Below are 56733 nucleotides of genomic sequence, written 5' to 3' on the forward strand. Positions count from 1 at the left end.
AATGAACGGCCCGGATCACGGGGCTGGGTCATGCCGTCTCGATCGTCCGGGTCGTGTCGGTCGACCAGATCGCTCTCAGGCCTGCATCCTGCAGTTCCCGCGACAGGATGTCGGCGCGGGCACGGCCCACGACGGTCAGGTCCGGATCCGGGCCGGTCTGCTTCTCCGCGTGACGGACAAGATAGATTGTCGTGTCTGGAACGGCAGGCGCGCTGGCGCAGGCGCCGAGGGCCAGGAATGACAGCGCGGCGAGGGTGCCGCGGCGGGTCAGGCTCATGCTGCGACGGGGCGATCCATCGGATCGTCCAGGGAGAAGGCTTCCGGTGTGGAACCGTGTTCTCTCAGGTGCTGCAGTTTCTGCCATCCGTCCTCCAGGGTCACTTTCTCTTCCTTCGGTGACCACCACATCACGAAACTCGGGCCCGCGGAACGGTCGATTTCCGCTGCCAAGCGCCGCATGCTCGGCGGGTGGGTCTTTCCGGAATAGGAAAATTCCCTGAGGCGCTCAAGAGAAGCCCAGCCCCCCATCGTTGACACATCCGGCGCCCCCATGCCTTCCGGATATGGAAAAATACCGTCCAAAGGCATCCACACACCATCGGGGCGGCGCACGCCGTGACGGTGGAAATGCAGGCCTTCAAACGCAACAGCATCCGCAAAAACGCGCGGCATGATGCTGACGAAAACTCGAATAAATTCATTTTCAAGACTGAACGCCCCAAGTGGGCGCGCACAGTTAAAATGAATAAGGCGATAATCCATCCCCAGCCTCCTGAAAGAACAGGAGATACCCAGAAGGAATTACCCTATTCTTAAAGGTGAGGCAGCAACCTAAATAAATCTTAGGTTACTTTCCGTGGAATTCGGCCGGGCGCTTTTCGAGGAAGGCTTTCACGCCCTCTGCGAAGTCCGCCGTCCGGCCGGCGGTGCGTTGAGCCATGCGCTCTGCGTGCAGGGCGTCGCCCATTCCGGTTTCGGTGGCGTCCCAGATCAGCTTGCGCATGCCGGCCAGGGCCACGGTCGGGCCGGTCGACAGGGTCTCGGCCCATTCCATGGCGGCTGCCATCAACTGGTCATCCTCGACCACCTTGTTGATCATGCCCCACTCCAGAGCCTTGTCTGCAGGGAGTTTTTCGCCGAGCAGCGCCATCTCCATGGCGCGGACACGGCCAACATTGCGGGCCAGCAGCCAGGTTGAGCCGCCATCCGGCACCAGACCGATACGGCGGAAGGCCTGCATGAAGTAGGCGCTCTTCCCGGCCACGATCAGGTCGCCCATCAGGCCGATGGAGCAGCCGACACCGGCAGCGGCGCCGTTGATTGCAGTGATCACCGGATGGGGATGTTCGCGGATGGCGACGATCATCGGATTGTAGTGGGTATCCAGCGGACGGCCGGCATCTGGCTTGGAGCCTGGATGGCTAAGCGACGGGCCCGAAACCTTGCCGAGATTGGCGCCCGAGCAGAAGCCGCGGCCATTGCCGGTGATGACGGTGCAGCGGGCCTCGTCGGCGGCTTTTTCGAGGGCGTGCAGCATCTCCTGCGCGGTATCGACGCCGCAGGCATTCATCGTTTTCGGGTCATTGAAGGCGATGACGGCGATATTGCCCTTCAATTCGTAGGAAATCAGCTCGTAGCTCATTGTCGCCCTCCCTTTGGCGTGTCTCGTGATCTGACGGCAATCTAGCCGTCCCACGCCGCTTGTGAACGCCTCACCCGGCGGCAAGCCCAATCTCCCATTGTTAAGCCCTGAACGTGCGCTACACTGTTCAGAACAACCGATAAGCAGGGAGATCGGATCCATGGCCCTCGATAGCGCCTCCACCGCCGGCATGGCCGGCATTCTCGCGCGGCAAAAGGCTGCCCACATTCGCGATGGCATTCCCTCCGCGGCCAAGCGGATCGAGTGGCTCGACAAGGCGATCGACCTTCTGATCACTTATAATGACGAATTGGTCGATGCGATGTGCCAGGACTTCGGGCACCGCTCGAAGGACCAGTCGGGTTTCACCGATATCGCCGGCTCCATCGGTGCGCTGAAGCATGCGAAGAAACATGTCGCCAAATGGATGCGCCCGGAAAAGCGCAAGGCGGAATTCCCGCTCGGCCTGCTCGGCGCGAAAGCCCAGATCCAGTACCAGCCGAAAGGCGTGATCGGCGTCATCAGCCCGTGGAACTTCCCGGTCAATTTGACCTTCGCGCCGCTGGCTGGCGTGTTCGCCGCGGGTAACCGTTGCATGATCAAGCCGTCGGAGTTCACCGAACTCACGTCGGAAGTGATGAAGAAGGCGATCGAGCAATATTACGACGAGGAAGAAGTCGCCGTGATCACCGGTGGTCCGGAAATCGGCGCCGAGTTCACGAAACTCGCCTTCGATCACATCCTCTTCACCGGCGCGACGTCCATCGCCCACCACGTCATGCGTGCCGCGGCAGACAACCTCGTTCCGCTGACTCTGGAACTTGGCGGCAAGAGCCCGGTTGTGCTCGGCCGGTCAGCGGACTTGCAGAAGGCGGCGACCCGCATCATGGCGGGCAAGACGCTGAACGCCGGGCAGATCTGTCTTGCGCCGGACTATGCTTTCGTTCCGAAGGAAAAGACATCCGACTTTGTCGCCGCTGCGACCAAGGCGATCGAGACGATGTATCCGAGCGGCCTGAAGGACAATGACGACTACACGTCCATCGTGAACCAGCGCCACTTTGACCGCATCATGGGCTATATCGATGAAGCAAAATCGAAAGGCGCGGAGGTCATCGAGATCAATCCGACCGGAGAGAACTTCTCCCAGCAACCGCACCACAAAATCCCGCCACACATCATCGTCGACCCGTCCGACGACCTGAAAGTGATGCAGGACGAGATCTTCGGCCCGATCCTGCCGATCAAATCCTATTCGGACACAAAGGACACGATCGCTTACATCAACACCCACGACCGCCCGCTGGGGCTCTACTATTTCGGTGAAGACGCAGCGGAAAAGGACATGGTGCTCAACAACACCACGTCCGGCGGTGTGACCGTGAACGACGTGATCATGCACGTCGGCCAGGAAGACCTGCCCTTCGGCGGTGTCGGCCCGTCGGGTATGGGCTCCTATCATGGCCGGGAAGGCTTCCTGGAATTCAGTCACAAGAAATCTGTCTTTACACAGACGGGTAGCGAAATGATCTCGATGATCCGCCCGCCCTATGGCGAGAAATTCCGCAAGCAGATCCAGGGCAGGCTGAAGCGCTAGCCTGCCGCAACAGACCAAGAAAAAGGCCCCTCATCCCTTGCGGACGAGGGGCCTTTTTTCTGGCCGGTGGACGCTTAGCGTTTCAGGAAGGCCGGAATGTCATTGCCGAAGCCTTTGACGTTCTCCGGCGCTGGATCCAGGATGAGGTCGTCATCCTTGCGCTTGCGGTCACGCTTCGGCTTTTCCTTGCGCTCGGCGCGCTCGCGCTTCGGCTTTTCAGCCTTTTCAGCTTTCTCGGGCTTTTCAGACTTTTCGGCCTTTTCAGCTTTTTCCGGCTTGTCTGGTTTTGCCGCGGTTTCGGGCTCGGCTGGTGCGTCCTCTTTCACAGGCGTATCCGGCTGTTCGGAAACCGTCGTGGTTTCCGCGTCGTCCTTCTGCGTTTCCTCACGGCGGCTACGGCTGCGGCCACCGCTCGACCGCTCACCACGTCCACCCCGGCTGCGTACGCCATCGCGGCTGCTGCCACGGCGCCCGCGCCCGGACTTTTCCTCTGGTGGCAGGTTTTCGATTTCTTCGAGCAGGCCTTCCGGCATGAACTCTTCGACATCCTTGTCGATCATCTTGAGAACGAAGCCCCAGGATTTCTCATCGGCGGGCGAAACCAGCGTGTAGCTCTCGCCGGTGCGCCCGGCGCGGCCGGTACGGCCGATCCGGTGGATATAGTCTTCGTCCTTTGGCGGCGGGCCGTAATTGAACACGTGGCCGACATCCGGGATGTCCAGCCCGCGGGCCGCGACGTCGGACGCCACCAGCAGTTTCAGGTCGCCATCGCGGAACTTCTGCAGCGTCTCGGAACGCACCGATTGCGGAAGGTCGCCGTGGATGGGTGCAGCGTCGTGGCCGTGCTTGCTGAGCGAGGCGGCCACGATGTCCACTTCGACTTTGCGGTTGCAGAAGACGATGCCGTTTTTCACGTCGCAGGCTTCGATCACCCGGCGCAGCGCTGTACGCTTGGCCTTGGCATCATTGGTCGGCAGGTGAACGACATGCTGCGTGATCGTTGTTGCCGCATCGGTCGGGCGCGCCACTTCGATCTTGATCGGGTCCTGCTGGAAGGTTTTCGCAAGACGCTGGATGTCGGACGGGAAGGTCGCCGAGAACAGCAGGGTCTGGCGCCGCGGCGGCAGCTTCGTGCAGATTTTCTCGATGTCTGGGATGAAGCCCATGTCGAGCATGCGGTCGGCTTCGTCGATGATGAAGTATTCCACGCCCATCAGCAGCAGCTTGCCGCGATCAAACTGGTCGAGCAGGCGGCCGGGCGTGGCGATCAGGACGTCGACCCCGCGCTGCAGCAGGCCTTCCTGTTCCTTGAAGCTGACCCCGCCGATCAGCAGCGCCATGGTGAGCTTCAGATACTTGCCGTATTTCTCAAAGTTCTCGGCGACCTGCGCCGCGAGCTCACGCGTCGGACAGAGAATGAGACATCGCGGCATGCGGGCGCGGGCGCGGCCACGGGCCAGGCGGTGAATCATCGGCAGCACGAACGCGGCCGTCTTGCCGGTGCCGGTCTGCGCAATGCCTGTGACGTCGCGGCCTGCAATAACGTTGGGGATGGCTTCGGCCTGGATCGGTGTAGGGGTCTTGTAACCCGCTTCGTCCAAGGCCTTGAGGATATTCGGGCCGAGCCCGAGGTCGGCGAAAGTTGTTTCAGTCAATGTCTGTCGTTCCTGAGATGGAAGTTGTTACCCGGTGCGGCCCGTATGGCCGCCAACATTCCGCTTTCCGTACACCCTTGTACGTTCCGCGGACCGGGCGCTTTCCATGCCCGGAGCGTCTTGTGCGCTGCACATAGTGTATTTCGGGCGTCAGGTGAAGGGGCTGCGTTCAGGGGGCGGAGTCAGCCAGCACGGGGTGTGTCCCGGTATTTCATGACATCTTCGATCAGCATGCTCAGGACACGTTTGGACTGGCCCATGTCCGACAACTGCCCCGGCACGGTGATGCCGCCCGTCAGCAGGGTGCCGGCTTCCTGCGCTTCCAGCGTGATGATCAGATCACCTTCCCACGACCAGATGGACGAGAGCATCTTCGAGCGGATGATGCAGCCATTCTCGGCATCGGTGATGTGTTCAACGGGCTGGCTGCGGCTGGCGAGGGAACAGAGCACGGCCGCCAAGGTCTCGCCGAACGTGTTACGGAAGCCCTGCGTAATATCCCGGCTGGTCTTCATGCCCAGTTTTGCGGAGATCGGCAGGGAAATATCCTTGATCAGCTGCAGAGGCGGGGCGGGGCCTGCGCCGGTGATCATCATCACCGGGCGGGCAAACTTGTAGAACTGTTCCGCTGAAATGCCCTTGGGGTTGGCGTCTGTGACGGCCTCGATCCGGGCGCGTACCTCAGGGTGCCCCATGATCTCGCGCGGATTCATGGACGCGCGCCAGTCTATGGAGGGGTCGGATTCGGGCGGAGATGTTGCCGGGGTCGGCGCGTCGCCGGAATCGGCGTTTGCTTTTGGTGCGCCGCACTGGGCGCAAAATCTGTCAGTCTCACCGAACTTTCGGCCGCACTGCGTACAGAACATGGTCGGGTCCCCACGACATTTGTCGCAGGGACCCTACCTTAATTATGCGCCCGCGTCAGCGAGGTTCTGGTTCACGAAGTCCCAGTTCACCAGGCTCGTCAGGAAGGTGTCCATGTAGTTCGGACGGGAGTTCTGGTAGTCGAGATAGTAGGCGTGTTCCCACACATCCATGGTCAGAAGCGGAGTGGTGCCCTCTTCGGTCAGCGGGGTTTCAGCGTTCGGCGTCTTGGTGATCGCCAGCTTGCCATCCTTCAGGACCAGCCAGGCCCAGCCGGAACCGAACTGGCCGCCGCCAGCAGCCTTGAACGCTTTGACGAACTCGTCATAGCCGCCAAGGTCGCGGTCGATCAGCTCAGCGGCCTTGCCATGCGGCTTGCCGCCGCCACCCGGTTTCATCGAGTGCCAGTAGAAGGTGTGGTTCCACACCTGGGCGGCATTGTTGAACATGCCGGCCTTGGAGGCGTCCGCTGCGGCAATCTTGACGATCTCTTCGAGCGACTTGCTTTCGAGGTCTGTGCCTTCGATCAGGCCATTCAGGTTGGTGACATATGCCTGATGGTGCTTGCCATAGTGAAAGTTCAATGTCTGTTCGGAAATATGCGGGGCCAGCGCGTCACGCCCATAGGGAAGATCGGGAAGTGTGAATGCCATCTGGAAATCCTTTCTTGCAGGTATGTATCTGGTAGATAAGCGCGTCATCCGACATATGGGTTCCATGCCGAACAAGACCACCCCCCTTTCCAAAACACAGTGGGCCGCAATCGACAAGCGGGTCCGCAAGGTTGATGAAGACCGCTGGATCTCCAGCCGTTATGCGCCCGCGGCCCAGCGAAAGGCCCTGACAGCGCTCTATGCGCTCGCCTATGAGCTGGCCCGTGTGCGGTTGGCGGTTTCAGAGGAAACGCTCGGCCTGATTCGCTTTCAGTGGTGGCGTGAAGCGCTGAGCGAGCTGGAAGAGGGCAAGGCGCCCCGCGAACACGATGTCTGCCTCGCGCTTGCGGAAGAGGTTGCGGCTGGCCGTTTGAAGCCTGCCGCCATGCAAAGGCTGGTCGATGGCTATGAAGCGGCCTTTGTCGCGGAGGATCGCAGCAAGGAACCTGAAGCCTGGCTCGCCCTGATCGCGGCCAGCATGCTGACCAGCCACCATGACTGGGCAGAGGAAATCGGCGAAGTCGCGCCGGCCTATGCCGCGCTGCGCCGCTCAGAGACGAAAGCTTTCGGCCCGCACGTGAAGCCAGTGCCGAAGTCCATCCGCCCGGCCGTCGCCCATTACCGCCTGCGAAAGCACTATAGCGAAAAAGGCGAACCGGACGCGGTCACCAAACGCCTCAGCATCCTGAAAGCCATAAGGACCGGACAGGTCTAGACTTCGAACGCTTTCAGGATCGGGCAAGGGCCGCCGTCGGTGTCGTCGCAACGGTCAGCCAGCCGGTTCAGCGAAGCGCGGGCGCGTTTCAGTTCCTTGATCTGAAGGTCCAGCGCGTCGATCCGGCTGCGGGCCATCTGGCGCACTTCGGCGCGATCGGATGTTGCGTCGAGTTCGATCAGTCGGGCGATCTGCTTCAGCGTAAAGCCGGCAGCCTGGGCAGACCGGATGAAACTCAGCCGCTCTATGTCGGGTGCGCCGTACTTGCGGGTTCCGCCGGATAGGCCGCCTGAAGACGGTCTTGCCGGAAGCGCGATGAGGCCGAGGCGCTGGTAGTACCTGACGGTCTCCACTCCCACACCGCCCGCGCGGGCGAGCTGCCCGATGCTCATCTGATTTTCGTCTTGCAACCGTACCATGGTACGGAACTTATATGCGGCGGAGATGTTCTTCAAGCGGAGCTGATCCCATGCCGAATTCCAAACCCGTTGCCGTTCTCTACCGGATGAAAACGCCGGAACACATTTGTCCGTTCGGGCTTCGTAGCCGTGCCTTGCTTCGCCGAAAGGGATTCGATGTGGACGACCGGCTGCTGACATCCCGGGAGGAGGCCGACGCCTTCAAGGCGGAACAGGATGTGAAGACGACGCCGCAAACCTTCATCGATGGACAGCGTGTCGGCGGTCACGAAGACCTGCGGAGATATCTTGGGCTGACCGTCAAGGACAAGAACCGGAAAACCTATATACCGGTGATCGCAATCTTTGCCTCTGCCGCCCTGATGGCCCTGGGCATGAGCTGGACAATGTACGGCACGCTGCTGACGGTTCGGGCGGCCGAATGGTTCATCGCCATCAGCATGTGTTTGCTGGCGGTGCAGAAGCTGCGTGATCTCGATTCCTTCACCAATACATTTCTCGGTTACGACCTGCTGGCGCGCCGCCATGTCCGGTATGCTTACATCTATCCGTTTGCTGAGCTGCTCGCGGGCGCACTGATGATCGCGGGCGCTCTGATGTGGTTCGCTGCGCCACTGGCGCTCTTCATTGGCGCAATCGGGGCAGTCTCGGTTTATCGGGCCGTTTATGTCGAGAAGCGCGACCTGAAATGCGCGTGCGTCGGCGGCAGCTCCAATGTGCCGCTGGGCTTCGTATCACTGCTGGAGAACGTCATGATGGTGGCCATGGCGGGGTGGATGCTGTTGAAATAATTAGCCGACTTATTCAGCAGATACCATCGCCTGCGCCGCCAGCCAGCCATCAATGTGCTGCAGGGCGCGGGCGGCCTGGGCGCCTTTTTTGGCGCGGCCCTTGGCCTTGCCGCGCAGGCGCTTGCCGTTCTCGTCCTTCTTCGGGAAATCCTCGATATCCGGGAAAAGGCCGAAATTGATGTTCATAGGCTGGAAGGTCTGTTTGCCTTCAAGGTGGCCGCCGGTGATGTGCGTGACCAGCGCGCCGAGCGCCGTCGTTGGCGGCGGGGCATCCAGCGTCCAGCCAAGGCGTTCGGCAGCCGCAAAGCGGCCGGCGAGCAGGCCCATGGCTGCGCTTTCGACATAGCCTTCGACGCCCGTGACCTGACCGGCAAAGCGCAGGCGCGGCATGGACTTCATGCGCAGCTGGGCGTCCAGGAGTTTCGGCGAGTTCAGGAACGTGTTGCGGTGGATGCCACCAAGGCGCGCGAACTCTGCCTTTTCGAGGCCGGGGATCATGCGGAAGATGTCTGTCTGCGCGCCGTATTTCAGCTTGGTCTGGAAGCCGACCATGTTCCACAGCGTGCCGAGCGCATTGTCCTGGCGCAGCTGGACCACGGCGTGCGCCTTCACGTCCGGCTGGTGCGGATTGGTCAGGCCGACCGGCTTCATCGGGCCGAAGCGAAGAGTCTCGCGGCCGCGTTCCGCCATCACCTCGATCGGCAGGCAGCCTTCGAAATAGGGTGTATCCTTTTCCCAATCGCGGAACTCGGTCTTCTCGCCGGCGATCAGCGCGTCGATGAAGGCGTTGTACTGGTCTTCCGACAGCGGACAATTGATATAGGCCGCCGTGTCGCCGCCGGGGCCCGGCTTGTCATAGCGGCTCTGGCGCCAGGCTTTGTCCATGTCGATTGAGTCGAAATAGACGATCGGGGCGATGGCATCAAAGAAGGCGAGGTCGTCTTCGCCTGTATGCGCGTGGATGGCCTCGGCGAGTGGCAGGGAGGTCAGCGGGCCGGTGGCGACGATGACGCTATCCCAGTCCTCTGGTGGAATCCCGGCGATTTCTTCCCGCACGATGGTCACGTTTGGATGGGCTTCCAGCTTCGCGGTCACCGCTTCGGCAAAACCTTCGCGGTCGACAGCCAGTGCACTGCCGGCCGGTACCTGATGTTCCGCCGCGGTGGAAATGATCAGCCCGTTCGCCCGGCGCATCTCCTCGTGCAGCACGCCGACTGCATTGGACGTGTGATCGTCGGACCGGAACGAGTTCGAGCAGACGAGCTCGGCGAGCTTGTCGGTCTGGTGGGCCTCGGTGCCCTTCACGCCGCGCATTTCGTGCAGGATGACGGGCACGCCAGCATTCGCCGCCTGCCACGTCGCTTCCGATCCGGCCATGCCGCCGCCGATGATATGAATGGGTTTGATGCTCATGGGCGGGACATGCGCAGGCCGGCCCGTTCCGTCAAGACGGGGTTTGCGGCTGCGGCCGGGGGCGGTAAGGCATTCTGTATGGATTCAAATACTTCCTCCCCGGCGGTATCGCCTTCGATTCCGGACCTGATCGCTCAGGCCTGGCGCCTCGCTGCACAGGCCGCGCTGCCGAGCTTGCCATGGCTGGCCCTGCTGGCCTTGATGGGCGGTTTCTACAAATGGGCGCTCAACACAGGCGCGGGCGGCACAATGCTGACGCTGGCGGCGCTCGTTGTTCTCTTCCTGTCGGGGGTACAGGCCTCGCTGATGATTTACCGGGCGATGATTCCGGAAGCGAAAGGGGCGTTCATGGCCCTGATGCACATGAACCTCGCCGTATATCTCGCCTTCTTCTTCATCAGCTTCTTCATATTTTTCTTCGTCGGCATCTTCGGCGTGGTGATGCTGCAGCTGTCCGGTCTGGTGGATCTCGCCGCTGAGGGGGCCGACGAGCAAATCCCCGCCGCGCTGGCGGGCATGATGTCGATGCCATATGGCTGGGCGCTCTCCGCTGTCTATGCCACCGGACTCGGCGGGCTGGCCTTTCTGGCTCTGCGTCTTCTGCTGGCAGGCGCCGCAACGGTGCAGACGGGGCGGGTCATGGTGTTTCGCACCTGGCGCTGGACCAAGGGGGATGTGCTCCGACTGGGTGCAGCAAGCCTCGCCACGCATGTGCTGCCGTTCCTGGCCGGGTATGTCGCCAATCTGGTGATCGTCGGTGCAGCGGGTCAGGGGGAAGTTGCCACATTCGCAACCGGGGTCACCGGCCTGTTCCTGCAGGCACCGTTCATTCTTGCGGGTCATGGTCTGGCTGTGGCCGCGTTGCGGGCCGCGCATCCTCCTGCAAACGTTGCCTAAGCCCCCGAAACCGGCTTAATTTCCCGCTTGAGGGGCAAATCAGAGGGACGCAGCATGGCCAGCCGGTTCACTTTCGACGGGGCGCTGATGTTCGGCTTCCGCGCGGCGCATGCGCGGGCCTTTCCCTGGAAATACGCGCTTGCTTTTGCGGTCGTCAGCACAGTGCTTTCGGCCGTGTTCGCCTGGGTGGTGAAGGATACGCTGTTCGGATTCATCCGTTCGGTGGAACAGCTGGATCAATCCGGGATAGATGATCCGGCGATCATCTTCCGGGCGATGTTCAACATGTTCGGCAGCCTGATCCCGACAGCCGTCATTGCAAGCCTCGTCAGCCTCGTCGTCTGGGCCATGTTCATGACCGCCACGCAGCGCCGCTATATCCGGGATGAGGACTTCTCGATCCGTTTCGGCCCGGATGAGTTACGTATGATGGGGGCAGGCTTCGTATGGTTTGCCGCGCTTTCGGTCGTCTACATCGTGCCGCTGCTGGTCATGTTGCCGGTGTTCGGCCTGATCACGGATTTCTACCACGGCGACATCACCGAGGAGCAAATGGCGATGTCCATGCTCGGCCGGGCTGGTATCGTCTCGGTGTTCTTTCTGGTGACGCTGCCGGTCTATGTTTTCTTCGCAACGCGATTTTCGCCAGTGTTCGCCATGACGTTCAAGGAAGGCAAGATCACCTTCGGTGATGCCTGGATTGCGTCGCGCGGCCGGTTCTGGCCGATCCTTGGGGCTTACCTGATCATTGCGATCGTCGGCGGCATGGCTGTCGGCTTTGCTTCGACCATTCTGGAAATGCTGGTCACGCCCGTATGGGTGAATTCACTGGGCGTTGTGGATGACGTGTCTGACCTGGAGAGCCTGTTCACGCCTGCCGTCATCGCCGGGCTGCTCGTTTACACCTTCATCCGCTATTTCCTGTCAGGATTGCTGATGCATTTTGTGAACGGCCCTGCAGCTTTCGCCGCCCGGCATGACCCGCGCGGCAGTGTGGATGACGCGCTGAACGTGTCAGAATTCGACTGAGGCGAAGGCCAATGAACCCCATCCAGTTCAATTTCGGAAACGCGGTCACCCATTTCACCAAGACGGATGGGCCAGCGGGATTCCTGTGGAAATTCGCGCTGGCTTACGCCGTCTGTGCGTGTCTGGTACAGGCCGTCTCGGTCGTCCTGCAATGGCCGGTGTACGAGGCCTATGTCCAGCTGTTCACAAGCGGTGGAGACTTTGATCGCTACGCTGAAGACCTTGAAAACGTGTCTGTCGCGACATCGCTGGGAGGCCTGCTGGTCATGCCGCTCGGTGTCCTGCTCTGGATCGTGTTCGAAGGGGCGAACCAGCGCCGCTATATGCGGGGAGAAGGGTTTGGTTTGCGGATCAGCGGTGACGAAGGGCGTCTCCTGATCGTCGGCCTTATCTGGATCGCACTGTTCATCGGCATGTATATCGGATTAGCCATCACCATCGTTATTCCGGTCGCCGCCGGATTCGCACTGGCGCCAGACGGTGTCATTCTGGCGGTGTTGCTCGGCCTGGTGCTGATGGTTGGCTATATCGTGCTGATCCTGTGGCTTTCCGCGCGCCTCTCTGCTGCCGCAGCCCTGACAGTGAGGGACCGCCAGATCCGCTTCTTTGAATCCTGGCGCGTCACGCGGGGCAAAGGCTGGACGATCCTCGGATCGTGGATCGTTCTGGGGCTCATCGCCTTTGTGGTGCTGATCCTGTTCTACATGCTGCTCGCAGCGCTCGGCTTTGGCTTGTTGTCGGCGCAGGTGCCCGGCCTGATGGACGGAGATGCCTCCGAAGACGACATCTTCGGAGCGATAGCGTCCCCCATGTTCTGGCTGCCGATGCTGGCGGTGGTGGTGGCTTTCACCATCGCGCAATCCACGCTGATGCACATCTTCAGCGGGCCAGCCGCGCTCGCGGCCCGCACCGATCCGGAATGGATCAGCGCGGGCATGCTCGGCGAATTTGACTAGGCAGGGGCAATTCCGCTGCTATTTGGCGGAACTCGTGGCCTTCGTCTTGCGCCCCTTGGCGGGCGTCTTCGCTGGTGCTTTCTTCGCGGCGGGTTTCTTCGCAACAGCCTTGGGCGACGTTGATTTTTTCGCTGCTGTCTTGCTGGCAGTCTTCTTTTCCGCGGCTGCCGGTTTTGCCCGCTTGTTGCGCGCCGCGCGGCGTTCGTCCTGGCGGCGGAAGGTCTCTGCTAGGAACCGTCCGGTCCAGCTTTCCTTCGAGGCGGCGATATCTTCCGGCGTGCCGGCTGCGATCAACTGGCCGCCGCCATCGCCGCCTTCCGGGCCGATGTCCAACACCCAATCGGCGGTCTTCACGACGTCCAGATTGTGCTCGATCACCAGAACCGTGTTGCCGCCATCGACCAGCTCATGCAGCACTTCCAGCAGCTTGCGCACATCCTCGAAATGCAGGCCGGTGGTCGGCTCGTCCAGGATGTACAGTGTGCGGCCGGTTGCCCGTTTCGAGAGCTCCTTGGCGAGCTTCACACGCTGCGCCTCACCGCCGGACAGGGTTGTCGCCTGCTGGCCGACCTTGATATAGCCGAGGCCGACGCGGTTCAGCGTTTCCAGCTTGTTGGCGATGGCCGGCACGGCGGAGAAGAATTTCGCGCCATCCTCCACCGTCATGTCCAGCACGTCGGCAATGGACTTGCCCTTGAACTTCACTTCCAGCGTTTCGCGATTGTAGCGCTGGCCCTTGCAGGTTTCGCAGGTCACGTAGACATCCGGCAGGAAGTGCATCTCGATCTTGATGACGCCATCGCCTTCACAGGCCTCGCAGCGGCCACCCTTGACGTTGAAGCTGAACCGGCCCGGCGCATAGCCGCGGGCCTTTGCTTCCGGCAGGCCGGCATACCAGTCGCGGATCGGACCGAAGGCGCCCGTATAGGTCGCAGGGTTGGAGCGGGGCGTTCGACCGATCGGGCTCTGGTCGATGTCGATGACCTTGTCGAGGTGTTCGAGGCCCTGAATGCTTTCATAGGGCAGCGGCGGGCTGGAGGCGCCGTTCAGCTTGCGGGCCAGCGCCTTGTAAAGCGTTTCGATGATGAGGGTCGACTTGCCGCCGCCGGAGACGCCCGTGACACAGGTGAAGCTGCCCAGCGGAATGGTCGCGTTGACGTTCTTGAGGTTGTTGCCGGTCGCGCCTTTCAGCGTAATCTTGCGCTTCGCCTTTTCGACCACGCGGCGCTTCGGGATGGCGATCTCGCGCGTGCCGTTCAGATAATCCGCCGTCAGACTTTCCTTGCACTTGAGGATGTCCGCGGGTGTGCCTTCGGCGATGATCTCGCCGCCATGAACCCCGGCGCGGGGGCCCATGTCGATTACATGATCTGCCGTCAGGATCGCATCCTCGTCATGCTCCACCACGATGACGGAGTTGCCGAGATCGCGCAGACGCTTCAGCGTTTCGAGAAGGCGCTCATTGTCGCGCTGGTGCAGGCCGATGCTGGGCTCGTCCAGCACGTAGAGCACACCGGTCAGGCCGGAGCCGATCTGGCTGGCAAGTCGGATACGCTGGCTTTCGCCGCCCGACAGCGTGCCGGACGCGCGCGACAGGCTAAGATAGTCGAGGCCGACATCATTGAGGAAATTGAGCCGGTCATTGATCTCCTTCAGGATGCGGGAGGCGATCTGGTTCTGCTGCCTGGTCAGCGTCTTGTGCGCGATGGCGAACCATTTGCCTGCTTCCCGGATGGAGAACTGACCGGCATCGGAAATGTCGAGCCCGGCGATCTTCACGGCCAGCGCTTCGGGCTTCAGGCGTTTGCCGCCACAGGCCGGGCAGGGTGCGGCCGCCTGGAATTTGCCGATCTCCTCGCGCACCCACTGGCTGTCGGTTTCACGATAGCGGCGCTCGAGATTCGGGATGACACCTTCGAACGTTTTCGTCACCTCGTAGCGGCGCATGCCGTCGTCATAGACGAAGTCGATTTCCTCTTCGCCGGTGCCGAACAGGATGACATCCTGAACCTTTTCGGAAAGCTTGTTCCAAGGACTCTTTAGGTCGAAGCCGTAGTGATCCGCCAAGGCCTGCAGCGTCTGGGTCTGGTAGGGTGAGGAGGATTTCGCCCAGGCGGCAATTGCGCCGTTCATCAGGTCGAGATCCTTGTCCGGCACGACCAGGCCGGCATCGATCTTCAGCTGTTCGCCAAGGCCGTCACAGGTCGGACAGGCGCCGAACGGATTGTTGAACGAGAAGAGACGCGGCTCGATTTCCGGAATGGTGAAGCCGGAGACAGGGCAGGCGAAATTGGCGCTGAACGTCACGCGGCGCGGCTCGGTCTCGTCATCAGCCTTGTCGGCGAATTCGGCGATGGCGATGCCGTCGGCGAGGCTGAGGGCGGTCTCGAAACTTTCGGCGAGGCGCTGTTCCATACCATCGCGCACGACGATCCGGTCGACCACGACATCGATATCGTGCTTGAATTTCTTGTCGAGCTTGGGCGGGCTTTCCAGTTCGTAGAACTCCCCATCCACCTTCACGCGCTGGTAGCCATTCTTCAGCAGCTCGGCGAATTCCTTGCGGTATTCGCCCTTCCGGCCACGGACGATCGGTGCAAGCAGATAGAGGCGCGATCCTTCCGGCAGGTCCAGCGTACGGTCCACCATCTGGCTGACCGTCTGGCTCTCGATGGGCAGGCCGGTTGCGGGCGAGTAGGGCACACCGACCCGCGCCCAGAGCAGGCGCATATAGTCGTAGATCTCGGTCACCGTGCCGACGGTGGAGCGTGGGTTCCGGCTCGTCGTCTTCTGCTCGATGGAGATGGCAGGCGAGAGGCCTTCGATGCTCTCCACATCCGGTTTCTGCATCAGTTCGAGGAACTGGCGCGCATAGGCCGAGAGGCTTTCGACATAACGGCGCTGGCCTTCGGCATAGATCGTGTCGAACGCGAGCGAGGATTTCCCTGAGCCGGACAGGCCGGTCATCACGACCAGTTCGCCGCGCGGAATGTCCACGTCGATATTCTTGAGATTATGTTCCTTGGCGCCGCGCACGCGGATGAAGGGGGACTCGGCCATGTCGAGAACTTTCGGGCTATTTTGCTCGTTACGTCTGCAAAACGGGATTTGGATTGGTGCTAGTGCTTATGTGTGTCGCGAGTCCAGCTTGACGACAAGAACAAAGTGTGAACGATATGGAATATTACATATGACGGCAATCCGGTGCGCCAATGCAGGTCAGGTATGGGCAGACCCGCTATGGGAGTTTGGCGCAACTTCCAGCATCCGCTGAAGCGGCAGGCGTCCGGCAACCCACCAGCAGACAGATGCCAGGAGAACCGCGACCAGACCATCCAGTGCATAGTGCCAGCCGAGGATGACAGACGAGCAAAAGATCAGACTGAAAAAGCCTGCCGTCAGCGCTCGCATGATCCGACCCTCACCAAACATCAGGAAAAAGAGAAAGGCGGTTGCACAATGCATACTCGGCATAGCCGAGATCCCACCCACCGCAGGATCTCCCGATTGATAGCTTACAAGTAGCATCTCTTGAGCGTCCAGCGTCCGCAGAGGTGCAGCCGAATGCAGGTGTGCCATAAGCTCCGAATAGTAGTCGGGAACCGTGCCAACGACATCAAAATAGCAGGGCCCGGCTGAAGACAGGACGATTGCCAACAGGTTCCCACCGATGGACCAGGTCATAATCAGGGCGAGGCAATAGCGCAAGCGCCGTGCAAGCGGCAAAGCGCTGTGTATGAAGCACCAGGTCCAGCTGCCGGTCAGCAGGACGGCCCAGAAATCATAGATGACATCAACGGCTCGCAATAGGGGGCGAGCCTCGTGGACCCATTCAAACAGACGCCATGGATCTGTCCCGAGGAAGAGCGCGGCATCCCAGGCGGCAAGTCTGTCATCCCATGAGAAGGGTGCGATTGACGGAATCCGAACCTTGATCGAGGTGTATGCCGTCATGAAAATGGCGAACGTGGCCACCCCCAAGAGGCCCATCAGCGGCAAGGTAATGAATTGGTGTCGTTGGGTCGACCAGATGGATTGAACATAAGCCTGTATGCCTGTGCCTCGGCTCCGGATGATCAAAAGCAGGGCTGCTACGGTAACCAGAAAATGGACAAGCATAGTCGTGATCCGAAACGTGAACTTCACGTAGGTGCCGCTGTGCGCACCTGTGCCTGGGATCCACGCCATCAGGATAATCGACAGTGAGAGCCAGACCGTTGTGGCGAGCGCCACAATCAGGGCGAATTTGGAATCCGGCCGCCGCAGCGGCCAGCGTAAAGCGAAGGTGAGTTTTCGGATATTTTCGGTGAATATCATGCGCGTCTCCATTCGCGCATGAACATAGATTCGTATACTTAAGGTAGCGTTTGTGTTCTATCATATGGCGTATTCGCGAGTAAGCCGATCTCATTAAGACAGAGACCGATGGCGCTCACAGGAAATTGACTCCGGCTTCGGAACATAATAAGAACTTTTGCTGGGCGTAACAGGTTGTGGAAATCCCGGCGCGCGCAGAAGACTCGTATGCGCCAGCGCCTTACAAGGACAATAATAGTCGAATCGAATACGAAACGGATCAGATCGGAGCGGAGTTTCAACCATGGCAGGATCAGTGAACAAAGTAATCCTCGTAGGAAATGTTGGCCAGGATCCTGAGGTTCGCCAGTTCCAGAACGGTGGACAGGTGGCCAGCTTCACGCTCGCGACGTCTGAAACCTGGAAAGACAAGAACACCGGTGAGCGCCGCGAAAAGACTGAATGGCACCGTATCGCCGTGTTCAGCGAAGGCCTTGTCCGCGTGGTTCAGAACTACGTGAAGAAAGGCTCGAAGCTGTACATCGAAGGCCAGCTCGAAACCCGCAAGTGGCAGGACAAGGATGGGCAGGACCGCTACACGACAGAGGTTGTGCTGCGCGGCTTCAATTCCACGCTGACCATGCTCGACAGCCGCGGCGAAGGCGGCGGCCGGTCTGCAGGCGGTGACTTCGGCGGCTACTCGCAAGGTGGCGGCGGTGCCCGACAGATGAGCGGCCCGCAGGAAAGCTTTGCCAGCCACGATCTCGACGACGAGATCCCGTTCTAGGCCAGTCCGTGATGGTCAGGGCGATGCTCCGGCCTTTGCTGGCAATATCTGCCTTTCTGCTGGCGGCATGCGTGCTGCCAGCGTTTGGCATTGCGCCGCAGAGCATTGAATCATCAGTCAAAAATGTTGGCATAGATCCATCCCGATCTGCCCTTTTGATCGTCCGCCTTGAGGATGGCGCGGAATGGTCCAGCGGCGGGGCGCGGGTGGACCAGCGCTTCGTCGCCGCATCCACATCGAAGATCCCGCACACGTTGATCGCCATTGAAACTGGCGCGGTCTCCGGCCCGGAAGAGTGGTTCGAATGGGACGGGCAGACGCGGTTCCTGCCGGCATGGAACAAAAGCCAGACCCTGGCCGACGCTTTCCGGCACTCGACGGTCTGGATCTATCAGACGATCACGCCGCGCATCGGCAGCGAAGCCCTGCATGGCTGGCTGGCCACTTTCGGTTACGGAAACGCCGATACAGGCGCGTCAGAGGACATCACGACCTATTGGCTGCGCGGCCCGCTCCGCATCTCTGCGCGCGAGCAGGTGACCTTCCTGACGCGTCTCGTGCGGCATGAATTGCCCCTTTCGGCGCGGACTTATGAGCTCGCTGTGCCGGTCATGCTGGCTGAGGAGGGCGAGAATTGGCGTATTCACGCCAAGACCGGCTGGTACAGCAGCGATGAAGACCAGGATATCGGCTGGTATGTGGGCTGGCTGGAGCAGGCGGGCGGTCCGGCGCCGGGCAGCTATGTGTTCGCCTTCAACCTGGACGTCATGGCACCGGAAACCGACATTCCGAAGCGTCTGGCGGCCGTCCGTCAGGCACTCGCGGACATTGGTGCACTGCCTGCGCCCTGAGCCTTGTAGTAAAAACGTTTTTTTACCCCGGAATCGCTGCAATTTTCGGGGCTTTGCGGTTTGTTTTGGCGCCCCGAAATGCTAGACAAATAACAGTATTCTGATGCGCGATTCCCGCGCGCCCTCTGCAGCAGACACGAGTTTCTCATGAGCGACGAGACGACCCCTCCGGAAGACCCGGAAACCCCTGAGAACGGCGGTGGTGGCGGTGGCGTCCTGCCGGACGGGATTGAGCCCGTTTCCATCGAATCCGAGCTGAGAAGCTCTTATCTCGACTACGCGATGAGCGTGATCGTCAGCCGGGCGCTGCCGGATGTGCGCGACGGCCTCAAGCCGGTGCACCGGCGGATCCTGTATGCGATGCAGGTCAACGGCAATACGCCGGACAAACCCTACAAGAAATCGGCCAACATCGTCGGCGCCGTGATGGGTAATTACCACCCGCACGGCGACAGCGCGATTTACGACGCGCTCGTGCGGATGGCCCAGCCGTTCTCCATGGGGCTGCCCCTGGTCGACGGGCAGGGCAATTTCGGCTCGATCGATAACGATCCGCCAGCCGCCATGCGTTACACCGAATCCCGCATGATGAAGGCGGCGACACACCTGCTCGCCGATATCGACAAGGATACGGTCGACTTCCAGGACACCTATGACGGTTCCCAGCAGGAGCCGATGGTCCTGCCGGCGCAGTTCCCGAACCTGCTTGTGAATGGCGGCGGCGGCATCGCGGTCGGCATGGCGACGAACATTCCGCCGCACAATCTGGGTGAAATCGTCGATGCCACGATTGAGGTGATCGACAATCCCGAAGTGGACGATGACGCGCTCTGTGAAATCGTTCCCGGGCCGGATTTCCCGACCGGCGGCCTGATCATGGGCATGTCCGGTTCCCGCAAGGCGCTTTTGACTGGGCGCGGCAGTGTGATCGTCCGGGCCAAGACGGATATCGAAGAAGCCCGCAATGGTCGCCAGGCCATTATTGTCACCGAGATTCCCTATCAGGTGAACAAGGCCGCGATGATCACCAAGATTGCCGAACTTGTGCGCGAGAAGCGTGTCGAGGGCATTGCAGACCTGCGGGACGAATCCGATCGGCACGGCATCCGTGTCGTGATCGAAGTGAAGAAGGATGCCAGTGCTGATGTCGTGCTGAACCAGCTTTACCGGTTCAGCCAGATGCAGAACTCGTTCCCGGTAAACATGCTGGCGCTGAACGGTGGCCGGCCGGAACTGATGAACCTGCGCAAGGTGCTCGACTGCTTCATTGCCTTCCGTCAGGAAGTCGTCGTCCGCCGCACCAAGCATGACCTGAACAAGGCACGCGACCGGGCCCACGTCCTCGTCGGGCTTGCCATGGCTGTGGCCAATATCGATGAAGTCATCCGCATCATCCGTCATTCGCCAGATCCGAATACGGCCCGCGAACAGCTGCTCGCCAAGGCCTGGCCGATCATGGATATGGGGCCGCTGCTGGACCTCATCGCCGACCGGCGCACGCGCAAGGGCGACGGCGATACGATCTATCTGTCGGACGAGCAGGCCCGTGCAATTCTCGCGCTGCAACTGTCGCGCCTCACTGGCCTTGGCCGGGACGAAATCGGCAATGAAGCCAAGGGCTTGTCGGAGAAAATTGCCGACTATCTCGACATTCTCCGTTCCCGCCCGCGCATCCGCGAGATCATCAAGGCGGAACTTGCGGAAGTAAAAGAAAAGTTCGCTGTGCCACGCCGCTCCGAATTCACGGCCGGCGGCATCGACATGGAAGACGAGGACCTTATCGAGGTCGAGGATATGGTCGTCACCGTCACTCATGGCGGTTACGTCAAGCGGACCCCGCTCTCGACCTACCGGACCCAGCATCGCGGCGGCAAGGGCCGATCCGGCGTATCGATGAAGGAAGACGATTTCGTCGTCCAGCTCTTCTCGGCCACAACGCATACGGAAATGTTGTTCTTCTCGTCGGCCGGCATGGTCTACAAGGAGAAGGTGTGGCGTCTGCCCGTTGGCGGGCCGACCTCGCGCGGCAAGGCGCTGGTCAACATCTTCCCGCTGGCCGCCGATGAACGTATCGAAAGCGTCATGCCGCTGCCGGACGACGAAGAGTCCCGCAACGAACTTGACGTCATGTTCGCCACAAAGACGGGCAATGTCCGCCGCAACAAGCTGTCAGACTTCATTCGCGTGAACCGCAACGGAAAGATCGCCATGAAGCTGGAAGAAGATGCCGATGACGGTATCGTCAGTGTGAAGATCTGTTCCGAGAAGGACGATATTCTGCTGACCACGGCCCTTGGCCAGTGTATCCGCTTCCAGGTCACCGATGTGCGTGTGTTTGCCGGCCGGAACTCGACGGGCGTACGCGGCATCCGGTTGGCTGATGGGGATGAGGTCATCTCCATGGGCATTCTGCGCCATGTCGATGTCACGTCCGAGGAGGCGCGCGCCTATCTCAAACATGCCTCGGCCATGCGCCGGGCGGCGACAGGCGAGGAAGAGGAGGTCTCCGACGATGATGAAGAGTCCGTCGAAGAAGCCTCGCTCTCGACAGAGCGTCTCGCAGAACTCGGCGCCGCAGAGGAGTTCGTCCTGACCATTGCCGACGACGGCATGGGCAAGCGGTCTTCGGCTTACGACTACCGGGTCACCGGCCGGGGCGGCAAAGGCCTTGTGGCCCAGAACATCTGGGGCCGGGACAAGAAAAAGGGCCCGGTCAAGAAAGTTGCCCAGTCCTTCCCGGTCGATGATGGCGATCAGGTCATGCTCGTCACCGATGCAGGCCAGCTGATCCGCACCCCGGTTGAACAGATCCGGATTGCCGGCCGTTCGACGGGCGGGGTCTGGGTGCTTCGCACGGCGGAAGGTGAACGCGTTGTTTCCGTTGCTCGCCTTGTGGAAGACGCTGAAACCGGTATGGAAGAGGGCGGCGGCGCTGAATAAGCGCCGCTGTTTCACGTAGATTAGGGCCGGGGAGGGCCGCCATGCACCGCGTAGGACTGTATCCGGGAACTTTCGACCCCCCGACGATTGGCCATATCGACATCATTGGCCGGGCACGTAAGCTGGTCGACACGCTGATCATTGGTGTGGCCATCAATGAAGCCAAGAAGCCATTGTTTTCACTGCAAGAACGCGTCGATATGGTGCGGTCGGAATGTGAGAAACTGAACGGGCCAGGCCTGGCGGACATCAAGGTCATGCCCATGCACGGCCTGCTCATGAAATTCGCCGAAGCCTGCGGGGCGCAGATCATCGTGCGCGGTCTGCGGGCCGTTCAGGACTTCGAATACGAATTCCAGATGACGGCGATGAACGAGCAGCTCAATCCCGATATCGAAACGGTATTCCTGATGGCTGATGTGCGCCACCAGGCGGTTGCTTCGCGGCTGGTGAAGGAAATCGCCAGTTTGGGCGGCGACATCACGCCGTTCCTGACGCCGGACGTGAAGCGCGCCTTGATGGAAAAGTACGGGAAGTAATCCTGCAGGGCGGATCCACTGTCTCAGACCGTTGAATCCTGACGTGTGATGCCTGACATTGGGTAACACAAGGCGCCGTCGTGCGCTTGGATGGAGACGTTGCGTACCATGAAACTCGCCCCCAAAAATTTCGCCCCCAGGAAATTCGCCCCAATGGCTCTTGCGGCTTCCGCGCTCGCCTTGTCGTTCACGGCATTCGCGGAGGATACGGCTGAGTCGGTGGCGCCGGCCGAATTCACGGTGGCCGAAGCGAAGGCCGATCCGGCAAACTGGCGGCAGGTTGACCCGGAGAACCTCTTCATCTTCGAGACGACCAAGGGACGCGTCCTGATCGAAGCGTTCCCGGAGGTTGCCCCGAAACACTATAAGCAGTTTGCAACGATCATTCGCTCCGGCGATTTCGATGGCACCGCGTTTCACCGCGTTATCGACGACTTCATGGCGCAGGGCGGCGACATCTTCGCCCTGAAGGGTGAGGATTCCGGTCTGCCGAATCTCGAAGGCGAATTCACATTCCGCCGTGATCCCGTCTCGATGCCGCTTGAAGCAACCATCGGCCCGGAAGACACCGCAAAGTTCGGCTATATCAAAGGCTTTCCGATCGGCACACAGGCCAGCTTTTTCGCCGAAATGTCGGTCGATGGCATGGTTGAGAGCTACATCCCGCACTGCAAGGGCATGGTCTCCACCGCCCGGTCGGAAGATCCGAATTCAGCCAATGCCCAGTTCTTCCTCATGCGCGGGCAGGCGGAGCATCTTGACCGCAAATATACGGCCTGGGGCCGTGTGGTTGTCGGCGAAGATGTCGTGAAAGCTATCAAGCACGGCCCGGAATCCCGTGATGGACTGGTCGACAATCCGGACATCCTGAAATCCGCAAAGGTTGCTGCAGACCTGCCGGAAGCTGAGCGCCCTGAAGTCTGGGTCGAGCGCACCGATGGTCCTATCTTCCTGGCCGGGATTGCGGACAAGGACGACATCGATGTCTGCTCGCTACCTTCCGTCCCGGCGGTGGTGGACAAGTAAGGCCTGCGCCGGGCTTGTTGCGCGGCCCGCCTCTATCTGCGAGACGGGCGCCCCATGGATCTGACCCAATTTCAGTTTGACCTGCCTGAACGGCTGATTGCGCTTCGCCCGGCCGAACCGCAGGATTCCGCACGCCTTCTGGTCGTGCACGGCGACGGACGGCTGGAAGATGCCGGGGTGCGGGACCTGCCGCGCTACCTGAATGCAGGCGATGTGCTCGTCTTCAACGATACGCGTGTCTTGCCCGCCGCCCTGAAAGGCGTGCGCCCGGCGCGGGACGAGACGGGGCAGGACGTTGCCTGCGATGTGAACCTCACCGAGCGGATCGATGGATGCAACTGGCGCGCGCTGGCCCGGCCGGGTAGGCGGCTAAAGGATGGCGACACAATCGTCTTCGCCGAAGGCTTCACGGCAGAAATTACCGGTCATCATGAAGGCGGAGAGATCGGTCTTCGCTTTTCCCTCGAAGGCGATGCGCTGACGGCTGCGCTGGACCGGCACGGCGCCATGCCATTGCCGCCCTATATTGCGCGCCGCCGCCCGGCGGACGCGAAAGACCGGGAAACCTATCAGACGAAATTCGCTGGTGAGGATGCCGCCTCTGTCGCTGCGCCGACGGCGGGCCTCCACTTCACGCCGCGCCTCCTGTCAGAGTGCGATGCGGCCGGTCTTGTCCGTGAGACAGTGCGCCTGCATGTCGGCCTCGGCACGTTCAAGCCGCTTGAAGAGAAACAGCTGGAAGAGAACCGCCTGCACGAGGAATGGCGCCGCCTGACGCCGGAAACGGCCGCCCGCCTGAATGCGGCGCGCGCATCCGGCCACCGCGTTGTACCCGTCGGCACAACGGCCATGCGCACGCTGGAGAGCTGTGTGGATGCGGACGGCGTTTTACACCCGGCCACTGGACCAACGGACATCTTCCTGAAGCCAGGCGACGCCGTGCAGGGCACTGATGCGTTGGTGACCAACTTTCACCTACCGGGTTCCAGCCTGTTCATGCTGGTCTCGGCCCTGATGGGAACAGACGTGATGCGCGCGGCTTACGCTCACGCCATCGCGAACGAGTACAGATTCTACTCCTACGGCGACGCCTGCCTGTTACTTCCCTAGCTGCGAAGCCACATCGGGGCGGAGTTCCGTCATTTCACGGATGGCTTTGGCCGCCGTGATACGGGCGAGGTGGCGGCCCTTGTCGTCACGCCAGTCGGCTTCGACAAGGCCCGTGGTCCGCCCGCGGCTGACAAGGCGGCCTTCGATCGTGATCAGGCCATGCGGCACCGGACGCAAGATGCGCGTCTGCAGTTCCATCGTGGTGAACCACTCGCCATCTTCCAGTGCGCTCGCCATGGTCATGGACACGATATGGTCCGACAGACCTGCGACCCAGCCGCCGAAGACGCGGCCATCATTGATGTCGCGGTCGCCCTCGTTCGGCCACTCGTACAGTGTGCGGCCATAACTGACCTCTTTCAGCCAAAGGTCCGGCCGGATGCCCATGTTGCGGATGCCCGGTGGCAACTCCCATTTACCGCTTCTCAGGCGGTCGAAAAAGGCTTTCTGCTGTTCGGATAGTTCGGTCCGGCTCATGCGAGACGTGCTCCATTGGGGACGGGTTTGTCGGGTGAGAACATGACGATCGCGCCTTCATCATCGGCAAAGCCGAGCGTCAGCACCTCGGACATGAATTTGCCGATCTGGCGGGGCGGGAAATTGACAACGGCGGCCACCTGCTTGCCGACAAGGGGCTCGGGATCATAGTGCACGGTCACTTGCGCCGAGCTTTTCTTCACGCCGACGCCCGGACCGAAATCGATCACCATACGGATGGCCGGCTTGCGCGCGCCTTCAAGCGGCTCAGCCTCCAGTATGGTGCCGATGCGGATGTCCACCTTGCGGAAATCGTCGAAAGCGATCTCGTCCGCCGGTGCGTTCTCAGGTCTGTCGATCAGATGCATTTTGGTCTCAGCAGGTCGCCCCGCCATCGACCACCATCATCTGACCGGTCATGTAGGCGCCCGCCTTGGAGGCGAGATAAACGGCCGCGCCTGCAATCTCTTCCGGTTCGCCGATCCGCGCCATCGGTGTGCCGGCCAGCGAGCGCTTGAGATTGTCCGGGTTCTCCCACAGGGCGCGGGCGAAATCGGTACGGATCAGGCCCGGCGCGATACAGTTCACGCGGATATTGTCCTTGCCATATTCGGTGGCGAGGTTGCGGGCGAGCTGGAAATCCGCCGCTTTCGAGATGTTGTAGGCGCCAATGATAGGAGAGCCGCGCAGGCCGCCGATGGACGAAACGAGAATGATCGCACCGTCCTTGCGCTCGCGCATCTGCGGCACGCACATCTGGATCAGCCAGTGGTTCGAGATGATGTTGTTTTGCAGCACCTTTTCGAACTGCTCATCCGAAATGCCTTCCATTGGCCCGTAATACGGGTTGGCGGCAGCGTTGCAGCAGACAATGTCGATCTTGCCGAAGGCCTTGTTGGTGGCGTCCACCATGGCCTGCAGTTCTTCCTTGGAGGAGATGTTGGCTGGCACGGCGATAGCGGTGCCGTCGCCATGTTTTGCATTGATCTCATCGGCCACTTCCTGGCACGGGCCGGGCTTGCGCGACGAGATCGTCACTTTCGCGCCGGCATCGGCCATGGCTTCGGCGATGGCCTTGCCGATCCCGCGGGAGGATCCGGTGATGACGGCGACTTTGCCGGTAAGGTCGAACAGACTCATGGCGGGGCTCCCTGCATGTTTTGTATCGGCATGCAGGCTAAGCCCTCCGGCGGGCCGCCGCTAGGGGGTCCCTAGGGAAAGCACCCTGACGTGTGTGGTTCAGATGTCCCAGACCTGGCAGAGGATTTCGACCAGCATCTCGGTCCGCTTGCGCACCACGTCCGCCGTCCAGGCATCCTGCTCCTGAAGGTCGCGGGTGAGGGCGAAGTCCATGCCGCCGCCGCCATTGAAGTAGACTTCCTTCTTGGCGCGATAGTCCTGCCGATCGGCCTTCTGGTTCACCTTGTGGGTCAGCAGCACGAAATTGCCTAGCGTGTCGCATTGCTCGCGCCGCTTGGCAGGATCTGGCCAGACGGTCAGCCAGTGGCTGTCCTCATGGATGTTGCGCGGCAGCACGTGCTCCACGGTGGCGTCGGATTCTGGCGGGATGGTCACGCCATTCTCGAGCGCCGCGTTCAGCCGCAGCGCCATGGCGCGTCGTTGAGCGAATGTCGCAAACCGGCCCAGCATACGCTCACGGGCCTTTTTTGCGTCGGACCGGTCCACCGACAGGGGGCCATTCTTCGCGAACAGCACCCGGTCATTGGTGATGGCCTCCATCACCTTGTTGAAGCGCTTGTTCCTCTGATCCCGGTCGGTGACCACTAGCATGATCACAAAAGACAAGCGTTCCAGCCGGGTAAAGAAGTCCGGTGCCTGCGGGTCGTCGACCCCGCGTTCGACCAGGAATTTGAGGGCCGGCGCCCGCCAGCTGCTCTGGTCGAGGGCGCGCATCTGGTTCAGCTTGTCGCTGACGATCTTCGCGTTCGGCCCGTCTTGCACTTCGCCGGTCGTGATCAGCCGGTAGGCCTCGACATAGCGCGGCAGGACTTCTTCCAGGAAGGTGCGCGGATCGACCTTGGACAGGACCGCCTTCGGGAAGGCCGAGATCAGTTCCCCGCGGCCCGATCTGTCATAGATGGAGCGGATCTGCCGCAGCAGGTCGTCGAAGGCCGAACCACCAAGCGCGGCTTCATGTTCCGACCAGCGCTCCGCATAGGAGCTGGCTTCCTTGTCGGTGAAGCGGGCGCGCTGGAACAGTTCGGTCTTGATGATATCGTGCGCGTCCGGCTCCTTGCCGCGCGTGTTGAGCACGCGGAACACTTTGAAACCCTGTTCTTTCTCTCCCACGACAACCCTTACCAATGCACAGCGGTTCATCACGACATCGGCCAGGGCGCGCCGGTCTTCGTCGCTCATTGTGCTCAGGCGTTTCATGAATGCGGCAGCGTTGCGCACCATGCGCTGCTGGCTTTCGCTTTCGCCCGGTTCCTTGTCCAGATTCCGCGTCGCGCCCGGCGTCTGGATGGCATCGCGGAAAAATGGTCCATCCATATGGTTCAGCGTCAGCCGCCAGTTGGCGCCTTCGCCCAGCATCGGGCGTGCATCGTCGGCGATCAGCGCATGCAGCATCGCCGCGCGGGCCCTGTCCGGTTCCAGATCCCGCAGCACGGCGAGCAGGATGGTCAGCGTCGTCAGCCTCTGCTGGCCGTCGACAATTTCCAGCACGCCATTCTCGGCGCCATTGATCAGTACGATTGCGCCGACGAAGTGCGGCGTGCCAGTTTCCACCGAATCGATGAGGTCGCCAAGCAATTCGTTTGCCTCGCGCGCTTCCCAGGAATAGCTGCGCTGGTAAGGCGGCATCTGGAGCTGCTCACCCGGCGCGAAAATCGCTCTGACAGAGCTTTCCTGCGCCCGGACGCCGAGGTCGATATTCTGATCCATGCCGTTGTCCATTCTGGAGTCCCCGTGTCTGCCTTCTGACTAGCTCTTGCCAACCCACGCCACAACGCGAGATGAACCGCGTGAAGTGTGTTTCTGGCTGAAGTGTGACGAGAGGGTAACGATATGCATTTGATCAGGTTTCGCCATCAGAGTTCCATCAGATATGGAATACTTTCCGCCCAATCTGTAACCCCCATTCGGGGGACAGGACTGGCAGAAGCCGTCAAGGGTGAGGTGGATGGGGCGCCGGTTCCGCTTTCGGAGATCGAAATCCTGTCACCGGTCGCCCGGCCCGGAAAAATTCTTGGCATCGGCGTGAACTATGCGGCCCACGCCGCAGAGAGCGTCAGCTTCGTCGATACGAAAAAGCCGGAAATCCAGAAATGGTTCAACAAGCAGGCGACCGCGATCAATGATCCGTATGCAGATATACATTTGCCGAAAGTGTCGGAACAGCTTGATTATGAAGGCGAACTGGTCGTCGTTATCGGCAAGCAGGGGCGCCACGTGCCACGCGAGCGGGCCTTTGAAATCGTTGCGGGCGTGACCATCGGCTGCGACTATTCGGTCCGCGACTGGCAGCGCGCCAGCCAGACCATGATCATGGGCAAGGGGTTCGATACGCATGCCCCGGTCGGCCCGGCCATCGTCACACTGGATGAGATCGACGACCTCTCCGCATTGGAGGTGCGGACGTTCGTGAATGGCGAGCAGCGCCAGTCGGGTCATGTCCGCGACATGGTCCATGATATTCCCGCCCAGATTGCGCACCTGACGGCTGCTTTCACGCTGGAGCCCGGCGACCTGATCTTCACGGGCACGCCGGCCGGCGTTGGCGCGGGCTTCAATCCGCCCAAATGGCTGAAGGCCGGAGACCGGGTGCGGGTCGAGATCGATCAGCTGGGTTACATCGAGCAACAAATCGTGACAGAGCCCGGAACCACAGTGATCGGCTGATCCGGGAGGTTTTGCCGTGCCGCGCGCCAGCGTTCTCGTCATTCTTGTCTCTATGTTTCTGGCGGCGTGCAGCGGCGGGCAGGGCGCAGACATTGCGGTTTCACCCGATAATGTCCGGAGCGCCGACTTCGCCCTGCTGCCTTGCACGGTTTCTTCGGAAGACGCGCCCTGCCTGCTGGTTGTTGCCGGTGGCAAGCGGGTCCTGTTCGGCACGCCGTCCGGGCTTCGTAAAGCGATGGACGGGAAAACGCTGGCGAGCCTCGACGCCGTGCTTTTATTCTCGCTGCAGGCGGCGGACCTCGAAGGGCTGGACGAAGTGCGCAATGCGGGCTGGACCGCCGGACGGGAAACACCGCTCGCGGTTGGCGGCCCCTCCGGATTGCGAGATGTCGTGGCCGCCCTGAACAAGGCCTATGAATTGTCGGATGCCCAGATCTTTGTCGAAGCATCGCCAAAGGGTGGATTCGGTGCGGCCCTGCTGGGCGTGCTGCCCGGCGAAGGCGACGCGAAAACAGAAGTCTTCAATACCGGGGACCTGGTCGTCACCAAGCTGGAAGCCGCTGACGGGCGGGCCGGTTACTGGGTGGATTATGGCCGCCAGCGCGCCGTCCTGCAGCCTTGCAACATGGACCTCGCCACGAGATTCAATGAAATCGATGCCTTCACGCTGGCTTGCGGCGAGGAGGCTGCAAACACGTGGCCGCTTCAGAACGCCCAATATCTCGTTCAGGGCGCCAGCGCAGAGCCTTGACCGCAGCCTGAAGCAGCCATTCGCATTCAGAAACAGATTGTGTGCGGAAGCCGAATAAAGGACCGGGGCGCACATTTCTGCGCGCCCCGTGTCTCCCCCGAGACTGCCCCCGCTCCGGCCAATAAGATGGCCGCGGACCGGTGGTGCCGGGTCTCTGTATCCTCGCTATCGGTCAGGCCGGGTCCTGTCCAGTTACGGATTGTATCCGTTTATGACAGGGCCAGCGCATGTGACCTCTCCGCAACAATGTGAGGCGGGATTGCCGGACCACCCAAATTGCGCCACATCCAAGCAATTCGTTAACTTATGGACCATATCTGTTAAGATTGACGAATTGTTTCGGGTGCTGAGCTGATGACATTTTTCTTGTTCCTGCTGTACATCGCAGCCGGCGGCGCGGCTGGATACGCTAGCGCGACCATGCTTCAGCTGGGTCTGCCATTGTCGGTGGGTGCAGGCGTGCTGACGGCAGCAGTGCTCAGCCAGATTCATGTCCTTGTTTCCAATGGTAGTTCGAAGCGTGAAATCGATGCGCGCATGCAGGCCATCGAGAAAGAGAATCGCGATTCCGAACGCCGGATGGACGTCATCGAAGCGCGCACCGATGTGGTCGAGGAAACCGTCAAGCACGAGCTGACCGAACGGCGCGATGCGCTGGTTTCCGAGATGAAACAGCTGGAAAGCCTGATCGACCGCCTGTCGCACAGCTTCGAGAGCCGGCTCGCCGAAACATCGACCAACAAGATCGTCGCGCCGCAGGAAGATGCGATTCTTCGCGATGTGCGCGATGCGCTGAAGGATGGCCGTGTGGACCTGCACCTCCAGCCCATCGTTTCGCTGCCCCAGCGCCGGGTCTCGTTCTATGAAGGCTTCACCCGCCTGCGCCGTCCGGATGGCTCGCTGATCCTGCCAGCGGAATTCCTGGATGCCGGCCGCCGCGCCAACCTGATGGGGCAGATCGACAATTTCACTCTGTTCCGCTGCGTGCAGATCGTGCGCCGCCTGGCAGAACGTGACCGCCGCGTCGGCGTCTTCTGCAACATCGCGGCAAGCTCGCTCGAAGATTCGACCTTCTTCCCTATGTTCCTTGAATTCATGACGGAAAACCGGGATCTCTCCGGCGCGGTCATTTTCGAGATCCGGGCTGACCGGTTCGAGACCCGTTCGCGCACGATGCGGGACAATATGGACAAGCTGACCGAGCTTGGCTTCCGCTTCTCCATCGATCACGCGCCGGACCTCGGCCTCGACCTGCCGCGGCTCCAGTCAGCCGGTGTGCGTTTCGTGAAAATGAACGGCGCCGCCCTGATCGACCAGCTGCGCGATCCAGCAGGCCCGCGCCCGGTCTCCTCGATCAATCGCCGGGTTGATGGCGAGGAAGTCTCCGCCGTGTTCTCCCGCTATGGCATCACCATGGTGGCCGAGAAGATGGAAGACGAGGCGAGCGTCGTCGAAATCCTCGAATACGAGATCCCTTACGGTCAGGGCCATGTCTTCGGCGCGCCGCGCCCTATCAAGGCCTCGTTGATGGAAGAGACCGCCCCTCCGCGGGAAATGGTCCAGCGCCTCACCAATTTCGGCTGAGCCCCCTTTTTTCCGGAAGGCAGCTACCCTCAAATCGCCCCAATCCCGGTATTCTCTGTCCTCCTTATCGAAGCGGAGGATTGCCTATGCGCGCATTGATTCTGGCGCTCGTTCTCTGGCCCGCAGGCACCGCTCTGGCGGATGTGCAAAAAGTCGTCGCGAACCTTCCGGAAGATGTGGAATTCGAGGCGCCGGCGGCGCTTCAGGACATGGCAGAGGGCCCGGTATGGCTGGATCTCACCGTCGCCCCGCCGCTTGATCCGTCGGTGCAGCAAGAAGACGGCTCATGGTCCGGTATAGTCTGCGATAGTCATGGCGAAGTCAGCGCGAAGTCGGTCTCAGTCCCCACTGGATCGAACCATTTGCTGCTCGATATCCGCCCCGGATCGCCAGAGCGGCACGCGGCGAACATGGTCTCCTGCAACTATGCCCCGCAGTATTCAGACGAGACCAGCCTCGGCCAGGTGATCCGCATAAAGGGCTGCTATTTCGCCAATTCGGTATCCATCCCGACCGCCATTCAGTGGATCCTGAACCCGCTGCCGGCCAGCGACTGCAACGCCGGCAATTGACCGCGGCGCCTCTGCAGCCTACCTCGCCGCGCATGACCGCACCGCAATTCCCGCAAGGGCTCTCCGATATCGCCAGCCGCTACGACACGATCCTGTGTGACGTCTGGGGCGTGATCCACAATGGCCGCAGCGCATTCACCGATGCCTGCGATGCGCTGGTCCGCTTCCGCGAAAGCGGCGGCCATGTCTGCCTCATCACCAATGCTCCCGTGCCGAAGGCGCAGGTGACGCGCTACTTCAAGCCGCTCGGTGTGCCCGATGCGGCGTTCGATGACTGCGTCTCCTCCGGCGATGCGACGCGCGCGGAGTTGGCCCGGTTCCAAGGCCAGTCCGTTTGGCGCCTCGGCGCCGATGAGGGCTGGGAACATGACCGCCACCTCTATGAAGGGCTGGATCTGAACTTCGCAGATGCCGACGAAGCGGACATGCTGCTCTGCATCGGCCTGCGCGACCATGTCGGCGAACATCCCGAAGACTACCGCGAGGAACTTTCCCTCAGCGTCAAACGCGGCATTCCCATGATCTGCGCCAATCCGGACAAGCAGGTGCGCGTGGGCGGCCAGCTCTACTGGTGCGCCGGCGCGCTGGCGGATGTGTACGAGGACCTGGGCGGCAAGGTCATCTATTCCGGCAAGCCCCATCCGCCGATCTACCACCTCGCCATCGAGCGGGTTGAAGCCCTGACGGGCGGCCAGCCGGTCGACCGGTCGCGCATCCTCTGCATCGGCGACAGCCCCGGCACCGACGTGCGCGGCGCCGGCGTGCAGGGATTCGACAGCCTTTATGTCGGCACCGGCCTCAAGGAGCATGGCGAGGATTTCGAAGAGGAAGTCGTCGAACTGCTGGCGGCTTACGGAGAACAGGCGACCTGGGCCATGACGGGCTTAAGGTGGTGACGTCCCGCTTTTAGGCGTGTAACGAAGCCCGTCGAAAGAATCGGAGCATCCCCGGAATGACTGAATTTACCGGCTTCAAATACGAAGACCTCGAAATCGGGCAGTCGCACGAAACCGTGCACGAGATTACTGCCGATGACATCCAGCGCTTTGCGGAAGTCTCGGGCGATTTCAACCCGCTGCATATGTCCGACGAATATGCCGCCACGACCATGTTCGAGAAGCGCATCGCGCATGGCGCGCTGACGGCGAGCTATATTTCCGGCATCCTGGGCAACAACCTGCCGGGGCCAGGCGCCGTCTTCGTGGGCCTGAACATGCGTTTCCGCCGCCCGGTCTATATCGGAGACACCGTCACGGCGCGTGCGACGATTGCCGAGAAGATCGACCGCGGCAACCGCGTCGTACTCAAGATCGAATGCATCGTAGATGGCAAGCGGGTCATTACCGGCGACGCCGAAGTGGTTGCGCCGAGCCGGGAGGCCTGATTGGCCATTTATGCCGACTACCGGGGACTGCCCGCCAGCGCGCGGGGAGCCTCGGTTGCGCTCGGCAATTTTGACGGTCTCCACGCCGGCCACAAGGCGGTGATGCAAGCGGCACAGCAGGCGGGTGGCGGCAAGTTTGCCGTGGCGACCTTCGAGCCGCCGCCCCGCGCCTATTTCCGCCCCAGCGATCCGCCCTTCCGCATCTTCCGGCCCGAGCGGCGCAATAACGCCATTCTGGCTGCCGGGGCTGACCTCGTGTTCGAGTTGCCGTTCAATGGCGAAATGGCCTCCATGACGGACGAGGGCTTTGTTCGCGATGTCCTGGTCGACGGGCTTGGTGTCAACCATGTTTCGGTTGGGTTTGATTTCCGCTTCGGGCGCGGCCGCATGGGCCATGCCCAGCGGCTGGCAAGCCTTGGCCGGGCGCTGGGTTTTGGCGTCACGATCGTTGACGAAGTGATCGAGCTGGAAGGCAAGGCGTCGTCCACTGCCATCCGTCAGGCCCTTCATGCGGGCGAGCCTGAAGTGGCGGCTGAACTGCTTGGCACATGGTGGATTGCCGATGGCGTGGTCGAAAGCGGTGAAAAGAACGGCCGCACGCTGGGCTTCCCGACCGCGAACCTGCATCTCGGCGAACTGATTCATCCGCGCCACGGCATTTATGCCGTGCGGGCGCGGGTCGACCGGCAGGGCGAGTGGCTGGATGGCGTCGCCAATTTCGGGCGCACGCCCACGACCGGCATCCGCGATCCGCTGCTGGAAACGCATATTTTCGATTTCGACGGCGATCTCTACGGCAAGTGGCTGGAGGTCCAGATGGTGTCCTTCATCCGGCCCGAGTTGAAGTTCGACAGTCTGGACGCTCTGGTTGAAGCCATGCACGCAGACGCTGCAGAAGCGCGCAAACGGCTCGCGAATCTGTAGATTTTGTTAGATTTACCTCTTTTCATGCCTCCCGGCGCCCGTCATGCTGGCGCCAGACTGGGGACATCAAGAGAGGGAGTTTCCCATGCGTACTTTCCTTGCCGCTGCAGCTTTTGCCGCTGCCGTATCCATGACCGCTTCGGCGGAAGACTTCAGCGCGGACACGTCACTTGCGGATGACGACCGCGTTGTTCGCAGCGTGAGTCTTGAAGACCTGAAAGCCATTGCGGTTTCCGAGGGTCACACGATCACGGAAGTCGGCGGCGAGGGCGACGTCTCTGTCCGCGCGACTACTGCGGATGGGCTGATCTTTCATCTGATCGGGACAGCGTGCAATTCCGAGTATTCCGACGACTGCCTCGGCATGATGGTCCAGGTCCGCTATGATGACGATGACGAAGTCACGGATGAGGCCATCAATAATGCCAATCTGTCCTATGCCGCCGTATCGACCTGGTGGGACAAGGACGGTGATACGGTTGGCGTCACGCGCTACCTCATCCTCGATGGCGGCCAGCGCATGGAAAACCTGAAGATCAACCTTCAGAACGCGCTCGCGCTCGGCCCGCTCGTCGCCGATGTCATCTGGCCCAGCGACGACGAAGACTTGTACGACTGGCTCTACGACGAAGAAGACGACGAGTAATCTGCCCCGGCACTGCCACATTGCTGACATCGAACGTTGGCAATAACATCCCTAGGTGGGGGCATGTGGCAGTCTGAGGGTGAAGTTTGCATAAGGCATTTGCAGCAGCTGTAATGATGGCGCTGGGAAGCGGCAGTGCGCTGGCGCAATTACCGGAAGATCCGCCGCGTCTGACTCGTGCGCCCGACGTCATGATCAGCAATGTCCGGCTGGACGATCTTCGCCTGATCGTCGACGAAATGGGCGGCACATTCCTCGCCGCAGGCCAAAACGACTCCGGGGCGCCCTTTGTGTTTGCCCGCCTGCCGGATGGTCTGACGCTGGGTATTTATACCGTTTGCGCCGACGAAGCCGCCTCCGATTGCCGGGGCGTCGAATTCATGGCGGCATTCGGGTCTGTCTTGTCCTATGAGCAAGTGACGGAGATCGACCGGGCTTTCAGTGCCGTCTCTGTCTACAAGGCCGACGCGGATACGGTGAACGTGTCGCGTTATGTGATCCTCGACCGCGGCATTACCTGGGGCAATCTGATCGAGAATGCCGCTGTTTTCGATGCGCTCTGCTCGAAAGTGGCCGAGCGTCTTGCCTACGGTCCGCCCCAGTCAACGGCTTCGTCACCCCGCTGAGGCATCGCCCTAGTGACAGGTTAACCTCTGCCTGTTAAGGCGCTTGCCGATGGAACGGATATTCACAATTCGAATTAGCCGCCCGGCTGCGCGCTGACCCCACCGAAGGGTCTGGGCCAGGCCGGGATTTGCTTTTCTGAGCCCCAAACCTCTCCCAATCCGTTCACACTGAAGATCCATGACCGATTCCCTGACCGACCGAGATTATCGCGACACCCTTTTCCTGCCCGCGACCGAATTCCCCATGCGCGGCGGCCTGCCCAAGCGTGAGCCTGACTGGATCAAGCGCTGGGATGACCTGAAGCTGTACGAGCGCCTGCGCGTTGATGCGAAGGAACGGGGCGCCAAGCCGTGGATCCTCCACGATGGCCCTCCTTACGCGAACGGGCACATCCACCTCGGCACGGCGATGAACAAGATCGTCAAGGACATCATCGTCCGCTCCCACCAGATGGCGGGCTTCGATGCGGCCTACCTGCCGGGCTGGGACTGCCACGGCCTGCCGATCGAGTGGAAAGTGGAAGAAGAGTTCCGCTCCAAGGGCAAGACGAAGGACGACGTGCCGCCCGGCGAGTTCCGCGCTGCCTGCCGCGCCTATGCCGAAAAATGGGTCGAGATCCAGGGTAAGGAATTCCGCAGCCTCGGCATCGAGGGCGAGTGGGACAATCCCTACCTCACCATGAAGTTCGAGAGCGAAGCCTCCATCGTTGGCGAGTTCCTGCGCATGGCAATGACCGGCTCGCTGGTCCGCGGCGCAAAACCGATCATGTGGTCCCCGGTGGAGCGCACGGCGCTCGCCGAAGCGGAAGTGGAATACCACGACCGCAAGGTGCCAGTGATCTGGGTGAAGTTCCCGGTTCAGGGCACTGAGGCTTCAGTCGTCATCTGGACGACCACGCCATGGACGATCCCGGCCAACCAGGCTGTCAGCTACAATCCCGATATCTCCTATGGCCTCTACGAGGTCGAGACAGTGATGAGCGAGGAAGAGCTGGGCTTTGCGCCTTACGCCAAGCCGGGCGAGAAACTGTTCCTTGCCGACGCACTGGCTGCGGCCGTCATGGATGGCGCGAAGGTGTCTGCCTACAAACGTCTTGAGGATGTTGATCCCGCGATGCTCGGCAAGCTCTCCCATCCGCTGCACGCGATGGACCCATTCTTTGCCCACGACATCCCGCTCCTCGCCGGTGAGCACGTCACCGACGATGCCGGTACGGGCTTCGTGCACACGGCGCCGGCGCACGGCGAAGACGACTTCAATGTCTGGGTCGAGTCCGGCCACACAACGCAGGAGATCCGCCAGATCGTCGATCCGGATGGTTGCTACACGCCCGACGTGCCGCGCTTTGGCGGCCTCGACATCATCCGCACGAGCGGCAAGAAGCGCGGCGAGCCGGGCAAGGCGAACAATGAAGTGATCGCGGCCCTCGCCGAGAGTGGCAATCTGTTCGCGCGCGGCATGACGACGATCCGCGATGCGCACTCTTGGCGTTCCAAAGCGCCGGTGATCCGCCGCGCAACGCCGCAATGGTTCATCTCGATGGACAAGCCGGGCCCGAACGGAAAGACGCTGCGCGAGAACGCCCTCAAGGCCATCGACGAGACCGAGTTCTTCCCGGCTGCTGGCCGCAACCGCCTGCGTTCCATGGTCGAAGGCCGTCCGGACTGGCTGATCTCGCGCCAGCGCAACTGGGGCGTGCCGATCACCATCTTCGTCAACAAGTCCGGCCAGCCGCACACGGCGGCGCTGCCGAAAGAGCAGGCGGATACGCTGAACAACGCCATCAAGACGGCCATCGCAAAGGGCGGCGTCGAAGCCTGGTTCGATACGCCGGCAGACGACTTCCTCGGCCCGCTCGGCCTGTCGGCCAATGAGTGGGACAAGGTGACGGACGTGCTCGACGTCTGGTTCGACAGCGGAACCACACACGCTTTTGCCCTGCGTGAGCGCGGCATCATCGATCCGGAAACCGGGCAGGCGAACCTCTACATGGAAGGCTCCGACCAGCACCGCGGCTGGTTCCAGTCATCCTTGCTGGAGTGCTGTGCGACGCGCGGCATGGCGCCTTACAAACAGGTGCTGACACACGGCTTCATCGTCGATGCCGAAGGCAAGAAGATGTCGAAGTCGATCGGCAACACGATCGAGCCGGAGCAGATCCAGAAACAATACGGGATCGAGATCCTGCGCATCTGGACGGCTTCAGGCGACTATACCGAAGACCTGCGTATCTCCGATGAAATCATCAAGGGCTCGGTCGAGACCTACCGCAAGCTGCGCAACACGGTGCGCTATCTACTTGGCGCGCTCGACGGCTGGACCGAAGAGGAGACCATCGAGGCGGAGAAGATGCCGGGTCTCGAGCGCTGGGTGCTGCACCGCCTTGCCGAGCTCGATGCACAGGTGAAGGCCGCCTACAATGTCTACGACTTCAAGCGCGTGATGAGTCTGCTCATCAATTTCGCGGGCGTGGACCTGTCGGCCGTCTATTTCGACATCCGCAAAGACAGCCTCTACTGTGACCCGCGCTTCAGCACGATGGATGCGTGGGACGATGCGACAGCGTTCTATGGCAATCGCCGCCGCGCCGCGCGCACGGTCATGGCCGCTGTCCTTGAGCGCCTGCTCACCTGGCTCGCGCCGGTAATGCCGTTCACGATGGAAGAGGCCTTCCTCGAAAGCCATCTCAGCGGCAAGGCGGAGTCAGTCCACCTGCTCCTGTTCCCGGAAACGCCGGAAGGCTGGAAAGACGAGAAGCTTGCAGAACGCTGGGCGAAGATCTTCACTGTCCGCCGTGTCGTCACCGGCGCGCTGGAAGTGGAACGCCGCGAAAAGCATATCGGCGCCTCGCTGGAGGCTGCGCCTGTGGTGCACATCGCCGATGAAGAGCTGGTGAAGGCCTTCGAGGGCGAAGACCCAGCCGACCTGTTCATCACCTCCGGTGCGGAGCTGGTGAACACGCTGGAAGGCAAGGGCGGCGGGTTCACGCTGGACGATACGCCGGGCGTGGTCGTCTATCCGGGAAAAGCCGAAGGCATCAAATGCCGGCGCAGCTGGAAGTATTTCGACCCGGCCCTCGCCGATCCGGCCTTTCCGGACATTACCCCCCGAGATGCGCTGGCGGTGAAAGCCTGGGACGCGACGTACGGCGAGTGACAAAGCCAACCTGCACGGAATCGCTTGATCTGACCGGGACGGGATGCAATCTCCCCGCATGCAAATGAAACCCGCTCAGGTCTGGCCGCTGGCCATCATCCCGGTCACGTTGATCGCAGACCAGGTGACCAAATCGATGGTTCTGGCGAACGAGCGGTTCCGCGCCATGGAATGCTTTCACAACAGCTTTGCTTGCGGCACGATCGAGCTGCCGGGCCCGATCAACCTCTCGATGGTCTGGAATCGTGGCATGAGCTACGGCATGTTCCAGTCCGAGGGCATTGGCCGGTGGATCCTGGCGATTGTCATGCTGGCCATCGCGCTGGGCTTCCTGCGCTGGCTGATGGTGGCGGAGGGGCGTCTGCTGAAACTGTCGCTGGCGCTGGTGATCGGCGGTGCCTTCGGCAACCTGATCGACCGCGTGCGTTTCGGCGCGGTTGTGGACTTCATCAATGCCGGCGCGCTCCATTTCCCGTGGGTGTTCAACGTGGCCGACGCTGCGATCAGTGTTGGCGCGGTCTTGCTGTTTTTCGATCAATTCGTACTGTCGGGAAGAAAGCCATCCGGGAAACCGGACCGGCCCTCCTAAACTTAGAGGCGAGGACGCCACATGAAGACGCAGCTTTCCCTTCTGGCCCTGGGCGCCGTGTGCCTGGCGACGACGGCCTGTTCCAGTGGAGCAGCCGGATCACGGACGCCGGACGAGTTCCGGGTCGTGACCAAATCGCCGCTCATCGTACCACCTGAATACTCGCTACGTCCGCCGGGCGCCGGCCAGTCCCTCCCGGCTGAAGTCGAAGCGGCCAAGAACGACAATGCGGCGGCCTTCGGCTCGACGCTTGGCGTCAATGCCAGCGCATCTGAGCGGGCCCTCGTCGCAGCAGCTGATGCCAATGCAGTCAGCCCGATGATCCGCACGGAACTCGACTACGAAGAGTTCAAGACGATCCGCAAATCGCCGAGCGTCGCTGACCGGATCATGTTCTGGCGCAAGGACAATGCCGAGGATGCCGAGTCTGCTGCAGCAGACAACGCTACGGGCAACGAGCCTGTGACGATCGAAAGCACCACCGCCAAGCCGCGGGTCAAACTGCCGGGAACCTGATCCAGCCCGGTGCCGGACTTCCAACTCTTGCAAGGGAACAAGCCCATGAAACGGATATTGACCGGAGGGCTCGCTGCCCTCGCTGTCTTCGCCTTGCCGGCATCGGCCGACACTGCAGCGGAGTCTGCTGAGACCTGGACCCCGACCACATTCGAACTCGACAATGGCATGCAGGTGGTGGTCATTCCGGACCATCGCGCGCCGGTCGTGACGCATATGGTCTGGTACAAGGTTGGCGCGGTTGACGAGGCACCCGGCAAGAGCGGGATCGCCCACCTCTTCGAACACGTCATGTTCCAGCAGACCGATACGCTGGCGCCGGGCGAGTTCGATTCCATCGTCTCCCGCAATGGCGGCCAGTCGAATGCTTTCACCAGCTGGGACTATACCGCCTATTTCGAACGTGTGGCCAAGGAGCAGCTCGGCACGATGATGGAGCTGGAAGCCGACCGCATGGTGAACCTTGAGATCGATGACGATCCGGAAGGCGCCTTCATCTCTGAACGGGATGTCGTGAAGGAAGAGCGCCGCCAGCGCATCGACAACAATCCGGGCGTCATCCTGCAGGAGCAGGTTCTATCTGAATTGTGGAAGGACCACCCGTACGAAATCACTGTCATCGGCAATATGGATGAAGTGGCCGCGCTGACTCCGGAAGACGGTCTGAATTTCTATCATGAGTACTACAGCCCGGAGAACGCGATCCTGGTCGTTGCGGGCGATGTCAGCGAGGACGAAGTCCGCACGCTGGCAGAAGCGACGTACGGACAGATCATTCCGACAGGTACAGCCCACGGCCAGCGCAAATGGCGCGACGTGCCGCTGCTGACCGAAGACAAGCTGATTGTCCATTCCGATCCGAAAGTGCGCCAGCCAGTCTGGAGCCGGTATTACAATGGCGTTTCGCAGATCCGCACGCCGCACGAAGCCTACGCTCTGGAAGTCGGCCTTGAAGTGCTCGGCGGCGGCATGACCAGCCGGCTCTACCAGTCACTGGTGGAGCAACAGCAACTGGCCATCAGCGCCGCCTCCTATGCCTGGTCCGACCTGCACGATCCTGGCCCCGCCGTGATTTCGGCGAGCCCCGCGCCCGACGTCAGCATGGACGATCTCGAAACGGCCGTGATGGCGGAAGTCGACAAGGCGCTCGCAGAAGGCTTTACGGAAGAGGAAGTTGTCCGGGCCCGGAACAAGCTTGCCGCAACGGCGATTTATGCCCGTGACAGCCAGTCGACGATGGCGAACGTGTTCGGCTCGACCCTGGCCATTGGCGGCACGATCGAGGACGTCTTGTCCTATCCGGACGATGTCCGCGCGATTACTCCGGAAGAGGCGATCGCTGCCGTCCGCACCGTGTTCGGTCCTGACCGGCACTTCATTGAGGCGCAGCTGCTGCCAGCCGAGGGGGAAAACTGAGATGAAACGCCTGACCATCACCGCCGGCCTGCTGGCCGCGACCAGCCTGTCCGCCTGTGCCTATTTCAATCCGCCTCCGGTGGAGTCTGCAACTGTTGTTGAAGTCGAAGTCGTTGAAGAGCCGGCGCCGCTTGAGGTCAGGGTCCATTCCGGCGACTTCGCAGAGATCCAGCAATTCACGACGCCGGGCGGTGCATCGGTGTGGCTGGTGTCTGAACCGTCGATCCCGATCCTGTCTCTCAATATGGCTTGGAAAGGCGGCGAGGCGAGCGATCCGGAAGGGCTGGAAGGCCTGACCGATGCTGTGACTTATCACATGAACGAAGGCGCCGGCGATCTCGACTCGCTCGGTTTCCAGACGCGGATGGAAGACCTGAACATGAGTTTCGGCTGTTCGGCGTCGAACGACTGGACCTCCTGCTCGGCTTCCATGCTGACGGACAATGCCGAAGACGCGATGGCGCTGATCGCAACGGCGTTTGAAGACCCACGCTTCGATGAAGGCCCGTTCGAACGTTTCCGCCGCGAGCAGCAGGTCGGCCTCAAGACACGCGAGACGAGCGCGGGCTTCCTTGCCTGGCAGGCCGCGTCTCAGGCGCTCTACCCGGACCACCCCTATGCGCGGACGACCTCGGAAGAGAGCATCGCGGCCCTGACGCCGGACCTGGCGAAAGAGCAGATGCGCAAGCTGATGGTGAAGGACCGCCTGCTGGTCACCGCCGTAGGTGCGGTCACGCCAGAAGAACTGGCGCCGATGATCGATGAAGTCATGGCCGGCCTGCCGGAGACTTCGACCTTGCCGGAAACGCCGGACATCGTCCTGCCGGAACTCGAACCGGCAGAACCGATCGTCGTTGACCTGCCGCAGCCGCAATCACTGGTCCAGTTCACGGGCCCCGGCCTGAAGCGGGACGATGAAGACTTCTTCCCGGCCTTCGTGCTAAACTACACTTACGGTGGCGGCGGTTTCGAAAGTCGGCTGATGAAAACCCTCCGTATCGAGAAGGGCCTGACCTACGGCATCTATACAAGCCTGTCGTCGGGCGAGCACCTTCAGACCTGGGGCGGCGGCGGCCAGACCAAGAATGAAAGTGCCGGCGAGTTCATCCAGGGTATCAAGGACGAGATGGAAGACTTCGTCGAAAACGGCGTGACCGAGGAAGAACTGGCCGATGCCAAGGCCTATCTCACCGGTTCCTACCCGCTTGGCTTTGATTCGAATGCCAAGATCGCGAGCCAGATGATGGGCGTGCGCCAGGACGAACTCGGCATCGACTATTTTGACCTGCGCAATGACAAGGTCCGCGCGGTGACGCTCGAAGATGTGAACCGGGTGGCGAAGGAATACCTGAACCCGGAAGACTATCTCTTCGTCGCCGTCGGCCAGCCGGAAGGCATTGCCGCGGAAGAGTTCGAGACCGAAGCGGAAGAATAGGTCAGTCTGCAGACCGGCGCGGGGTCGACAGGCCCGGCGCGCCGGTCGAGATGGCCTGATCGCGGCAGAAGCGGTAAAGCTCGGCCGGGCGCCCGCCCGTGCCGGTTTCCATCGCGCCGGTTCCCTTCACCAGCCCCGTCTTGTCGAGTGCCCGGCGGAAGTTCTGCGTATGCAGGCCAAGGCCAAGAATGGCTTCGACCGTCCGCTGCAAGGCGGACAGGGTGAACCGGTCCGGCATCAGCTCGAACACGACCGGGCGGTATTTGATCTTGCCTCTGAGACGCGAAATGGCCGTCGCGAGAATGCGGCGGTGGTCCGACGCCATGGCTTCGCCAAGTGTGACGTCTGCCTCGGCGAGGTTCGCATCGCGTGCGCACTCGGCGACGAGGCCGGCTTCATAGAGCAGCTCGTAGCGGTCCAGCACCCGCTCCTCTGCCCAGCGTGCGCCATCGAGGCCGAAAGCAATCTTCGCCCGCTCCAGCCGCATCTCCTTGCCGGCGGCCCAGGTGAACAGGCGCGGGGCGATCTGGGCGTCGATCATGGCCGGGCGGCCGTTCCGGTGATCTTCCCAGGGGAAGTAGCGATACCAGTTCTGCCAGCGTGCTTCGAACCCGGCTTCCGCCGGGCGGGCCTCAGGCGTCAGGGCAAGGTAGCCGACCGAGATGACGCGCGAGTCCGACGGGGCTCCGGCGAGCGTCGCTTCGGGCGTCTCCCGGTCCCGGTCACCGAAGGTGTAGAGCTGTTCGACATAGCCAAGCTCGAAACCCGTCTGCTCCCGCACCCAGCCGCGCAGCGACAGGTCGAACGTGCGGTGCTTGTCCGGGTGGAACGGGCCGAACGGCAGCGCGTCTTCGCTGCCACGCCGCGTGACCAGCACCAGAGGCATGTCATCCTGGATGGCGACCATCACGGCCGACAGGCCGATCAGCAACGGGGATGCGGACCTCATCATGGCGCGCCAATCTCAGTCATGATCTTGTGGAAGCGGTCAAGGAACGCCGCCTGCGCTTCCGGTACCGATTTCGGGGAGAGCTTCAGGCGTACATTTTCCGGCGGAACGACAAACAGCTTGTTGGCCTCTGCCTCTTCGAAGCCGGCCAGCTGTGTCGCCTCGAACCAGGCGCAGATCAGGTCCGCCTTCTTGATCGTCTTCTTCAGGCGCACCGGGGTTACAGGCGGCAGGCCGAAGCGGATGTGGATGGCTTCCTGCAGGCGCCCTTCGACATCCTTGTAGCCGCCGCCCAGCAAGGCCTTGAACGGGGAGATCATGTCGCCGATCACGTATTCCGGGCTGTCATGCAGCAGGGCCAGCATGCTGTGCTTTGCGCTCATGGTCGGGTCCAGCTTTCTGCAGATCCGCTCCACGATGACAGAATGTTCGGCGACGGAGAAGGCATGCTCGCCTTTTGTCTGGCCGTTCCATCGCGCCACACGGGCCAGGCCGTGGGCGATGTCCTCGATTTCCACATCCATGGGCGAGGGGTGAACAAGGTCCAGCCGTCGTCCGGACAGCATACGCTGCCAGACCCTGGGAGCCTTAACGGATTGCTTCTTGCGAACGGTCATTCAGCCCTTCTTTAAAGCATCAGTAATAAGGGTAAAGAAAGGGGGGCAATCTGGTTACAAACCCGCCCTGCGATTGCCCCTATTTCCAAATGCGCTGTTAAGGCATTTGCGCGAAAACTGCTGCACTGACAAAAGGGCACGGAATCATCTCCGTTTACCCGATCCATTATAAGGCGGTGATGATGTTCGAGGCAGTGGCACAAACGGCTCCCTGGCAGGTTATGGCGTTCTGTGTGCTCCTGATGGGCGGAATCATCGTTGTCGTCGAGGCTGCCAAGTCCAGCCGCGAAGTCTTCTGGGGCGACCTGTTCAGCGACGACGAGTACGACTGAGTCTTCAAGGGTCGGGCGAAAAGCCTCGCACCCTACGCCGTTTTCTCAACAAACACCGTGCCGGCGGAATAGCCTGCGCCGAACGAACAGATCAGGCCCTTGTCGCCGGGCTTAAAGTCTTCCGAATGTTTGTGGAAGGCGATGATCGATCCGGCAGACGATGTATTGGCGTAAGTGTCCAGCACGGTCGGGCTTTCATCGGCGCTGGCTTCATGGCCCAGCACCTTGGAAGAGATCAGCCGGTTCATGTTGGCATTGGCCTGGTGCAGCCACAGACGGCGAAGATCCGTGCCCTGAAGGCCAAGTTCGCCGAGATGCTCCGTGATCATCGTTGCCACCATCGGCACGACTTCCTTGAACACTTTGCGGCCTTCCTGCTTGAACAGCTTGTCCGGCGCACCGATCCCCTCCGGGGCCGCGCGGTTCAGGAAGCCGAAATTGTTCCGGATATTGTTGGAGAACTCGGTCTTCAGCTTCGTGCCGAGGATCTTCCAGTGGCCGGCCGGCGCGATGCTTTCCTCTTCCACCAGGACGGCGGTGGCGACATCGCCGAAGATGAAGTGGCTGTCGCGGTCGGTGAAGTTCAGGTGGCCGGAGCAGATTTCCGGATTCACCATCAGGACGGATTTGGCTGAGCCGGTTCGCACAAAATCGGCAGCCGTCTGGATGCCAAAGGTGGCCGAGGAACAGGCAACGTTCATGTCGAAGGCGAAGCCGCCGATACCGAGGGCCTGTTGAACTTCGATCGCCATGGCGGGGTAAGCACGCTGCATGTTGGAGGCTGCACAGATCACCGCATCCACGTCTTCCGGTTTCCGCCCGGCCCGTTCCAGCGCCTGACGAGCCGCATTCACCGCGATCTCGGCGAGGACGGAAATCTCTTCATTCGGGCGTTCCGGGATACGCGGGGCCATGATGTCCGGGTCCAGTACGCCGGTTTTGTTCATCACATAACGCGACTTGATGCCGGAGGCCTTCTCGATGAACTCGACCGAGGAGTGGGTCTTCGGCTCAATCAGGCCGGAGGCGATGTCCGCGTCCCGCTCGCGATTCCAGTTGTCGGCCCAGGCATTGTAGGCTTCGACCAGTTCTTCGTTTGAAATGGCATGCGGCGGCGTCCACAGGCCCGTGGACGAGATGACGGCGTTCTTCATTGTGCCCTCTTGATGCACGCCACATGCAAGTCATGCGGCAAGGTCCTGAATCTCTATCCGATTTTCTGTAGCGCGGCTTGTCGGCCGGGTCGAGACACCGGATCAGTCAGGCAGGTGGAGGCCGGAATCACTCGTTTGCTTCGCATCTTCCCGGGAAACGCCAGAGGCTTCCAGAATGGCCTGCCGCTGTTCGGCGGCTTCGCGGTCGGTCTGGATGCGCTCAGCATCTGCGCGTTCACGCGCCTCGATCAGGGCCAGTTCCGTCTTCATGCACTTCTCGCGCTCTTCCGGTCCGGGTGCATAGCTGCACTTGGCATAGGCCTCGGCCTTGTGGCCTTCGGCACTATTGGCAGACACACAGCCAGCCATCAGCGGCAGGGCCGCAAATATCAGGGGTATCGTTCTTTTCATGATGCCATCTCCTGCACTTCGCGGTGACGGGGGCAAGTTACGTCATGGTCATTCACCATGCCAACCGCCTGTGCCCAGGCATAGACGATGGTGGGTCCTACGAACTTGAAGCCGCGCTTCTTCAGGTCTTTCGACATGGTGGCGGACCAGTCGGTGGACGTCGGAGCCTGCCGGAAGTGCTTCCACTTGTTCACGATGGGCGCGCCGCCGACAAAGCCCCAGCAATAATCCGCAAAGCCCTCACCGGCGTCTTCCATGGCGAGGTAAGCCTGCGCGTTACCGATCAGGGCGTCGATCTTTTTCGGGCTGCGGATGATGCCCGGATTTTTCAGCGCCTTTTCGGCGCGCTTCGGTGTCCAGCGGGCGAGTTTCTCCGGATCGAACTGGTCGAACTCCTCGCGGATGGACTCGCGCTTGCGCAGGATGGTGATCCAGGAAAGGCCGGCCTGCATGCCGTCCAGCTGCAGCTTCTCCCACAGCGCCCGGCCATCATATTCCGGCACACCCCATTCGGTGTCGTGATAGGTGCGGTAGAGCTCGTCCGTCAGCGGCGCCCAGGCGCAGGGAAAATCATCACTCACCAGAGGCCTCCGTGCCAAGGGCATTCATTTCGTTGCGTGCCCAGTCAGGTACATCGAAGGTCACGGGCTGATCGTTGCAGGTCAACGGCAGTGATTGATCGAGCACCTTCTGGAGCCGGTCGGTCCGCACCTGGGCGAGGCCGATGGCGCCCTCGACGCTGGTCACCGTGCCGACCGGGGCAGCGGAGAAGATGTCCGTGCCCGCCTCCAGCGCGGTACCATGAACGGTCAGCGTACGCTTGCGGATCTTGCCGCGCCGCTTCATGCGGCTGGCTACTTCCTGCCCGACGAAACAACCTTTCTTGTAATCGATGCCGCCCATCACATCCATATTGATGTCCGTCGGGAACACCTCCGCTGCGCGATAGTCGGCGCCCCATTCGGGCACGCCCGCTGCGATGCGGTTTTCGGCCCAGTCCTCAACTGCGATCATCTCTCCGGCCTCGGCGACCGGAACCCAGCGGCGCCCCCAGAGGGCGGGCGAGCGCGGGTCGGTCGCATCATCGGTGCGAACGGCGGCAAGAGTGTCGTCCAGGGCGATCTCGACCTCAGCGCGCAGGCGAAACATTTTCAGGCGCTTCATCAGGTCTTCGGCGGCGTCCTCATGCACATCCACAAGCACGCCATCGTCCGTCCTAAGCACGGTATAGTCCGATATGATCTTGCCTTGGGGGGTAAGAAGTGCACCGTAACGCACCTCGCCAGCGGCCCAATCCTTCACCGAATTCGTCACGGTCCGCTCCAGCAGGGCGATCGTGTCACGCCCGGTCAGGCGTATCAGGCTGCGGTGCGGAAAGCGCATCATCGGCGTCCTCGCCTCATCCCGCCCGGTGCGGGAAAGCTGCCAGCAGTGCGGTCGCAAGGCCGCTCTTTATCAGCGCGCCCAACAGAAACGGCGCAACGCCGGTTGCGAAAGCCACCTCAGGCCCGGTCAGTGCGGACAGCCAGCTCCAGCCCGCAAACAGGATCACCGTGTGCAGGCCGACAAAGCCCACCAGCCTCGAGGCATGCGCGCCGAGCCGGTCACCTTTCGGCAGGAAGCCGGCAGCGAAAGCGACCAGCGGGAAGCTGATCAGGTAACCAGCCGTCGGGCCTGCCAAAGCCACGAGACCCGGCTTGCCGCCGGACAGGACGGGGGCCCCGGTCAGCGACAGGGCAAGCCATGCGAGCACCGTCAGCGCCCCGGCGCGAGGCCCCAGCAGGGCGCCCAGTGTCAGCACCACCATGGTCTGCATCGTCATCGGAACCGGGTACATCGGCACAGAAATGTGCGAGGAGACGGTCAGCGCAGCGACACCGGCAATGCCGATCAGGACCGGACGCAGCAGGGTCTGGCTGTTGGGGCGAGTCTGGGCGAGCTTCATTGGGAGGAGGCCTCGTGTCCGGTGAATGGGGAGGCCGAGTTGTGGGACGCGTCCGGCAATGGGTCAAGCAGCCCTGCTGACACCAGGTGTCAGCGGCGGAACACGAAATAGCGATTGAGCAGGTAATTCGTAGTGAAGGAGCCCGCGACGCCAGCGGCAAAATAGGCGCTGATCCAGATTCCAGCGGGGGACTGCAGCCATTCCAGCACCGCGATAATGGCCACGCGCACTATGCCGGACAGGAGAAGGACACCAATGTTCGCAATCATCCGGCGCGCTGAAAAGCGGGAGGTTTCCTGCCGGAACGTCCAGAATTCATGGACGAGGTAAAACACCGAGCCTACCAGGCAAAAAGAGATCGCCGCAGCGACGGACAGGTCCAGCCCGGCGAGATGATAGAGAAGCAGTGTGACAGCGTAGTCGACTCCCAGCCCTGCCAGGCTGGCCAGGAAATAGCGCACGCCCAGGTTTTCCCGGAGCCGCTTCACCGTTCGCTGTTGATCGTCGTGGTCACGCGCGCGCCTGTACTCGCTACAGATCGTCAGATCTTACGGGGCGAAACCCTAATATCCCCCTGCGGTCAGGCGTCGGCCTTTTCCGCAGCAGGCCAGGGCTGCATTTTGGCAGGCGGCGGGGAGGGCTTGAACTCGGTATCGTCCAGCGCGGCGAGGGCGCGTTCACGGTCTGCCGGTGTGAAGCTGCCGGTGGTGGCGCAGAACTCCACAATATTGCCGTTCGGGTCCTTGGTGTAGATCGAGTGGCACCAGTTATGGTCGATCTCCAGCACGTCCAGCCCGGCCGCATTCCAGCGGTCCTTCCAGGCGGCAAGCTCTTCGGCGGTGTCGACCGAAAAAGAATAGTGATTGGTGCCTGGCGGCAGGCCAGCCGCTTCGTTCAGGTCGTACTGGTAGTTTTCCTGCCCCGCCGTTTCGTGCAGTTCCCAGAAGGCGATGAACCGGTTGTCGTCGCCGTCCATCCGGTAGAAGAAGTGCTTGCCCCAGCCGCCGCCGGGGATCGGGCCGACTTCGACCTTTACCAGTTCGAACCCCATGATCCGTTCGTAAAAATCGTGCGTGGCCTTCATGTCCTTCGCCGCGAGCGCGAGGTGATGGTATCCCATGACTATTCCTCCTTCTTGCGGTCCACCATGCTCATGACGTCGTCATAATACCCTTCCGGTGCGGGGACCTCTGTCACCGGTTCATCGACATCATCGTATTCCAGGCGCAGGGCCCGGCTCATGATGGCGTGCATCATGTAGGTGCAGGTGATGTAGGTGAATTCGAGGATCTCTTCGTCGCTGAGATGCTTCTTCAGTGTCTCGAACACGCCGTCGGGCACCCGCCCGCGCTCCAGCACCAGCGCATCCGTATAGGCCAGCAGCGCCCGTTCCAGTTCGTTGAAACAGGTGGCAACCTGCCAGTGCGGTATGGCCTCGATCTGCTCCTCCGGCATGCCGAGATGTCGGCAGGCCTTGCAGTGCTGTGAGAAAACAAACCGGCTGCCAACCGTATAGCCCGCCCGGATCTGGCCCAGCTCGCGCAGCTTCGGATCGATCAGACGGTTCTTGGAACGATAGAAGCGGAAGCCTTCCGTCGTGTGCTCGAACGCTTCCGGTACTATGTTGAACACCGTCCACCAATTGCCGGGCGTGCCCGTCGCCGTGCCAGGTTCTGCGACAGGGTCGCGATCACCGAAGACGATGTTGAAGATTTGTGTGGCGTAGTCGTTCGCTGCTTCCCGCCCTGCTTCTTTCAGCCTTGGCACTCGATTTCCTCCCGTCGCGATTATGTCGTGCGATCTGGGGGTAACGTATGCGTAAACCTCTGCGCGGCCAACAGTCACCCAACGTCATGGAGGCGGGTGACAGGGCGTGCGTGCAAGCGCATATAGGGGCCCATGAGCGAGACTTACGATCTGATCCTTCGCGGCGGCACTGTCGTCACTCCCGGTGGTGAAACACAGGCCGATATCGGCGTACGCGGTGAGCGTATTGCCCGGATCGGCGACCTAACCGAGGCCTCGGCCGGAGAGATTTATGGCGCCACCGGCCTGCATATCCTGCCGGGCGTCATCGACAGCCAGGTCCACTTCCGTGAGCCGGGCATGGAATACAAGGCTGACCTCGAAACCGAGGCGCGCTCGGCCGCGCTTGGCGGCGTGGTCGCTGTGTTCGAAATGCCGAACACCAACCCCGCCACGACGACGCCTGCCATGCTGCAGGACAAGCTGAATCGCGCCGCCGGCCGCATGGATGTCGACCACGCTTTCTATGCTGGCGCGACACACGAGAACATCGACCTGCTGCCTGAGATGGAGCGCATGCTCGGTTGCTGCGGTGTGAAAGTGTTCATGGGGGCCTCAACAGGGGACCTGCTGATCAAGGATGATGAGGGCGTTGAAGCCGTGCTGCGCGTCATCAAGCGCCGTGCTGCCTTCCACTCAGAAGACGAATACCGCCTTGAGGAGCGCCGGGGCCTGGCCGTGCAGGGCGACTGGCGAAGCCACCCGGTGGTGCGCGATGTCGAGGCGGCCGTCTCTTCCACGACGCGCCTCCTGCGCCTCGCTCGCAAGGTCGGCAAGCGCATCCATGTGCTGCACATCTCGACCGCGGAAGAAATGGAAATCCTGCGCGATGCGAAGGACATCGCCAGCGTCGAATGCCTGCCGCAGCACCTGACCCTCGCGGCACCGGAATGTTACGAGCGCCTCAAGGGCTTTGCCCAGATGAACCCGCCCATCCGCGAACAGCGCCATCAGGATGCCCTGTGGCGCGCGCTGAACGCCGGCATCGTGGACGTCATGGGATCCGACCATGCTCCGCACACGAAAGAAGAGAAAGCGCGGCCTTACCCGGCGAGCCCCTCCGGCATGCCGGGCGTGCAGACCACTGTGCCGATTATGCTGACCCATGTGAACAATGGGAAGCTGAGCCTGCAGCGCTTCGTGGAACTCACCAGCGCCGGGCCGCAACGCGTTTTCGGCCTCGCAGACAAGGGCCGGATTGCTGAGGGCTACCATGCCGACTTCACGGTCGTGGACCTGAAGCGCAAGGAAACGATCACTGCCGACTGGTCGAAATCGAAATGTGGATGGACGCCGTTTGAGGGCTTCGAAGCCACTGGCTGGCCTGTCGCCACGATCATCCGCGGCGGCTTTGTCATGCGCGACGGCGAGATCGTAAAGAAAGGCGGCGGTAAGCCTGTGCGTTTCAATGAGACGCTGGAGCCTGCCACTTGATCCCAGCCGCGCTGATGGAAGCGCTGCGCCAGCGCTATGATGAGCCACAGCGCCATTATCACACATGGGTGCATATTGAGGCGCTGCTGGGCCATTACCGCCGTTGGGTGCGGCATTTGAAACGGCCGGAGCCTGTGCTCTGGGCACTCTATTGGCACGATGCCGTGTACGACCCGCAAGCAAAGGATAATGAGGAACAAAGCGCGCAATTGCTGGAACGGGAAGCCGCCGGCCATGTCCCGCCGCATGACATCGGCTTTGCCGCAACGATTATCCGCGCCACCACCACTCACACTGGACCGGAAGGCCTGCCTGCGCAGGATGCCGGAGACCTCGCCCTGTTCCTGGACATGGACCTGTCGATCCTTGGCGCGCCCGAACCTGTCTATGACCAGTATGAGCGGGATATCCGGGCCGAATATTCGTTCGTTCCGGCAGACGCCTACCGGGCCGGGCGGGGGGCAATCCTCGAAGGTTTCCTTTCCCGTCCGCGCCTTTACTTCACCGACATCGCCCATGCAGAATGGGATACAGCGGCGCGCGCGAATCTGGCGCGTGCCTTGCGGGCGTTGGAGCAGGGGTCATGAAGCACGAACGCAAAGGGCTGAACCGGGCCCTTTTCTGGCTGTACGAAGGCCATGGGCCCTGGCCGTTCCGGTTCCGCTGGCTGATGCTGGCCTTCGATTTTGTGACGATCGCCTACTTCCTGTGGGCGCCGTTCGAGCAGCGCGGGTATCACCATGTCTTGCTGGACTACGTGATCGGGATTGTCATCGCCTTTGACTATCTGGCCCGCTTCTACATTGCCCGGCATCGAGTGAATTTCTTCTTCCGGCCAGTAAACCTGGCGGACCTGGTCGTCGTGGTCACGATGCTGGCGCCCTTGCTGGTCTCGAACTTCGCCTTCCTGAGGGTCTTGCGCGCGATGCGGGCTATCCGCGCGTTCACCTTTGTGCGGCGGGTCAAGATTCTGACGCCCTTCTTCCAGCGGCATGAACAGGTCATCGACAAGGTGACGAACCTGATTGTGTTCGTATTCATCATGTCTGCGCTGGTCTACGCTACGCAGGTCGGTCTGAATCCGAACATTCACACCTATCTGGACGCGCTGTATTTTACGGTCACAAGCCTGACCACCACAGGCTATGGCGACGTGCTGATGATCGGGCGTTGGGGGCGGATCCTGTCCATCATGATCATGGTGCTGGGCCTGACGCTGTTCCTGCAGCTGCTGAAGGCGATCATCGAGCCGAACGACAAGGTGGAATATGAATGCCCGGAATGCGGCCTCGTCATGCACGACCGTGACGCGGTGCATTGCAAGCATTGCGGCCATGTGGTCCACATTCCCACACGCGGCCTCGTCTGAGCTGAAAAAACAATAATCAGGGAGAGCCACCGGGTGGCCGACACAGTACATATTCCATTCCGCGAAGTGCCTTACCTTCCGCTGAAGTTGAAGGTGGACCGCCGCGATGATGGCACGATCTATCTCGACAATGGCAACCCGCTGAAGACCTGCCCGCCGCATATGCTGGCGCCGCTGGTGAAATGGGCTACTCAGAGACCTGATACTGTCTGGCTGGCCGAACGGCCGAAGGACGGCAGCGATGGCTGGCGGGAAGTGACCTATGCGCAAGGCCTCGCCACGGTGAAGCGTCTCGCGCAGGGCTTCCTCGATGCAGGTGGCGGCCCGGATGCGCCGCTGATGATCCTGTCGGCTAACGCCGTGGACAATGCGCTGATCAAATACGCCGCCATGTGGGCGGGCAGCCCGGTCGTGCCGGTGACGCCTGCGTACGCCCTCCTGTCGGAAGACCTTGGCCGTCTCAAATACATCGATCACCTGGTCGAGCCGAAATTTATCTATGTCGAAGACGGCGCCGCCTACCAGCGCGGGCTGGACGGTATGGGCATGGACGGCCGGCTCGTGATCCATGGCGGGGAGGCGCCGGAAGGCTGCGACGCTGTCCGAATCGAACAGTTTGGCCGCGCGCCCGGCCCGGAGACCGACGCCGCCTATGACAGGCTGACACCGGACTCGGTCGCCAGCTTCATGATGACCTCGGGATCAACCGGTGAGCCGAAAGCGGTCATCAATCTGCACTCCATGGTCGCTTGTAATGCCCGTATGATCCGGTCTGTCTGGGACGAGGCGCGCCTCGACGAGATCACCGGCGGGCCTCAGGTCATGTGCAACTTCCTGCCGTGGAGCCACACCTATGGTGCCCACTCCATCCTCCACAACATGCTGGACTGGGGCGGTACGCTCTATATCGACGAAGGTGCCCCGACGCCAGCGCGTCTGCCGGCCATGATCCGTAACCTGAAGGATGTTCCGACCACACAGCACACCACCGTCCCGGCCGCCTGGGCCGCGCTGGCGACGGAACTGGAACGGGATCAGGAACTGGCGGATGTCTTCTTCTCCCGCATCGTCTGCATGGCTTACGGCGGCGCTTCGATGGGGCAGGACATCTATGAACGCATTCAGGCGGTCGCCGTGCGCACGACGGGTGAGCGTATCTCGCTTTCAGCCGGCTATGGCGCGACCGAAACTGCGCCCACGGCCTCCAATGTCCACTGGCCGAATGACCGGATGGGCCTGATCGGCCTGCCGCTGCCGGGCAATACGTTCAAGATGGTGCCGAATGGCGAAAAGATGGAACTGCGCGTCAAGGGTGTGAACATCACGCCCGGCTATTATCGCAATCCGGAAAAGACGGCGGAAGCCTTCGACGAGGAAGGCTATTACAAGCTCGGCGACGCGGTGAAATTCGTCGATCCGGGCAATCCCGAACGCGGCCTCGCCTTCGACGGGCGCACGGCGGAGGAGTTCAAACTCTCCAACGGCACGTGGGTCTCGGCGGGTACGGTGCGCGTGCACGCTGTGGCCGCGACCGGTGGGGCGCTTTCTGATGCCGTTGTGTGTGGCCTGAACGAGGCGGACATCACGTTGCTCGGCTTCCTGAACGAAGCCTGGTGCCAGCGTCTTGTGGGCGAGCCCCTGCCGCTGGAAGAGCTGGCACGTCATCCGAAGGTGATCGAGCATGTGAAACTCGGCCTGCAGGACCACAACCGGCATCATCCGAACCCGGCGGCGCGCATTGCACGCGTCCTGTTGCAGCCGATCCCGCCGCGCGCCGATGCCGGTGAGATCACGGAAAAGGGCTATATCAACCAGTCCCGCACGCAGGACCTGCGCAAGGCCGATGTCGAAAAGCTTTATGCCGCAGCGCCCGGGCCGGACATCATCGATCTCAGGCGTTGATCCGTGGCGCCGACAGGCTAAACACGGGCAGACAAGACGACAGGAAGGAAACACCATGCCCGATACACAGGTTCAAACGATGACCGGGGCCGAAGCGCTCGTTTCCACACTGGCGGACCACGGCGTCACTGCCTGTTTCGCCAATCCCGGCACGTCGGAGATGCATCTTGTTACCGCGCTCGACCATGAGCCGCGGATCAAGTCTGTCCTTTGCCTGTTCGAGGGCGTCGCGACCGGCGCAGCGGACGGTCACGCCCGTGTCACCGGCAATCCGGCCATGACGCTGCTGCACTTGGGTGCCGGCTACATGAATGGCGGGGCGAACATCCACAATGCAAAACGCGCCTGGACGCCGATGATCAACGTCATCGGCGATCATGCCGTCCCGCACCTGCGCTATGACGCGCCGCTCACCTCCAACATCATGGGCCTCGCCGGGCCCAATTCGAACTGGATCAAATCTGCCGACAAGGTGGCCGATGCGGGGGAACTCGCCGCGGAGGCGTGGGAAGCGAGTTTCGGACCGGTGCCGGGCCCGGTCAGCCTGCTGCTACCAGCCGATACAGCCTGGAACGAAGGCGGCAAGCCGGGCAAGACGCGCGCGCGCCCGTCTCTGCGCAAGCCGGATGCGGCCCGCATTGAAGACGCTGCCCGGAAACTGAAAGACGCAAGGAAGCCCGTGATCCTGATCAATGGCACGGCGCTGACGAAGGAAGGTCTGGCCCAGGGCGCCCGTCTGAAAGCGGCAGGCCTGCGTGTGATCTCCGACACTTTCTTCCCGCGTCAGGCGCGCGGCGCTGGCACCTTCATCCCTGACCGGATGCAGTATTTCGCTGAAGCAGCGATTGCCGACCTTGAAGACGCAGACCTGATGCTTGTTGCCGGGACGCAGGTACCGGTCGCCTTCTTCTCTTATCCAGGTAAACCCTCGGTGCTCGTTCCGGAAGGCTGCGAGCCTTACATCATCGGCGGTCCGGAAACCGACAGTGCCGCGATCCTTGGCGCGCTGGCAGATGCCATCGGCGCGAAGGAATCTGCTGAGTTCGCTGAACTCGACATTCCCGGCCAGCCGACAGGTGACCTGAATGCCATAACGGTCGGCATGGCGCTCGCGCGGCATATGCCGGAAGGCACATTCGTTTCCGATGATGGCGTGTCGAACGGCCTGCCTTGTTTCCTGATGACCCAGAAGGCGCAGCCGCACGACTGGATGATGCTGACCGGCGGCGCCATCGGGCAGGGCATGCCGCTCGCGCTCGGCGCTGCGGTTGCCGCGCCGGACCGGAAAGTGCTTTGCATCTCAGGCGATGGCGCTGGCATGTACACGAACCAGGCGCTGTGGAGCATGGCGCGGGAAGAGGCAAATGTGGTCAACGTCGTCTTCGTCAACCATTCCTACCGTATCCTGAATATCGAACTCGCCCGCACCGGCGCAGGCAATCCCGGTCCGACGGCCAAGTCCATGCTGGAACTTGGTGAGCCGGAAATCGACTGGGTCAAACTGGCCGAGGCGCAGGGCGTCGAAGCGCAGGATGCCTTCACGGCAGAAGAGTTCGACACAGCCCTCGAACGTGCCTTCGCCGCCGACGGTCCGCAGCTGATCGCAGCGCACGTTCCGGCGCGGTAAGGCCGCTTATTCCTTCCCGCGTTCCAGGTCTTCCTGGATCCTGATTTCTTCCGGCTTGCCTGAGAGGCGAGAGCGGTAGACCTGCGTGTTCTCCAGGATGCGCTGGACATAGTTTCGCGTTTCGCTGAACGGGATGAACTCCACCCAATCTATCGGGTCCACTTGTCCCGTGCGCGGATCGCCATAGTCCGAGATCCATCTCGACGGGCGGGTCGGGCCGGCATTGTAGGCCGCTGCCGTCATGATGTAGCTGCCATTGAACCGGTTCAGTAGGTAATCGAGATGCTGGCCGCCCAGCGTCATGTTGTAGCCGGGGTCATCGGTGAGCCATGATTTGCGATAGGGCAGGCCGCTCATCCGCGCCTCGCGCGAGGCGGTGGATGGCATGAACTGCATCAGGCCCCGCGCACCGACATAGGAGATCGCGTTCGGGTTCATCTCGCTTTCCTGCCGCGACAGGGCGAGCATCAGCGATCGTTCGACCTGTGGCTCCTTCAGCAGCGGATAGGAAACAACCGGGTAGGCGGCATCTGTTGCGACGATGCCCTTGGCGAGACCCGCCTTGGCCCCGCGAACGCCGATGTCTGGCACATGGTATTCGCTGGCGAGGTTCGAGAGCTGAATGTAGTCCGCTTCGGTCTCCAGCAGGTCATCCAGATGGTAGGCAAAGGTGCGGAACAGCTGCGTCTCGCCCGCTTCCCCCAGCAGGCGCAGAGCCTTCACCATCGGGCGGGCTTCGAACGCCGCGACCTCATCCTCAGTCGGCTTGGCGGCAGGCTCGAAAAAGATCTGCCGGTCGCCGACGCGTTCGGCGGCGAGCTGGCCATAGTAAGTGAATTTATGTGCCGCGGCGTCGAGATAGGCCAGTTGCGCCCGGGCCGTTTCGCCGAGGGCATCTTCTGCCCGGCCCGTCCAGTACTGACCGCGAGACAGGCTGATGGGCGTCGATACACCTTCCGACATCGTCTCGAAATGTTGCAGCGCGCGTTCCGGCTCGCCCTTCAGGCGCAGGGCAATCCAGCCGGACACCCATTCGGCTTCCGCAAAGTCGCTACCTGATGTCATG

General features: G+C 61.6%; 57 protein-coding genes (1 of these 57 only partly in view). 32 read left to right on the plus strand and 25 right to left on the minus strand.

The genetic code is table 11. The features are described from left to right. Positions 1-28 precede the first annotated feature (28 nt). From HY26_RS10325 to HY26_RS10335, 3 genes are all read right to left on the minus strand, one after another. The gene (locus tag HY26_RS10325) at positions 29-277 is read right to left on the minus strand and encodes a phosphoglycerate mutase family protein (RefSeq protein WP_158531467.1); all 249 of its coding nucleotides are present in this window, start codon (positions 275-277) and stop codon (positions 29-31) included. After that, positions 274-762 (minus strand): DUF3291 domain-containing protein, encoded by a 489-nt coding sequence (locus HY26_RS10330; RefSeq protein ID WP_051599854.1) that lies wholly within the window; start codon positions 760-762, stop codon positions 274-276. The genes HY26_RS10325 and HY26_RS10330 overlap by 4 nt, the downstream gene beginning before the upstream one ends. A gap of 85 nt (positions 763-847) precedes the next feature. Next, positions 848-1642 carry an enoyl-CoA hydratase/isomerase gene (locus HY26_RS10335; RefSeq protein ID WP_112073535.1) on the minus strand — a complete coding sequence of 265 codons (795 nt, stop codon included), beginning with the start codon at positions 1640-1642 and terminating at the stop codon, positions 848-850. Positions 1643-1802: 160 nt separating this feature from the next. Between HY26_RS10335 and HY26_RS10340 the strand changes: the two genes are divergently transcribed. Then, positions 1803-3239 (plus strand): coniferyl aldehyde dehydrogenase, encoded by a 1437-nt coding sequence (locus HY26_RS10340; protein WP_034765898.1) that lies wholly within the window; start codon positions 1803-1805, stop codon positions 3237-3239. A gap of 74 nt (positions 3240-3313) precedes the next feature. On the opposite strand, the gene HY26_RS10345 is transcribed toward HY26_RS10340, so the two are convergent. The 3 genes from HY26_RS10345 to HY26_RS10355 form a co-directional block, all read right to left on the minus strand. Then, on the minus strand, positions 3314-4894 hold the full coding sequence (locus HY26_RS10345; protein WP_112073536.1) for a DEAD/DEAH box helicase: 1581 nt from the start codon (positions 4892-4894) through the stop codon (positions 3314-3316). Positions 4895-5076: 182 nt separating this feature from the next. After that, the gene (locus tag HY26_RS10350) at positions 5077-5760 is read right to left on the minus strand and encodes a zinc ribbon domain-containing protein (protein ID WP_146740206.1); all 684 of its coding nucleotides are present in this window, start codon (positions 5758-5760) and stop codon (positions 5077-5079) included. A gap of 42 nt (positions 5761-5802) precedes the next feature. Further along, positions 5803-6411 (minus strand): superoxide dismutase, encoded by a 609-nt coding sequence (locus tag HY26_RS10355; RefSeq protein ID WP_034765907.1) that lies wholly within the window; start codon positions 6409-6411, stop codon positions 5803-5805. Positions 6412-6475: 64 nt separating this feature from the next. Between HY26_RS10355 and HY26_RS10360 the strand changes: the two genes are divergently transcribed. Beyond that, entirely contained in the window at positions 6476-7126 is a 651-nt protein-coding gene (locus tag HY26_RS10360) for a squalene/phytoene synthase family protein (RefSeq protein WP_158531468.1), read from the plus strand. Here the strand turns inward: HY26_RS10360 and HY26_RS10365 are convergent. Continuing rightward, the gene (locus tag HY26_RS10365; protein WP_233351594.1) at positions 7123-7545 is read right to left on the minus strand and encodes a MerR family DNA-binding protein; all 423 of its coding nucleotides are present in this window, start codon (positions 7543-7545) and stop codon (positions 7123-7125) included. The genes HY26_RS10360 and HY26_RS10365 overlap by 4 nt on opposite strands. A 50-nt stretch (positions 7546-7595) precedes the next feature. Between HY26_RS10365 and HY26_RS10370 the strand changes: the two genes are divergently transcribed. Next, positions 7596-8336: a MauE/DoxX family redox-associated membrane protein gene (locus tag HY26_RS10370; RefSeq protein WP_233351595.1), complete on the plus strand. Its 741-nt coding sequence runs from the start codon at positions 7596-7598 to the stop codon at positions 8334-8336. A gap of 9 nt (positions 8337-8345) precedes the next feature. On the opposite strand, the gene trmFO is transcribed toward HY26_RS10370, so the two are convergent. After that, positions 8346-9749: a methylenetetrahydrofolate--tRNA-(uracil(54)-C(5))-methyltransferase (FADH(2)-oxidizing) TrmFO gene (gene trmFO / locus HY26_RS10375; protein ID WP_034765919.1), complete on the minus strand. Its 1404-nt coding sequence runs from the start codon at positions 9747-9749 to the stop codon at positions 8346-8348. Between the two features lie 78 nt (positions 9750-9827). On the opposite strand from trmFO, the gene HY26_RS10380 reads away from it, so the two are divergent. From HY26_RS10380 to HY26_RS10390, 3 genes are read left to right on the plus strand one after another with little or no spacing between them, the layout of a single operon-like run. After that, a complete protein-coding gene (locus HY26_RS10380) occupies positions 9828-10646 on the plus strand; it encodes a hypothetical protein (protein WP_139068903.1) in 819 nt (272 codons plus the stop codon). A 54-nt stretch (positions 10647-10700) separates the two neighbouring features. After that, positions 10701-11675, plus strand: coding sequence for a hypothetical protein (locus tag HY26_RS10385; RefSeq protein WP_034765922.1), 975 nt, complete (start codon positions 10701-10703; stop codon positions 11673-11675). Between the two features lie 11 nt (positions 11676-11686). After that, positions 11687-12631, plus strand: coding sequence for a hypothetical protein (locus HY26_RS10390; protein ID WP_112073538.1), 945 nt, complete (start codon positions 11687-11689; stop codon positions 12629-12631). Between the two features lie 18 nt (positions 12632-12649). Here HY26_RS10390 and uvrA read toward each other — a convergent pair whose 3' ends face one another. Further along, positions 12650-15691 carry an excinuclease ABC subunit UvrA gene (gene uvrA / locus HY26_RS10395; protein ID WP_034765928.1) on the minus strand — a complete coding sequence of 1014 codons (3042 nt, stop codon included), beginning with the start codon at positions 15689-15691 and terminating at the stop codon, positions 12650-12652. 159 nt (positions 15692-15850) lie between these two features. Continuing rightward, positions 15851-16948 carry a phosphatase PAP2 family protein gene (locus tag HY26_RS10400; RefSeq protein ID WP_158531469.1) on the minus strand — a complete coding sequence of 366 codons (1098 nt, stop codon included), beginning with the start codon at positions 16946-16948 and terminating at the stop codon, positions 15851-15853. Between the two features lie 283 nt (positions 16949-17231). Here HY26_RS10400 and ssb point away from each other — a divergent pair, with 283 nt between their 5' ends. The 6 genes from ssb to queA all read left to right on the plus strand — a co-directional run bounded on the left by ssb (position 17232) and on the right by queA (position 24180). Then, on the plus strand, positions 17232-17714 hold the full coding sequence (ssb, locus tag HY26_RS10405) for a single-stranded DNA-binding protein (RefSeq protein ID WP_034765930.1): 483 nt from the start codon (positions 17232-17234) through the stop codon (positions 17712-17714). 11 nt (positions 17715-17725) lie between these two features. After that, on the plus strand, positions 17726-18565 hold the full coding sequence (gene blaOXA, locus HY26_RS10410) for an OXA-1090 family carbapenem-hydrolyzing class D beta-lactamase (RefSeq protein ID WP_112073540.1): 840 nt from the start codon (positions 17726-17728) through the stop codon (positions 18563-18565). A gap of 147 nt (positions 18566-18712) precedes the next feature. Beyond that, positions 18713-21505 (plus strand): DNA gyrase subunit A, encoded by a 2793-nt coding sequence (gyrA, locus tag HY26_RS10415; RefSeq protein ID WP_112073541.1) that lies wholly within the window; start codon positions 18713-18715, stop codon positions 21503-21505. A 41-nt stretch (positions 21506-21546) separates the two neighbouring features. Further along, a complete protein-coding gene (coaD, locus tag HY26_RS10420; protein ID WP_034765932.1) occupies positions 21547-22044 on the plus strand; it encodes a pantetheine-phosphate adenylyltransferase in 498 nt (165 codons plus the stop codon). A 153-nt stretch (positions 22045-22197) separates the two neighbouring features. Beyond that, the gene (locus HY26_RS10425; RefSeq protein ID WP_034765934.1) at positions 22198-23070 is read left to right on the plus strand and encodes a peptidylprolyl isomerase; all 873 of its coding nucleotides are present in this window, start codon (positions 22198-22200) and stop codon (positions 23068-23070) included. 54 nt (positions 23071-23124) lie between these two features. Continuing rightward, positions 23125-24180, plus strand: coding sequence for a tRNA preQ1(34) S-adenosylmethionine ribosyltransferase-isomerase QueA (gene queA, locus HY26_RS10430; protein ID WP_034765942.1), 1056 nt, complete (start codon positions 23125-23127; stop codon positions 24178-24180). Here queA and HY26_RS10435 read toward each other — a convergent pair. The 4 genes from HY26_RS10435 to HY26_RS10450 form a co-directional block, all read right to left on the minus strand. Next, the gene (locus HY26_RS10435) at positions 24169-24657 is read right to left on the minus strand and encodes a PaaI family thioesterase (RefSeq protein ID WP_034765944.1); all 489 of its coding nucleotides are present in this window, start codon (positions 24655-24657) and stop codon (positions 24169-24171) included. The genes queA and HY26_RS10435 overlap by 12 nt on opposite strands. Further along, the gene (locus tag HY26_RS10440; RefSeq protein WP_112073542.1) at positions 24654-25025 is read right to left on the minus strand and encodes a tRNA-binding protein; all 372 of its coding nucleotides are present in this window, start codon (positions 25023-25025) and stop codon (positions 24654-24656) included. The genes HY26_RS10435 and HY26_RS10440 overlap by 4 nt, the downstream gene beginning before the upstream one ends. A 7-nt stretch (positions 25026-25032) precedes the next feature. Beyond that, positions 25033-25797 (minus strand): SDR family NAD(P)-dependent oxidoreductase, encoded by a 765-nt coding sequence (locus HY26_RS10445; RefSeq protein WP_034765948.1) that lies wholly within the window; start codon positions 25795-25797, stop codon positions 25033-25035. 99 nt (positions 25798-25896) lie between these two features. Then, a complete protein-coding gene (locus HY26_RS10450; protein WP_112073543.1) occupies positions 25897-27576 on the minus strand; it encodes a DUF262 domain-containing protein in 1680 nt (559 codons plus the stop codon). A gap of 111 nt (positions 27577-27687) precedes the next feature. Here HY26_RS10450 and HY26_RS10455 point away from each other — a divergent pair, with 111 nt between their 5' ends. The 14 genes from HY26_RS10455 (at position 27688) to HY26_RS10520 (ending at position 42121) form a co-directional block, all read left to right on the plus strand. Beyond that, positions 27688-28521 (plus strand): fumarylacetoacetate hydrolase family protein, encoded by an 834-nt coding sequence (locus HY26_RS10455; RefSeq protein WP_112073544.1) that lies wholly within the window; start codon positions 27688-27690, stop codon positions 28519-28521. Positions 28522-28537: 16 nt separating this feature from the next. After that, on the plus strand, positions 28538-29272 hold the full coding sequence (locus HY26_RS10460) for a hypothetical protein (RefSeq protein ID WP_112073545.1): 735 nt from the start codon (positions 28538-28540) through the stop codon (positions 29270-29272). Positions 29273-29626: 354 nt separating this feature from the next. Continuing rightward, entirely contained in the window at positions 29627-30856 is a 1230-nt protein-coding gene (locus HY26_RS10465; RefSeq protein WP_112073546.1) for an EAL domain-containing protein, read from the plus strand. An 86-nt stretch (positions 30857-30942) separates the two neighbouring features. Next, positions 30943-31428 carry a hypothetical protein gene (locus HY26_RS10470; protein WP_112073547.1) on the plus strand — a complete coding sequence of 162 codons (486 nt, stop codon included), beginning with the start codon at positions 30943-30945 and terminating at the stop codon, positions 31426-31428. 32 nt (positions 31429-31460) lie between these two features. Next, positions 31461-32324: a TIGR01459 family HAD-type hydrolase gene (locus HY26_RS10475; protein ID WP_112073548.1), complete on the plus strand. Its 864-nt coding sequence runs from the start codon at positions 31461-31463 to the stop codon at positions 32322-32324. Positions 32325-32380: 56 nt separating this feature from the next. After that, a complete protein-coding gene (locus HY26_RS10480; protein ID WP_034765961.1) occupies positions 32381-32812 on the plus strand; it encodes a MaoC family dehydratase in 432 nt (143 codons plus the stop codon). Beyond that, positions 32813-33736 carry a riboflavin biosynthesis protein RibF gene (ribF, locus tag HY26_RS10485; RefSeq protein ID WP_034765963.1) on the plus strand — a complete coding sequence of 308 codons (924 nt, stop codon included), beginning with the start codon at positions 32813-32815 and terminating at the stop codon, positions 33734-33736. Between the two features lie 85 nt (positions 33737-33821). Further along, positions 33822-34382, plus strand: a complete 561-nt coding sequence (locus tag HY26_RS10490; RefSeq protein WP_034765965.1) for a YbjN domain-containing protein — start codon at positions 33822-33824, stop codon at positions 34380-34382. Positions 34383-34495: 113 nt separating this feature from the next. Further along, positions 34496-35008: a hypothetical protein gene (locus tag HY26_RS10495; protein WP_034765966.1), complete on the plus strand. Its 513-nt coding sequence runs from the start codon at positions 34496-34498 to the stop codon at positions 35006-35008. Positions 35009-35186: 178 nt separating this feature from the next. After that, a complete protein-coding gene (ileS, locus tag HY26_RS10500) occupies positions 35187-38165 on the plus strand; it encodes an isoleucine--tRNA ligase (protein ID WP_112073549.1) in 2979 nt (992 codons plus the stop codon). A 58-nt stretch (positions 38166-38223) separates the two neighbouring features. Continuing rightward, entirely contained in the window at positions 38224-38754 is a 531-nt protein-coding gene (gene lspA, locus HY26_RS10505) for a signal peptidase II (RefSeq protein WP_051599861.1), read from the plus strand. A 21-nt stretch (positions 38755-38775) separates the two neighbouring features. Then, positions 38776-39270 (plus strand): DUF3035 domain-containing protein, encoded by a 495-nt coding sequence (locus HY26_RS10510; RefSeq protein ID WP_051599862.1) that lies wholly within the window; start codon positions 38776-38778, stop codon positions 39268-39270. 45 nt (positions 39271-39315) lie between these two features. Continuing rightward, on the plus strand, positions 39316-40686 hold the full coding sequence (locus HY26_RS10515) for a pitrilysin family protein (RefSeq protein ID WP_112073550.1): 1371 nt from the start codon (positions 39316-39318) through the stop codon (positions 40684-40686). Position 40687: 1 nt separating this feature from the next. Further along, positions 40688-42121 carry a pitrilysin family protein gene (locus HY26_RS10520; protein WP_112073551.1) on the plus strand — a complete coding sequence of 478 codons (1434 nt, stop codon included), beginning with the start codon at positions 40688-40690 and terminating at the stop codon, positions 42119-42121. Position 42122: 1 nt separating this feature from the next. Here the strand turns inward: HY26_RS10520 and HY26_RS10525 are convergent, their stop codons facing one another. Continuing rightward, entirely contained in the window at positions 42123-43070 is a 948-nt protein-coding gene (locus HY26_RS10525; RefSeq protein WP_112073613.1) for an NAD regulator, read from the minus strand. Beyond that, entirely contained in the window at positions 43070-43687 is a 618-nt protein-coding gene (locus tag HY26_RS10530; protein WP_081813061.1) for a YfbR-like 5'-deoxynucleotidase, read from the minus strand. The genes HY26_RS10525 and HY26_RS10530 overlap by 1 nt, the downstream gene beginning before the upstream one ends. Before the next feature lie 179 nt (positions 43688-43866). Here HY26_RS10530 and HY26_RS19015 point away from each other — a divergent pair, with 179 nt between their 5' ends. Next, positions 43867-44019 (plus strand): hypothetical protein, encoded by a 153-nt coding sequence (locus tag HY26_RS19015; RefSeq protein WP_155839937.1) that lies wholly within the window; start codon positions 43867-43869, stop codon positions 44017-44019. A gap of 32 nt (positions 44020-44051) precedes the next feature. On the opposite strand, the gene HY26_RS10535 is transcribed toward HY26_RS19015, so the two are convergent. The 8 genes from HY26_RS10535 to HY26_RS10570 form a co-directional block, all read right to left on the minus strand. Further along, positions 44052-45173 (minus strand): beta-ketoacyl-ACP synthase III, encoded by a 1122-nt coding sequence (locus tag HY26_RS10535; protein ID WP_112073552.1) that lies wholly within the window; start codon positions 45171-45173, stop codon positions 44052-44054. A gap of 102 nt (positions 45174-45275) precedes the next feature. Then, positions 45276-45584 carry a hypothetical protein gene (locus tag HY26_RS10540; protein ID WP_034765977.1) on the minus strand — a complete coding sequence of 103 codons (309 nt, stop codon included), beginning with the start codon at positions 45582-45584 and terminating at the stop codon, positions 45276-45278. Then, positions 45581-46189: a DNA-3-methyladenine glycosylase I gene (locus HY26_RS10545; protein ID WP_034765979.1), complete on the minus strand. Its 609-nt coding sequence runs from the start codon at positions 46187-46189 to the stop codon at positions 45581-45583. Before HY26_RS10545 ends, HY26_RS10540 begins: the two co-directional genes overlap by 4 nt. After that, positions 46158-46970 (minus strand): folate-binding protein YgfZ, encoded by an 813-nt coding sequence (locus HY26_RS10550; protein ID WP_034765981.1) that lies wholly within the window; start codon positions 46968-46970, stop codon positions 46158-46160. Before HY26_RS10550 ends, HY26_RS10545 begins: the two co-directional genes overlap by 32 nt. A gap of 13 nt (positions 46971-46983) precedes the next feature. Next, positions 46984-47529, minus strand: coding sequence for a biotin transporter BioY (locus tag HY26_RS10555; RefSeq protein ID WP_112073553.1), 546 nt, complete (start codon positions 47527-47529; stop codon positions 46984-46986). A gap of 89 nt (positions 47530-47618) precedes the next feature. Continuing rightward, positions 47619-47990 carry a GtrA family protein gene (locus tag HY26_RS10560; RefSeq protein ID WP_158531471.1) on the minus strand — a complete coding sequence of 124 codons (372 nt, stop codon included), beginning with the start codon at positions 47988-47990 and terminating at the stop codon, positions 47619-47621. Positions 47991-48109: 119 nt separating this feature from the next. Then, complete coding sequence (locus tag HY26_RS10565; RefSeq protein ID WP_112073555.1) at positions 48110-48649, minus strand: VOC family protein; 540 nt, start codon at positions 48647-48649, stop codon at positions 48110-48112. Positions 48650-48651: 2 nt separating this feature from the next. Beyond that, positions 48652-49296: a carboxymuconolactone decarboxylase family protein gene (locus HY26_RS10570; RefSeq protein ID WP_034765987.1), complete on the minus strand. Its 645-nt coding sequence runs from the start codon at positions 49294-49296 to the stop codon at positions 48652-48654. Between the two features lie 132 nt (positions 49297-49428). Between HY26_RS10570 and HY26_RS10575 the strand changes: the two genes are divergently transcribed. From HY26_RS10575 to HY26_RS10595, 5 genes are all read left to right on the plus strand, one after another. Further along, a complete protein-coding gene (locus HY26_RS10575) occupies positions 49429-50769 on the plus strand; it encodes a dihydroorotase (RefSeq protein WP_112073556.1) in 1341 nt (446 codons plus the stop codon). Next, positions 50766-51356 (plus strand): hypothetical protein, encoded by a 591-nt coding sequence (locus HY26_RS10580; protein WP_051599864.1) that lies wholly within the window; start codon positions 50766-50768, stop codon positions 51354-51356. Before HY26_RS10575 ends, HY26_RS10580 begins: the two co-directional genes overlap by 4 nt. Then, positions 51353-52138, plus strand: a complete 786-nt coding sequence (locus tag HY26_RS10585) for an ion channel (protein WP_034765990.1) — start codon at positions 51353-51355, stop codon at positions 52136-52138. The genes HY26_RS10580 and HY26_RS10585 overlap by 4 nt, the downstream gene beginning before the upstream one ends. Before the next feature lie 33 nt (positions 52139-52171). Then, positions 52172-54040 carry a feruloyl-CoA synthase gene (locus HY26_RS10590; RefSeq protein WP_112073557.1) on the plus strand — a complete coding sequence of 623 codons (1869 nt, stop codon included), beginning with the start codon at positions 52172-52174 and terminating at the stop codon, positions 54038-54040. Between the two features lie 79 nt (positions 54041-54119). Further along, the gene (locus HY26_RS10595) at positions 54120-55667 is read left to right on the plus strand and encodes an acetolactate synthase large subunit (RefSeq protein WP_112073614.1); all 1548 of its coding nucleotides are present in this window, start codon (positions 54120-54122) and stop codon (positions 55665-55667) included. 6 nt (positions 55668-55673) lie between these two features. Here HY26_RS10595 and HY26_RS10600 read toward each other — a convergent pair whose 3' ends face one another. Further along, positions 55674-56733, minus strand: partial view of a lytic transglycosylase domain-containing protein gene (locus HY26_RS10600; RefSeq protein WP_158531472.1) — the 3' portion only. It continues 962 nt past the right edge of the window; only the last 1060 of its 2022 coding nucleotides appear in the window; its start codon lies beyond the right edge, outside the window; it ends in the stop codon at positions 55674-55676.

Source organism: Hyphomonas sp. GM-8P, assembly GCF_003263315.1.
Lineage (GTDB): Bacteria > Pseudomonadota > Alphaproteobacteria > Caulobacterales > Hyphomonadaceae > Hyphomonas.

Bases quoted from the DNA above. Each gene is read 5' to 3' on its own strand.
- HY26_RS10325 (WP_158531467.1), bottom strand. From the start codon at position 277: ATGAGCCTGACCCGCCGCGGCACCCTCGCCGCGCTGTCATTCCTGGCC.
- HY26_RS10330 (WP_051599854.1), bottom strand. From the start codon at position 762: ATGGATTATCGCCTTATTCATTTTAACTGTGCGCGCCCACTTGGGGCG.
- HY26_RS10335 (WP_112073535.1), bottom strand. From the start codon at position 1,642: ATGAGCTACGAGCTGATTTCCTACGAATTGAAGGGCAATATCGCCGTC.
- HY26_RS10340 (WP_034765898.1), top strand. From the start codon at position 1,803: ATGGCCCTCGATAGCGCCTCCACCGCCGGCATGGCCGGCATTCTCGCG.
- HY26_RS10350 (WP_146740206.1), bottom strand. From the start codon at position 5,760: ATGTTCTGTACGCAGTGCGGCCGAAAGTTCGGTGAGACTGACAGATTT.
- HY26_RS10355 (WP_034765907.1), bottom strand. From the start codon at position 6,411: ATGGCATTCACACTTCCCGATCTTCCCTATGGGCGTGACGCGCTGGCC.
- HY26_RS10360 (WP_158531468.1), top strand. From the start codon at position 6,476: ATGCCGAACAAGACCACCCCCCTTTCCAAAACACAGTGGGCCGCAATC.
- HY26_RS10365 (WP_233351594.1), bottom strand. From the start codon at position 7,545: ATGGTACGGTTGCAAGACGAAAATCAGATGAGCATCGGGCAGCTCGCC.
- HY26_RS10370 (WP_233351595.1), top strand. From the start codon at position 7,596: ATGCCGAATTCCAAACCCGTTGCCGTTCTCTACCGGATGAAAACGCCG.
- trmFO (WP_034765919.1), bottom strand. From the start codon at position 9,749: ATGAGCATCAAACCCATTCATATCATCGGCGGCGGCATGGCCGGATCG.
- HY26_RS10380 (WP_139068903.1), top strand. From the start codon at position 9,828: ATGGATTCAAATACTTCCTCCCCGGCGGTATCGCCTTCGATTCCGGAC.
- HY26_RS10385 (WP_034765922.1), top strand. From the start codon at position 10,701: ATGGCCAGCCGGTTCACTTTCGACGGGGCGCTGATGTTCGGCTTCCGC.
- HY26_RS10390 (WP_112073538.1), top strand. From the start codon at position 11,687: ATGAACCCCATCCAGTTCAATTTCGGAAACGCGGTCACCCATTTCACC.
- uvrA (WP_034765928.1), bottom strand. From the start codon at position 15,691: ATGGCCGAGTCCCCCTTCATCCGCGTGCGCGGCGCCAAGGAACATAAT.
- HY26_RS10400 (WP_158531469.1), bottom strand. From the start codon at position 16,948: ATGATATTCACCGAAAATATCCGAAAACTCACCTTCGCTTTACGCTGG.
- ssb (WP_034765930.1), top strand. From the start codon at position 17,232: ATGGCAGGATCAGTGAACAAAGTAATCCTCGTAGGAAATGTTGGCCAG.
- blaOXA (WP_112073540.1), top strand. From the start codon at position 17,726: ATGGTCAGGGCGATGCTCCGGCCTTTGCTGGCAATATCTGCCTTTCTG.
- gyrA (WP_112073541.1), top strand. From the start codon at position 18,713: ATGAGCGACGAGACGACCCCTCCGGAAGACCCGGAAACCCCTGAGAAC.
- coaD (WP_034765932.1), top strand. From the start codon at position 21,547: ATGCACCGCGTAGGACTGTATCCGGGAACTTTCGACCCCCCGACGATT.
- HY26_RS10425 (WP_034765934.1), top strand. From the start codon at position 22,198: ATGGCTCTTGCGGCTTCCGCGCTCGCCTTGTCGTTCACGGCATTCGCG.
- queA (WP_034765942.1), top strand. From the start codon at position 23,125: ATGGATCTGACCCAATTTCAGTTTGACCTGCCTGAACGGCTGATTGCG.
- HY26_RS10435 (WP_034765944.1), bottom strand. From the start codon at position 24,657: ATGAGCCGGACCGAACTATCCGAACAGCAGAAAGCCTTTTTCGACCGC.
- HY26_RS10440 (WP_112073542.1), bottom strand. From the start codon at position 25,025: ATGCATCTGATCGACAGACCTGAGAACGCACCGGCGGACGAGATCGCT.
- HY26_RS10445 (WP_034765948.1), bottom strand. From the start codon at position 25,797: ATGAGTCTGTTCGACCTTACCGGCAAAGTCGCCGTCATCACCGGATCC.
- HY26_RS10450 (WP_112073543.1), bottom strand. From the start codon at position 27,576: ATGGACAACGGCATGGATCAGAATATCGACCTCGGCGTCCGGGCGCAG.
- HY26_RS10455 (WP_112073544.1), top strand. From the start codon at position 27,688: ATGCATTTGATCAGGTTTCGCCATCAGAGTTCCATCAGATATGGAATA.
- HY26_RS10465 (WP_112073546.1), top strand. From the start codon at position 29,627: ATGACATTTTTCTTGTTCCTGCTGTACATCGCAGCCGGCGGCGCGGCT.
- HY26_RS10470 (WP_112073547.1), top strand. From the start codon at position 30,943: ATGCGCGCATTGATTCTGGCGCTCGTTCTCTGGCCCGCAGGCACCGCT.
- HY26_RS10475 (WP_112073548.1), top strand. From the start codon at position 31,461: ATGACCGCACCGCAATTCCCGCAAGGGCTCTCCGATATCGCCAGCCGC.
- HY26_RS10480 (WP_034765961.1), top strand. From the start codon at position 32,381: ATGACTGAATTTACCGGCTTCAAATACGAAGACCTCGAAATCGGGCAG.
- HY26_RS10490 (WP_034765965.1), top strand. From the start codon at position 33,822: ATGCGTACTTTCCTTGCCGCTGCAGCTTTTGCCGCTGCCGTATCCATG.
- HY26_RS10495 (WP_034765966.1), top strand. From the start codon at position 34,496: ATGATGGCGCTGGGAAGCGGCAGTGCGCTGGCGCAATTACCGGAAGAT.
- ileS (WP_112073549.1), top strand. From the start codon at position 35,187: ATGACCGATTCCCTGACCGACCGAGATTATCGCGACACCCTTTTCCTG.
- lspA (WP_051599861.1), top strand. From the start codon at position 38,224: ATGCAAATGAAACCCGCTCAGGTCTGGCCGCTGGCCATCATCCCGGTC.
- HY26_RS10510 (WP_051599862.1), top strand. From the start codon at position 38,776: ATGAAGACGCAGCTTTCCCTTCTGGCCCTGGGCGCCGTGTGCCTGGCG.
- HY26_RS10515 (WP_112073550.1), top strand. From the start codon at position 39,316: ATGAAACGGATATTGACCGGAGGGCTCGCTGCCCTCGCTGTCTTCGCC.
- HY26_RS10520 (WP_112073551.1), top strand. From the start codon at position 40,688: ATGAAACGCCTGACCATCACCGCCGGCCTGCTGGCCGCGACCAGCCTG.
- HY26_RS10525 (WP_112073613.1), bottom strand. From the start codon at position 43,070: ATGAGGTCCGCATCCCCGTTGCTGATCGGCCTGTCGGCCGTGATGGTC.
- HY26_RS10530 (WP_081813061.1), bottom strand. From the start codon at position 43,687: ATGACCGTTCGCAAGAAGCAATCCGTTAAGGCTCCCAGGGTCTGGCAG.
- HY26_RS19015 (WP_155839937.1), top strand. From the start codon at position 43,867: ATGATGTTCGAGGCAGTGGCACAAACGGCTCCCTGGCAGGTTATGGCG.
- HY26_RS10535 (WP_112073552.1), bottom strand. From the start codon at position 45,173: ATGAAGAACGCCGTCATCTCGTCCACGGGCCTGTGGACGCCGCCGCAT.
- HY26_RS10540 (WP_034765977.1), bottom strand. From the start codon at position 45,584: ATGAAAAGAACGATACCCCTGATATTTGCGGCCCTGCCGCTGATGGCT.
- HY26_RS10545 (WP_034765979.1), bottom strand. From the start codon at position 46,189: ATGCCCTTGGCACGGAGGCCTCTGGTGAGTGATGATTTTCCCTGCGCC.
- HY26_RS10550 (WP_034765981.1), bottom strand. From the start codon at position 46,970: ATGATGCGCTTTCCGCACCGCAGCCTGATACGCCTGACCGGGCGTGAC.
- HY26_RS10555 (WP_112073553.1), bottom strand. From the start codon at position 47,529: ATGAAGCTCGCCCAGACTCGCCCCAACAGCCAGACCCTGCTGCGTCCG.
- HY26_RS10565 (WP_112073555.1), bottom strand. From the start codon at position 48,649: ATGGGATACCATCACCTCGCGCTCGCGGCGAAGGACATGAAGGCCACG.
- HY26_RS10575 (WP_112073556.1), top strand. From the start codon at position 49,429: ATGAGCGAGACTTACGATCTGATCCTTCGCGGCGGCACTGTCGTCACT.
- HY26_RS10585 (WP_034765990.1), top strand. From the start codon at position 51,353: ATGAAGCACGAACGCAAAGGGCTGAACCGGGCCCTTTTCTGGCTGTAC.
- HY26_RS10595 (WP_112073614.1), top strand. From the start codon at position 54,120: ATGACCGGGGCCGAAGCGCTCGTTTCCACACTGGCGGACCACGGCGTC.